The sequence below is a fragment of the Corynebacterium pseudodiphtheriticum genome (assembly GCF_023509295.1).
GTDB lineage: Bacteria > Actinomycetota > Actinomycetes > Mycobacteriales > Mycobacteriaceae > Corynebacterium > Corynebacterium pseudodiphtheriticum.
Window position 1 is genome coordinate 1 of record NZ_CP091864.1, and the last position, 57,671, is coordinate 57,671.

General features: G+C 55.7%; 47 protein-coding genes, 3 tRNA genes and 1 pseudogene (1 of these 51 running past the window's edge). 28 read left to right on the forward strand and 23 right to left on the reverse strand.

Annotation, left to right across the window (positions count from 1 at the left end):
- Positions 1 to 42 precede the first annotated feature (42 nt).
- The 6 genes from dnaA to pdxS all read left to right on the forward strand — a co-directional run bounded on the left by dnaA (position 43) and on the right by pdxS (position 8,811).
- Positions 43 to 1,749, forward strand: coding sequence for a chromosomal replication initiator protein DnaA (gene dnaA, locus L9H78_RS00005; protein WP_430622756.1), 1,707 nt, complete (start codon positions 43 to 45; stop codon positions 1,747 to 1,749).
- A gap of 706 nt (positions 1,750 to 2,455) precedes the next feature.
- A complete protein-coding gene (dnaN, locus tag L9H78_RS00010) occupies positions 2,456 to 3,643 on the forward strand; it encodes a DNA polymerase III subunit beta (RefSeq protein WP_249617976.1) in 1,188 nt (395 codons plus the stop codon).
- Positions 3,643 to 4,977, forward strand: a complete 1,335-nt coding sequence (gene recF / locus L9H78_RS00015; protein WP_249617977.1) for a DNA replication/repair protein RecF — start codon at positions 3,643 to 3,645, stop codon at positions 4,975 to 4,977. Before dnaN ends, recF begins: the two co-directional genes overlap by 1 nt.
- Positions 4,974 to 5,669: a DciA family protein gene (locus tag L9H78_RS10570; RefSeq protein ID WP_347276365.1), complete on the forward strand. Its 696-nt coding sequence runs from the start codon at positions 4,974 to 4,976 to the stop codon at positions 5,667 to 5,669. Before recF ends, L9H78_RS10570 begins: the two co-directional genes overlap by 4 nt.
- Before the next feature lie 133 nt (positions 5,670 to 5,802).
- Entirely contained in the window at positions 5,803 to 7,830 is a 2,028-nt protein-coding gene (gene gyrB / locus L9H78_RS00025) for a DNA topoisomerase (ATP-hydrolyzing) subunit B (protein WP_021353182.1), read from the forward strand.
- A 90-nt stretch (positions 7,831 to 7,920) separates the two neighbouring features.
- The gene (pdxS, locus tag L9H78_RS00030; protein ID WP_249617978.1) at positions 7,921 to 8,811 is read left to right on the forward strand and encodes a pyridoxal 5'-phosphate synthase lyase subunit PdxS; all 891 of its coding nucleotides are present in this window, start codon (positions 7,921 to 7,923) and stop codon (positions 8,809 to 8,811) included.
- 14 nt (positions 8,812 to 8,825) lie between these two features.
- On the opposite strand, the gene L9H78_RS00035 is transcribed toward pdxS, so the two are convergent.
- On the reverse strand, positions 8,826 to 10,475 hold the full coding sequence (locus L9H78_RS00035) for an ATP-binding protein (protein ID WP_249617979.1): 1,650 nt from the start codon (positions 10,473 to 10,475) through the stop codon (positions 8,826 to 8,828).
- Between the two features lie 275 nt (positions 10,476 to 10,750).
- Between L9H78_RS00035 and gyrA the strand changes: the two genes are divergently transcribed.
- The 4 genes from gyrA (at position 10,751) to L9H78_RS00055 (ending at position 13,951) form a co-directional block, all read left to right on the forward strand.
- Complete coding sequence (gene gyrA, locus L9H78_RS00040) at positions 10,751 to 13,357, forward strand: DNA gyrase subunit A (protein ID WP_249617980.1); 2,607 nt, start codon at positions 10,751 to 10,753, stop codon at positions 13,355 to 13,357.
- Positions 13,358 to 13,361: 4 nt separating this feature from the next.
- Positions 13,362 to 13,712 carry a DUF3566 domain-containing protein gene (locus L9H78_RS00045; RefSeq protein WP_249617981.1) on the forward strand — a complete coding sequence of 117 codons (351 nt, stop codon included), beginning with the start codon at positions 13,362 to 13,364 and terminating at the stop codon, positions 13,710 to 13,712.
- A gap of 79 nt (positions 13,713 to 13,791) precedes the next feature.
- Positions 13,792 to 13,865, forward strand: a tRNA-Ile gene (locus tag L9H78_RS00050).
- Positions 13,866 to 13,878: 13 nt separating this feature from the next.
- Positions 13,879 to 13,951 (forward strand) — tRNA-Ala (locus L9H78_RS00055).
- Between the two features lie 123 nt (positions 13,952 to 14,074).
- On the opposite strand, the pseudogene L9H78_RS00060 reads toward L9H78_RS00055, so the two are convergent.
- The 3 genes and pseudogenes from L9H78_RS00060 to cmtR all read right to left on the reverse strand — a co-directional run bounded on the left by L9H78_RS00060 (position 14,075) and on the right by cmtR (position 16,631).
- Positions 14,075 to 15,249 (reverse strand): annotated as a pseudogene (locus L9H78_RS00060) (IS1249 family transposase).
- A 425-nt stretch (positions 15,250 to 15,674) separates the two neighbouring features.
- Positions 15,675 to 16,271: a cadmium resistance transporter gene (locus L9H78_RS00065; protein WP_249617982.1), complete on the reverse strand. Its 597-nt coding sequence runs from the start codon at positions 16,269 to 16,271 to the stop codon at positions 15,675 to 15,677.
- Positions 16,272 to 16,631, reverse strand: a complete 360-nt coding sequence (cmtR, locus tag L9H78_RS00070; protein ID WP_249617983.1) for a Cd(II)/Pb(II)-sensing metalloregulatory transcriptional regulator CmtR — start codon at positions 16,629 to 16,631, stop codon at positions 16,272 to 16,274.
- Between the two features lie 443 nt (positions 16,632 to 17,074).
- On the opposite strand from cmtR, the gene L9H78_RS00075 reads away from it, so the two are divergent.
- The gene (locus L9H78_RS00075; RefSeq protein WP_249617984.1) at positions 17,075 to 18,301 is read left to right on the forward strand and encodes an ATP-binding protein; all 1,227 of its coding nucleotides are present in this window, start codon (positions 17,075 to 17,077) and stop codon (positions 18,299 to 18,301) included.
- Positions 18,302 to 18,360: 59 nt separating this feature from the next.
- On the opposite strand, the gene L9H78_RS00080 is transcribed toward L9H78_RS00075, so the two are convergent.
- From L9H78_RS00080 to L9H78_RS00090, 3 genes are all read right to left on the reverse strand, one after another.
- Positions 18,361 to 19,503, reverse strand: coding sequence for a glycosyltransferase family 4 protein (locus tag L9H78_RS00080; RefSeq protein WP_249620070.1), 1,143 nt, complete (start codon positions 19,501 to 19,503; stop codon positions 18,361 to 18,363).
- 9 nt (positions 19,504 to 19,512) lie between these two features.
- Positions 19,513 to 19,749, reverse strand: coding sequence for a hypothetical protein (locus L9H78_RS00085; protein ID WP_249617986.1), 237 nt, complete (start codon positions 19,747 to 19,749; stop codon positions 19,513 to 19,515).
- Between the two features lie 254 nt (positions 19,750 to 20,003).
- Positions 20,004 to 20,945 carry a hypothetical protein gene (locus tag L9H78_RS00090; protein WP_249617987.1) on the reverse strand — a complete coding sequence of 314 codons (942 nt, stop codon included), beginning with the start codon at positions 20,943 to 20,945 and terminating at the stop codon, positions 20,004 to 20,006.
- 332 nt (positions 20,946 to 21,277) lie between these two features.
- Here L9H78_RS00090 and L9H78_RS00095 point away from each other — a divergent pair, with 332 nt between their 5' ends.
- Positions 21,278 to 22,246 (forward strand): methylenetetrahydrofolate reductase, encoded by a 969-nt coding sequence (locus L9H78_RS00095; protein WP_249617988.1) that lies wholly within the window; start codon positions 21,278 to 21,280, stop codon positions 22,244 to 22,246.
- 127 nt (positions 22,247 to 22,373) lie between these two features.
- Positions 22,374 to 24,671, forward strand: coding sequence for a 5-methyltetrahydropteroyltriglutamate--homocysteine S-methyltransferase (gene metE, locus L9H78_RS00100; RefSeq protein ID WP_249620071.1), 2,298 nt, complete (start codon positions 22,374 to 22,376; stop codon positions 24,669 to 24,671).
- Positions 24,672 to 24,744: 73 nt separating this feature from the next.
- Here metE and L9H78_RS00105 read toward each other — a convergent pair whose 3' ends face one another.
- Positions 24,745 to 25,839: a YihY/virulence factor BrkB family protein gene (locus L9H78_RS00105; protein WP_249620072.1), complete on the reverse strand. Its 1,095-nt coding sequence runs from the start codon at positions 25,837 to 25,839 to the stop codon at positions 24,745 to 24,747.
- 129 nt (positions 25,840 to 25,968) lie between these two features.
- Here L9H78_RS00105 and L9H78_RS00110 point away from each other — a divergent pair, with 129 nt between their 5' ends.
- Positions 25,969 to 26,499, forward strand: a complete 531-nt coding sequence (locus tag L9H78_RS00110) for a peptidylprolyl isomerase (protein WP_023018627.1) — start codon at positions 25,969 to 25,971, stop codon at positions 26,497 to 26,499.
- Positions 26,500 to 27,209: 710 nt separating this feature from the next.
- Here the strand turns inward: L9H78_RS00110 and L9H78_RS00115 are convergent.
- The 3 genes from L9H78_RS00115 to L9H78_RS00125 all read right to left on the reverse strand — a co-directional run bounded on the left by L9H78_RS00115 (position 27,210) and on the right by L9H78_RS00125 (position 29,358).
- Positions 27,210 to 28,382 carry a hypothetical protein gene (locus tag L9H78_RS00115; RefSeq protein ID WP_249620073.1) on the reverse strand — a complete coding sequence of 391 codons (1,173 nt, stop codon included), beginning with the start codon at positions 28,380 to 28,382 and terminating at the stop codon, positions 27,210 to 27,212.
- Entirely contained in the window at positions 28,382 to 28,906 is a 525-nt protein-coding gene (locus tag L9H78_RS00120) for an RNA polymerase sigma factor (RefSeq protein ID WP_249620074.1), read from the reverse strand. Before L9H78_RS00120 ends, L9H78_RS00115 begins: the two co-directional genes overlap by 1 nt.
- A gap of 68 nt (positions 28,907 to 28,974) precedes the next feature.
- The gene (locus L9H78_RS00125) at positions 28,975 to 29,358 is read right to left on the reverse strand and encodes a hypothetical protein (protein WP_249620075.1); all 384 of its coding nucleotides are present in this window, start codon (positions 29,356 to 29,358) and stop codon (positions 28,975 to 28,977) included.
- A gap of 187 nt (positions 29,359 to 29,545) precedes the next feature.
- On the opposite strand from L9H78_RS00125, the gene L9H78_RS00130 reads away from it, so the two are divergent.
- From L9H78_RS00130 to L9H78_RS00140, 3 genes are read left to right on the forward strand one after another with little or no spacing between them, the layout of a single operon-like run.
- On the forward strand, positions 29,546 to 29,947 hold the full coding sequence (locus L9H78_RS00130) for a GntR family transcriptional regulator (protein WP_249620076.1): 402 nt from the start codon (positions 29,546 to 29,548) through the stop codon (positions 29,945 to 29,947).
- Between the two features lie 2 nt (positions 29,948 to 29,949).
- Positions 29,950 to 30,765 carry an ATP-binding cassette domain-containing protein gene (locus L9H78_RS00135; protein ID WP_249620077.1) on the forward strand — a complete coding sequence of 272 codons (816 nt, stop codon included), beginning with the start codon at positions 29,950 to 29,952 and terminating at the stop codon, positions 30,763 to 30,765.
- Positions 30,766 to 30,768: 3 nt separating this feature from the next.
- Positions 30,769 to 31,473: a hypothetical protein gene (locus tag L9H78_RS00140; protein WP_249620078.1), complete on the forward strand. Its 705-nt coding sequence runs from the start codon at positions 30,769 to 30,771 to the stop codon at positions 31,471 to 31,473.
- Between the two features lie 18 nt (positions 31,474 to 31,491).
- Here the strand turns inward: L9H78_RS00140 and crgA are convergent, their stop codons facing one another.
- The 8 genes from crgA to L9H78_RS00180 all read right to left on the reverse strand — a co-directional run bounded on the left by crgA (position 31,492) and on the right by L9H78_RS00180 (position 41,690).
- Positions 31,492 to 31,764, reverse strand: a complete 273-nt coding sequence (crgA, locus tag L9H78_RS00145; protein WP_249620079.1) for a cell division protein CrgA — start codon at positions 31,762 to 31,764, stop codon at positions 31,492 to 31,494.
- A 116-nt stretch (positions 31,765 to 31,880) separates the two neighbouring features.
- The gene (gene pknB, locus L9H78_RS00150) at positions 31,881 to 33,944 is read right to left on the reverse strand and encodes a Stk1 family PASTA domain-containing Ser/Thr kinase (RefSeq protein ID WP_249620080.1); all 2,064 of its coding nucleotides are present in this window, start codon (positions 33,942 to 33,944) and stop codon (positions 31,881 to 31,883) included.
- 2 nt (positions 33,945 to 33,946) lie between these two features.
- On the reverse strand, positions 33,947 to 35,770 hold the full coding sequence (locus tag L9H78_RS00155; protein WP_249620081.1) for a serine/threonine-protein kinase: 1,824 nt from the start codon (positions 35,768 to 35,770) through the stop codon (positions 33,947 to 33,949).
- 3 nt (positions 35,771 to 35,773) lie between these two features.
- Entirely contained in the window at positions 35,774 to 37,201 is a 1,428-nt protein-coding gene (locus tag L9H78_RS00160; RefSeq protein WP_249620082.1) for a penicillin-binding transpeptidase domain-containing protein, read from the reverse strand.
- Positions 37,198 to 38,706 carry an FtsW/RodA/SpoVE family cell cycle protein gene (locus L9H78_RS00165; protein WP_249620083.1) on the reverse strand — a complete coding sequence of 503 codons (1,509 nt, stop codon included), beginning with the start codon at positions 38,704 to 38,706 and terminating at the stop codon, positions 37,198 to 37,200. The genes L9H78_RS00160 and L9H78_RS00165 overlap by 4 nt, the downstream gene beginning before the upstream one ends.
- A complete protein-coding gene (locus L9H78_RS00170) occupies positions 38,707 to 40,287 on the reverse strand; it encodes a PP2C family protein-serine/threonine phosphatase (RefSeq protein WP_249620084.1) in 1,581 nt (526 codons plus the stop codon).
- Entirely contained in the window at positions 40,288 to 40,755 is a 468-nt protein-coding gene (locus L9H78_RS00175; protein WP_249620085.1) for an FHA domain-containing protein FhaB/FipA, read from the reverse strand.
- Between the two features lie 29 nt (positions 40,756 to 40,784).
- The gene (locus L9H78_RS00180) at positions 40,785 to 41,690 is read right to left on the reverse strand and encodes an FHA domain-containing protein (RefSeq protein ID WP_249620086.1); all 906 of its coding nucleotides are present in this window, start codon (positions 41,688 to 41,690) and stop codon (positions 40,785 to 40,787) included.
- 305 nt (positions 41,691 to 41,995) lie between these two features.
- On the opposite strand from L9H78_RS00180, the gene L9H78_RS00185 reads away from it, so the two are divergent.
- The 4 genes from L9H78_RS00185 (at position 41,996) to L9H78_RS00200 (ending at position 45,140) form a co-directional block, all read left to right on the forward strand.
- A tRNA-Leu gene (locus L9H78_RS00185) sits at positions 41,996 to 42,080 on the forward strand.
- A 234-nt stretch (positions 42,081 to 42,314) separates the two neighbouring features.
- A complete protein-coding gene (locus tag L9H78_RS00190; RefSeq protein WP_249617998.1) occupies positions 42,315 to 42,998 on the forward strand; it encodes a biliverdin-producing heme oxygenase in 684 nt (227 codons plus the stop codon).
- 1 nt (position 42,999) lies between these two features.
- Entirely contained in the window at positions 43,000 to 44,091 is a 1,092-nt protein-coding gene (locus L9H78_RS00195; protein ID WP_249620087.1) for a heme/hemin ABC transporter substrate-binding protein, read from the forward strand.
- 2 nt (positions 44,092 to 44,093) lie between these two features.
- The gene (locus tag L9H78_RS00200; protein WP_249620088.1) at positions 44,094 to 45,140 is read left to right on the forward strand and encodes a FecCD family ABC transporter permease; all 1,047 of its coding nucleotides are present in this window, start codon (positions 44,094 to 44,096) and stop codon (positions 45,138 to 45,140) included.
- A gap of 7 nt (positions 45,141 to 45,147) precedes the next feature.
- Here L9H78_RS00200 and L9H78_RS00205 read toward each other — a convergent pair whose 3' ends face one another.
- Both L9H78_RS00205 and L9H78_RS00210 read right to left on the reverse strand, forming a co-directional pair.
- The gene (locus L9H78_RS00205) at positions 45,148 to 46,488 is read right to left on the reverse strand and encodes a M20/M25/M40 family metallo-hydrolase (RefSeq protein WP_249620089.1); all 1,341 of its coding nucleotides are present in this window, start codon (positions 46,486 to 46,488) and stop codon (positions 45,148 to 45,150) included.
- A 36-nt stretch (positions 46,489 to 46,524) separates the two neighbouring features.
- Positions 46,525 to 47,304 carry a PaaI family thioesterase gene (locus L9H78_RS00210; protein WP_249620090.1) on the reverse strand — a complete coding sequence of 260 codons (780 nt, stop codon included), beginning with the start codon at positions 47,302 to 47,304 and terminating at the stop codon, positions 46,525 to 46,527.
- Positions 47,305 to 47,424: 120 nt separating this feature from the next.
- Here L9H78_RS00210 and bioB point away from each other — a divergent pair, with 120 nt between their 5' ends.
- The 3 genes from bioB (at position 47,425) to L9H78_RS00225 (ending at position 49,794) form a co-directional block, all read left to right on the forward strand.
- The gene (gene bioB, locus L9H78_RS00215) at positions 47,425 to 48,405 is read left to right on the forward strand and encodes a biotin synthase BioB (RefSeq protein WP_023018607.1); all 981 of its coding nucleotides are present in this window, start codon (positions 47,425 to 47,427) and stop codon (positions 48,403 to 48,405) included.
- Between the two features lie 87 nt (positions 48,406 to 48,492).
- Entirely contained in the window at positions 48,493 to 48,741 is a 249-nt protein-coding gene (gene bsaP, locus L9H78_RS00220; RefSeq protein ID WP_369707187.1) for a biotin synthase auxiliary protein BsaP, read from the forward strand.
- An 87-nt stretch (positions 48,742 to 48,828) separates the two neighbouring features.
- Positions 48,829 to 49,794: a Sir2 family NAD-dependent protein deacetylase gene (locus L9H78_RS00225; protein WP_430622737.1), complete on the forward strand. Its 966-nt coding sequence runs from the start codon at positions 48,829 to 48,831 to the stop codon at positions 49,792 to 49,794.
- On the opposite strand, the gene L9H78_RS00230 is transcribed toward L9H78_RS00225, so the two are convergent.
- Positions 49,791 to 51,023: an esterase/lipase family protein gene (locus tag L9H78_RS00230; protein WP_249620091.1), complete on the reverse strand. Its 1,233-nt coding sequence runs from the start codon at positions 51,021 to 51,023 to the stop codon at positions 49,791 to 49,793. The genes L9H78_RS00225 and L9H78_RS00230 overlap by 4 nt on opposite strands.
- Positions 51,024 to 51,716: 693 nt before the next feature.
- On the opposite strand from L9H78_RS00230, the gene nrdI reads away from it, so the two are divergent.
- From nrdI to L9H78_RS00250, 4 genes are all read left to right on the forward strand, one after another.
- A complete protein-coding gene (nrdI, locus tag L9H78_RS00235) occupies positions 51,717 to 52,175 on the forward strand; it encodes a class Ib ribonucleoside-diphosphate reductase assembly flavoprotein NrdI (RefSeq protein ID WP_249620092.1) in 459 nt (152 codons plus the stop codon).
- Positions 52,176 to 52,178: 3 nt separating this feature from the next.
- Positions 52,179 to 53,183, forward strand: coding sequence for a class 1b ribonucleoside-diphosphate reductase subunit beta (gene nrdF / locus L9H78_RS00240; protein ID WP_249618004.1), 1,005 nt, complete (start codon positions 52,179 to 52,181; stop codon positions 53,181 to 53,183).
- A gap of 195 nt (positions 53,184 to 53,378) precedes the next feature.
- Positions 53,379 to 55,637, forward strand: coding sequence for an HtaA domain-containing protein (locus tag L9H78_RS00245; RefSeq protein ID WP_249620093.1), 2,259 nt, complete (start codon positions 53,379 to 53,381; stop codon positions 55,635 to 55,637).
- Between the two features lie 257 nt (positions 55,638 to 55,894).
- Complete coding sequence (locus tag L9H78_RS00250) at positions 55,895 to 57,385, forward strand: hypothetical protein (RefSeq protein ID WP_249620094.1); 1,491 nt, start codon at positions 55,895 to 55,897, stop codon at positions 57,383 to 57,385.
- Positions 57,386 to 57,604: 219 nt separating this feature from the next.
- Here the strand turns inward: L9H78_RS00250 and L9H78_RS00255 are convergent, their stop codons facing one another.
- On the reverse strand, positions 57,605 to 57,671 hold the 3' portion of the coding sequence (locus tag L9H78_RS00255; protein WP_249620095.1) for an HtaA domain-containing protein. Its footprint extends 1,154 nt past the window's final position; 67 of the gene's 1,221 nt are visible here — the last part of the coding sequence; its start codon lies off the right edge, out of view; the stop codon is at positions 57,605 to 57,607.

Here is a 57,671-nt window from a genome sequence, read left to right on the forward strand (position 1 = left end):
GTGGCAGACGATGCGTCCACGCTCGCAGAAAATTGGCAGAAGATGGTCGATGACCTCCTCTATATCTCTGACCAACCGGATTCTGATGTACCGTCTTTCACTCACCAACAGCGTGCCCATCTGCAGCGCGCCCGACCAATCACCATGGTCAATAGCTACGCGCTACTGACCGTTCCGAACGAAAATGTCAAGGCGACGATTGAAAATGATTTAGGCCCGCACATCGTGCGTATCCTGAATCATTACCTAGGCAAATCTTGTTCATTGGCGGTGTCTATCGCCGCGCCACAAGACGACGAATGGCAGTCCTCGCATTCTCCAGCTCAAGCCAGCCGGGATTACGAACCGCGATACACGTCTCGCTACAGCCCGCGAGAAGAGTCACCAGTATCCGCAGAACGCAATGAGCCTGGAGCATCCCACCCCGCAGCCAGCCAACCGGGAACGCAATCTTCTTCCACTTCACGTTCTAGTGCTCCGCGACGAACACCGCGTAATCATCACGACTCGCAAATCGAAATCGGGTTTAGCGACCACCAGCCTAGCGCTGCCCCTCGAGAAGCCAATCCGCCCCGGGCAGCAGCCAGTCTCGATGAACTAGCACAGGTGTACCAGCAACAACAGGCACAGAAAGCTGGCGCCACAGACACCGGCCAGCCCGATTCTGCCCGCCGTCTACACCGCGAAGCTCCTGCACATGATCCCAACCAGGAACAATCACTCAACCCCAAATACACATTCGAAAACTTCGTTATCGGTTCGTCGAATCGCTTCGCCAACGGTGCCGCCGTCGCGGTGGCGGAAAATCCAGCACGTGCCTATAACCCGCTGTTCATTTGGGGCGGATCCGGTTTGGGAAAAACACACCTCTTGCATGCAGCAGGTAATTACGCCCAAGTGCTGCAACCAAAACTGAGAGTAAAGTATGTGTCTTCGGAGGAATTCACCAACGACTACATCAATTCTTTGCGCGATGACCGGCAGGAATCTTTCAAACGCCGCTATCGCAACTTAGATATCTTGATGGTTGACGATATCCAATTCTTAGAAGGTAAAGAGTCTACTCAAGAAGAATTTTTCCATACTTTCAATGCGCTGCACCAAGCTGATAAGCAAATCATTTTGTCCTCCGACCGCCCGCCGAAGCAGCTAACCACCCTGGAAGATCGCTTGCGTACCCGCTTCGAAGGCGGATTAATTACTGATGTGCAGCCACCTGATCTGGAAACACGCATCGCGATTTTGATGAAGAAAGCTTCCGCCGACGGCACCGACGTCGACAGGGAGGTACTGGAATTTATTGCTTCTCAATTCGAGTCTTCGATTCGCGAATTAGAAGGCGCGCTGATTCGCGTTTCTGCATATTCTTCGCTAATCAACGAGCCGATCGATATGAAGCTTGCAGAAATCGCGCTGCACGATATCCTTCCAGATACAGCAAACCTGGAAATCACTATGTCCACGATCATGGAAGTGACTGCAGAGTATTTCAATATCGAGTTCAAGGCACTGACCGGTGCCGGCAAGACCCGGGCGATTGCACATGCCCGTCAGCTCGCGATGTATTTGTGCCGCGAATTAACCGATAACTCTTTGCCCAAGATTGGCGAAGCCTTCGGCGGTAAAGATCACACCACCGTGATGTATGCGGATCGGAAGATCCGGAAAGAAATGACCGAGAATCGGAATACCTACGATGAAATTCAACAGCTGACCCAAATTATTAAGACACGAGGTCGCGTTTCTTAAGCTTCGTGTTCGGCTGACACTGCAGCTGTCCCAGCTCGATACCCCACCAGGTCCTTGGATTGTCCAGGGCCTGGTTTTCTTTATCCACAAGGTTCTCCACACCTGTGTAATTACACGTTTGTAATTTACATTTTTTGTAACCCAGGCCATAAATACTGGCTGTGAAAGAATTCTGAGCTGTGTGAATCCACTGGTGGAAGAATTGTGGAAAAATCGGTCCAGGTTGTGGAAAAACAGAATTACACGAGAGTTATCCACAATTGCACCGTTTTATCCACAAGAACTACACACCCATAAACACAATCTGAAAAACAGCTTTGAGCTTTACTGATGACCGATTATTCACAGATATAACAAGGCTTATTGCTACTACTATCTTTTTAACTTGGAAATCTATTAAGAGAAAGTGGGTGTGAAGGAACGGAAGAATTTTTGTTTCGCACCGAAAAATAAACAAAGGACAGCTCGCTCATGGGAGGTAATTACAACGATGTAACCCCGGAATCCCGGGTGCGCTTTTGAATACGAACCATGTAATTCAGATAGCTAATTTAGCTAACCCTAAATGACAAGAATTCCCCGAAAAGGCCGTTTTCTGCTACTGGAAAAGTGTTAGGATTTCGGGTAACTTCGGATATTTCTGCAACCAGAACTCCCGTAACCAGAATTCGCAAATTACAACTTCTAAAGAGAGCTTGATACCAACATGGATTCCTCCGCAGTATCGTTCCGTGTTGCCAAGGAAGACTTGGCAGACGCCGTCGCTTGGGTAGCTAAGAATCTGCCTTCCAAAGCGACTCAGCCTGTCTTGCGCGCGATGCTGATTACCGCTGATGAATCTGGCTTGGAGCTCTCTGGCTTTGACTACGAAGTTTCCACCAAGATCAAGCTCCCCGCAGAAGTGGAGACCGAAGGCACTATTGCAGTTGCGGGTAAATTGCTAGCAGATATCGTCGCTAGCTTGGCCAACAAACCAGTTGAACTGAAAGTCAATGATTCCACCGCGTTGGTGCGTTGTGGTTCTTCCCGCTTCGAGCTACCTCTGATTCCGCTGGATGATTACCCACAACTGCCGGAACTACCACAAGTTACCGGCAGCCTGAACCCATCGCTATTTACCGATGCCGTTACGCAAGTTGCTTCTGCAGCCGGCCGTGATGACACCTTGCCGATGCTCACTGGCGTGCACTTCGCCATTAACGGCTCAGATATTAAACTTGCTGCTACAGACCGTTTCCGTTTGGCTATTCGCCAACTGAATTGGGACCCGGTTAGCGAAAACGTCTCGGCTAAATTGCTGGTACCAGCAAAGACTTTGCAAGAAAATGCGCGAAGCCTAGACACTAGTTTGGATCAGCCCGTACAAATCGCTGTGGGAGCTGGCGATAATGTCGGTGCTGAAGGCCTATTTGGCTTGCACTCGCACAACCGCGAAACCACCACTCGCATGCTAGATGCGGAATTTCCGAATATTGAGCCACTATTGCCGAAAACCCATAGCTGTGTTGCTAGCGTCGATATTGCTCCACTACAAGAAGCGATTCGTCGCGTCTCGTTGTTGACCGAACGAAACGCTCAGGTACGCATGGAGTTTTCTGAGGACCAGGTTATTTTGTCTGCGGGTGGTGCAGAATCTGGCCATGCAGAAGAAGCAGTACCGTGCGGATTCTCCGGTCGTGATGAGTTAATCATCGCGTTCAATCCGGGATACCTGAAAGATGGTTTGTCCGTTGTACGCACCGAGAAGGTCTTTTTCGGATTTACTGAATCGTCTCGTCCTGCCATCTTGTTGCCGCAGCCGGAGCACATGCCGGAAGCCAACGAAGACGGCCAATTCCCGAGCCCACAGTCTGATTTCACTTACCTTCTGATGCCGGTTCGTTTGCCTGGGTAATGTATCTCCAAAACCTGCAGCTCCGTGATTTCCGCTCTTGGCCGGAATTCTCCCTGCGGTTTGCGCCGGGAATCAGCGTGTTCGTCGGCCGCAATGGCTACGGTAAAACCAATATTGTCGAAGCCATTGGCTATCTTGCGCACCTCGGCTCACACCGGGTAGCAACCGATGCGCCGTTGATCCGCATTGGCCAAGATAATGCACGGATATCCGCCAGCATTATTAATCAAGGTCGCGAGCTCACTGCGCACTTATTGGTCAAATCTAGTGGTAGCAATAGTGCGCAGATAAACCGAACTCGGTTGAAAACACCCCGGGAACTGCTTGGGGTAGCAAAGACCGTGCTGTTTTCTCCGGAAGATTTGGCTCTATTACGTGGCGAGCCAGGGGAGCGCCGCCGCTATCTCGATAGGATGCTGGCTAGTAGAACCCCACGAATTGCCGGCGTGAAGGCTGATTACGACAAAGTCTTGCGTCAGCGAAATGCACTGCTGAAGTCAGCTAGTGCGGCATTGAAGCGTGGTTATCGAGACGATGATTCCGCATCTGCCTTAGCAACCTTGGATGCCTGGGACAATCGCTTGGCTGGATTAGGTGCACAGCTAATTGCTGCGCGTATCGAGTTGGTTGATGAGCTAAAAATTCAGGTTCGTAAGGCCTATGAGGCTATCGCTCCAGAATCTCGCCCAGCAGATGTCTCTTATAATTCCACCCTGGATACCGTGGTAGAAAACGGTAATTCTGGGGTGGCTGCTGGTTCTGGGAATTCGACAGCGATGCCGCCTCGTCGCATCACCGACGAGTATTACCGGGATGAGCACGGTCACGTGCAAGTCGAACTCATCGAGGCTGCCATGCTGGGAGCATTAGGCAATGCACGGAACAAAGAGATTGAGCGCGGTGTTAGCCTCGTCGGCCCGCACCGTGATGACATGGAAGCACTACTTGGTGCTAATCCGGCGAAAGGTTTTGCTTCGCATGGTGAGACCTGGTCTTATGCCATTGCGTTGCGCTGGGCAGAATTTGAGATTTTGCGGCAATCAGGCACGGATCCGATCCTGATTCTGGATGATGTGTTTGCGGAACTGGATGTGAAGCGCCGTCGGCACTTGGTCAAGCTCGCGAGCTCTGTGGAACAGGTGCTGATTACCGCTGCGGTGGAAGAAGATATTCCCGAGGAACTAGAACCGAATTCTGTAGTTCGCATCGGTGTCCACGATTCTATGAGCACCAGTGGTGAGTATTCACGTGTGTCCTTTATCGACACCAGCCAGAATGAGCGATGTGCTGGTGCCGAAGGCACACCCCAGCCTGGCGACGGTGGATCACGATGAGTGCTTCTGCCGATAATTCAGCAGGCAGCCAGTCACAGAATCAGTCACAAAAACTGCCATCTCACCAGTCAAAGCCACAGCTACAGCCACAGCTACCAAGCCAGCCTCGTGATCTTGTCGACGCCACCTTTGCCGCCGTCCGGGAAGCTGCTGCACAACGCGGATTCGCACCACCACTGGGCACTTCACAGACGGGTGCACAAAGTTATCTGCGCCGCCGTCGGCAAGCGCGGGCGCACCAGGAACGTAATGCCCAGAACACTCCTGGCTCCCTCAGTGCGCTGAATTGGCAGAAATACCGGCAATCCGGGCCAGATGGCAGGCGTCCGCGCAGACAATTGAATTTGCCGTCGGCGGGTGCGGTGCTGAACAAAGAAATTACCTCCCGAGGTTGGGAGAAAAACCTGGCCTCTGGGTGGGTGACCGGGCACTGGGAGCAGCTGGTGGGTGAGAAGATCGCGCAGCACACCAAGGTAGAGATGGTGAAAGACACCGCGTTATTTATCAGTTGTGACTCCACCGCGTGGGCGACGAATTTGCGGTATATGCAGCGGGAGATTCTGCGCTCGATCCGCGAGAAAGCTGGACCGGACGTGATCACTGAGTTGAAGATCTTTGGCCCGCAGGCACCGAATTGGCGTAAGGGCAAGCTACACGTGAAAGGTCGCGGTCCACGCGATACGTACGGATAAACCACTGATAAGCAGCTGTGGCTCTGACATGCGACCGTGCGGTGTGCCTGCGGCTTAGCTCCACCCGGGCGGGGTGTCTGGGGTGTAAGATTGGAATGTCGAAGATTTCCTCTTTAAGGAGTGCTAGTTTCACGTGGCTAACGCGCAACCGAATTATGACGCTTCATCAATTACCATCCTGGAGGGCTTGGAAGCCGTCCGTAAGCGCCCCGGTATGTATATCGGTTCTACCGGCGTGCGTGGCTTGCACCACCTAATTTGGGAGGTTGTTGATAACTCGGTCGATGAGGCCATGGCGGGCTATGCCTCCAAGGTGGAGGTGCGTTTGCTTGCCGACGGCGGCGTGCAGGTTACTGACGACGGCCGTGGTATCCCGGTCTCGATGCACGCCTCGGGGGCACCAACGGTGCAGGTTGTGATGACGCAGCTGCATGCCGGCGGTAAGTTCGACTCGGATTCTTATGCGGTTTCGGGTGGTCTGCACGGCGTGGGTATTTCCGTCGTCAATGCTTTGTCGACGCGCGTGGAAGCCGCGATTAAGCGCGATGGCAAGCACTGGTACCAGAATTTTGAGCGCGCGGTGCCGGAAGAACTCGTTGAGGGCGGAAATGCCCGCGGCACTGGTACGACGGTGCGTTTTTGGCCGGATCCGGAGATTTTCGAGACTGTCAAATTTGATTTCGACACCATCAAGCGCCGCCTGCAGGAAATGGCTTTCTTGAACAAGGGTTTGTCCATCACGCTTGTCGACGAGCGCGTGACGGCCGAGGATCTGAAGTTGGAGGCACTCGCGGAAGAAGGCGAGACTGCCAGCTCTTTCGATGATCCGGACCCGGAAGACAAAGCTGCGCTCAGCGATAAAGAAGCCGTCAAGAAGATTGAATTCTGCTACCCGAATGGCCTGGTCGATTACGTTGACTATCTGAACCGCACGAAAACCTCGATCCACCCGACGATCATTAGTTTTGAAGCCAAGGGCGAGGACCACGAGGTAGAAATCGCGCTGCAGTGGAACAGTGGTTATAACCAATCCGTGCATACTTTTGCCAACACGATTAATACGCACGAGGGTGGTACGCACGAAGAAGGCTTCCGTGCTGCGTTAACCACGCAGATGAACAACTATGCGAAAACGCATAAGTTGATGAAGGAAAAAGACGGCAAGCTTACTGGTGATGACTGCCGCGAGGGCTTATCGGCCATTATTTCCGCGAAGGTCGGTGACCCCCAGTTCGAAGGCCAGACGAAGACTAAGCTGGGTAACACAGAGATTCGCTCCTTCGTGCAGCGTTCCGTCAATGAACACCTTGCGGATTGGTTTGATGCCAACCCGGCAGAGGCTAAAGCCATCATGAACAAGGCGGTGGCTTCTGCACAGGCACGCGTGGCGGCTCGTCGTGCGCGTGAGTTGGTGCGTCGGAAATCAGCCACTGACCTGGGTGGTTTGCCAGGTAAGTTGGCAGATTGCCGTTCCAAGGATCCGAAGGTTTCCGAGCTGTTCATCGTGGAGGGTGACTCCGCAGGTGGCTCCGCGAAGGCTGGGCGCGAGTCGCTGTACCAGGCGATTTTGCCGTTGCGCGGCAAGATTTTGAACGTCGAAAAGTCCCGCATGGATAAGGTGCTGAAGAACAACGAGGTGCAGGCGATTATCACCGCGTTGGGCACCGGTATCCATGAGGAATTCGATATCAAGAAGCTGCGCTACGACAAGATCGTGTTGATGGCCGACGCCGACGTCGATGGCCAGCACATTGCCACGCTGCTGCTGACGCTGCTGTTCCGCTTCATGCCGGAGCTCGTCGAGAATGGGCACGTTTACTTGGCGAACCCGCCGTTGTACAAGCTGAAATGGTCGAAGGGTGAGCCTGGCTACGCCTTCAGTGACCGTGAGCGCGATGCCCAGCTGAAAGAAGGCTTTGCACAGAACCGCAAGATCAACATGGACGACGGTATCCAGCGGTACAAAGGTCTGGGCGAGATGAACGCGAAAGAGCTGTGGGAAACCACGCTGGACCCAACCACTCGTATTTTGCGTCGCGTGGACCTGGAGGATGCACAAAAGGCCGACGAGCTGTTTTCTATTCTTATGGGTGATGACGTTTCTGCACGTCGTAGCTTCATTACACGTCGTGCCAAGGATGTTCGCTTCCTCGACGTCTAATCGCCCGGCGTTGGGGGCTAGGATTGGACGCGCCCAATATTTTGTGCGTTATAAGTCATATTCTTAGCCTGACCGAAAGGAAAACTCGTTTTGAGTAATGCCAATGGTTCCGCAGCCCGCGTGAAGCGCGGTTTGTCTGAGCAATTTTTTGGTGGCGTCATCATGGACGTCGTTACCCCGGAACAAGCTCGCATCGCCGAGGCTGCTGGTGCTTCAGCCGTGATGGCTCTGGAGCGCGTGCCTGCTGATATTCGCGCCCAGGGCGGTGTTGCCCGCATGTCGGATCCGGATATGATCACCGAGATCATCGAAGCCGTCGACATCCCAGTTATGGCCAAGGCCCGCATCGGCCACTTCGTTGAGGCACAGGTGTTGCAGTCGCTGGGTATCGATTACGTCGACGAGTCTGAGGTATTGACCCCAGCTGACTACGCTCACCACATCGACAAATTCGCTTTCGACGTGCCATTCGTCTGCGGTGCCACCAACTTGGGTGAGGCGCTGCGTCGTATCAACGAGGGCGCTGCCATGGTGCGTTCGAAGGGTGAAGCCGGCACTGGTGATGTGTCCAACGCCGTGACCCACATCCGGAGCATCCGCGCGGAGATCAACCGTTTGTCTTCCATGTCGAAGGACGAGTTGTTCGTTGCTGCCAAGGAGCTGCAGGCACCGTATGAGCTGGTGCTTGAGGTTGCTGAGACCGGTAACCTGCCGGTTGGTTTGTTGGTTGCCGGTGGTGTGTCCACCCCAGCTGATGCTGCGATGATGATGCAGCTCGGTGCCGACGGCGTGTTCGTCGGATCGGGCATTTTCAAGTCCGGTAACCCGGAGGCGCGTGCGAAGGCTATTGTGCGTGCGGTTAAGAACTACGACGACGCCAAGGTTATCGCTGAGGTTTCGCGTGGTTTGGGCGAGGCCATGGTTGGCATCAACGTCGATGAGTTGCCAGTATCTCACCGTTTGGCAGAGCGCGGCTGGTAAACCCTGCTAGGGGGCTAGCCACGCTTGCCAAGTTGGTAGGTGGTTGCTTTCTTACCTTGCCCGCCCTTGCGCACAATAATTTTGTGTTCGAGCAGCGGGCTCAGCCCATAGCGAACTTGGGAATTACTCAGCCCAGATTCTGCTACTAATTGATGAAAACTGAATTCGGCAGTGTGATTCGGCGTTGGTGCTGACGCTGTTTGTGGTGTTACTGGTGTTGGAGGTGCTGCGAGATTGCGTGCGGCACTCAGGATGCGCGGGACGTTTTTTCCGAGGCTCCGCAGGTAGTGGTCATCAGATACTTGAATACCGTTGCCTAACGAAGCTAACGAAGCATTGTCTTCTAGCTCTGCGCCGTTATTTGGAGCAGTTTTGGGGGCTGGAGTCTCCATTGGAGCATCGCCTGAAGTGTGACCCTGCTTGGGGAAGAAGAAAATGACAGTAACTTTGACTCCGGTGTTGATGATCTTTGGCTGTGGCAAGCCTGCCGATTCGCAGAGTTCAAACATGGCGTTAACGCCACCACCTTCACCTTCGATAATCCGATTTCCATCTGTGTCGGTGAGTAATTTTGCTAGGCGGTACAGGTGCTGATTGACTTCGATGCGCCGAAAATCCGCACTGTATAGTTGCGCGACTGTCAGGTTCTTCAACCCGCCTGGGCTAGTGATAATTAAGCGATCCGGGGTAATACGCACGTCAATGGCTTTGCCAGCTTCGACTGTATTTGGGCCGAGATCACGGTGAATCAGTGCGTTGGCGACAGCTTCCCGGATTGCTGCCAGCGGGATGACGGGAACACTGCGCATATGCCCGGATTCCTGATAGGTCTGTGTTTGCGGAATATTGGCTTCGACCCAGTCCATGGTTTGGTTCAGCAGTGCTGGAACCGGGCCATAGAACGTGGCTAGGTTGCGGGTGCGCCGTGGACGTTCGGTTTCGGGCAACCGAACCGCGACGGTAATCGCTAATGATGGCAAAGGACCTTGCGGGAAATGTCCGAGTGCGTAAAAACCAGCGATTGATAAAACGTCACCGTTAGTGACCACGAGGTTACGAAGGAGCGTGGCTTCTGGAATCTCGCGTAATCGAGCGATACTCGCCCGGGCGGTGCGTAAAAATTGCTGGTGTAGGTCGCCGTCAAGATCTTCAATGGTGGTATCTGGAACAGGCCGGCGGTCATAGAGTTCTTCTTGCTCGGCATGCAGCTTCGCAACCTCGATCATGCGCAATTCGGAAGCCGGAATTTCATATTCACCATCTGCTTGCCGTAAATAGGCTTTGCCTTGATACATAGCTGGGCGATCCAGAATATTGAGGCCATGCACGCGCGCTAGGACGAGGTTTTTGCCTTGCAGGGTTACAACAGTGGTTCTGATAAACGGTGGCGGGGTAATCGAATTGTGTGCTTGGCTGACGAGAGCTTGTTCTAACTCCGCTGGTTTGTCCACACCAAGCACGGAAAAATTCTGGTTTTCGGCAACACCTAAGATGATCAGCCCGCCTTCCGGCATATTGGCGAAGGCAGCAGTGGTTTCGGCTAGGTTTTCGGGAAGCCCGCCTTGAGCAGCTTTGACTTCTACATTTGTAGTGTCGCCGCCGTAAGTGCGAAAAGTATCTAACCAAACTTGTAATTCTTCGGGTGTGGGAAAATCAGTGTTCATGGCGTTTTTTCTTGGGTAATTGTGAAGATTTTGACTCTTAGACTAACACTTTTCCAACTATCACTCTCAAATTTCTACCGCAGACTGTGAAAATTTATCGCAGAGTGTCACGAAACTGCCCCGAAAATTGCCACTTAGACTGTCAGAGTGTGAAAGTTTCACAGTTTGGTTACAAGTCTCGCGGTTAATTGTCACAGTGGCAGTCATATTCGCACCTGCCGCAGAGGGGTTGCGCACCGTCGTTCTGGACGCGTTAGGCGCTAGACTGGGAGGTTATGAGTGACGATAACCAAGGCGGTTTGTTAGATCGCATTGAGCCGATAGATATCTCCGCGGAGATGGAGTCGAGTTATATCGACTACGCCATGTCCGTGATCGTGGGCCGTGCGTTGCCAGATGTGCGTGACGGGCTGAAGCCTGTGCACCGGCGTGTGTTGTACGCGATGTATGACAACGGTTACCGGCCGGAGCGCAGTTATGTGAAATCCTCGAAGCCGGTCTCGGACACGATGGGTGATTATCACCCGCATGGCGATAGCGCTATTTATGACACGTTGGTGCGTATGGCCCAGCCGTGGTCGATGCGTTATCCGCTTGTCGACGGCCAGGGTAACTTCGGCTCGCCGGGTAATGATGGCCCGGCGGCGATGCGTTATACAGAGTCGAAGCTGATGCCTTTGGCGATGGAAATGACCCGGGATATCCGGGAAAACACCGTCGATTATCAGCCGAACTACGACGGCAAGACCACGGAGCCGACGGTGCTGCCGTCGCGGGTGCCGAACCTGTTGATGAATGGTTCCGGTGGTATTGCCGTCGGTATGGCCACTAATATTCCGCCGCACAACCTGAATGAGCTGGCGGAAGCCATTTACTGGTTGCTGGATAACCCGGATGCGGGCGAGGAAGAAACCCTGGAAGCCTGTATGGAGCGGGTATCTGGGCCGGATTTCCCTACCGGCGGCATGATTGTCGGCACCAGCGGCATCAAGGATGCCTATACCACCGGCCGTGGTTCCATCCGTATGCGTGGTGTGTCCAGCATCGAGGAAAACGGCAGCCGTCAAACCATCGTGATTACCGAGTTGCCGTATCAGGTCAACCCGGACACCATGGTGGCCAATATCGCCGAGCAGGTTGCAAACGGCAAGCTGGCCGGCATTTCGAATATTGACGATGAGTCTTCTGACCGCGTCGGCATGCGCATCGTGGTCACTCTAAAGCGTGATGCCGTCGCCCGCGTGGTGCTGAACAACTTGTACAAGCACTCGCAGTTGCAGACTTCTTTCGGTGCCAACATGCTGTCCATCGTCGATGGTGTGCCGCGTACGCTGCGTCTGGATCAGATGCTGCGTTACTACGTCACCCACCAGATCGAAGTTATTGTTCGGCGTACGCAATACCGCCTGGCGGAAGCCGAAAAACGTGCGCACATTTTGCGTGGCCTGGTCAAGGCCTTGAACATGCTCGACGAGGTCATTGCGTTGATCCGCCGGAGCCGTTCGGTCGAAGCCTCCCGTGAGGGTCTGAAGGATCTGCTGGGCGTCGACGACGAGCAAGCCGAGGCCATTCTGGCGATGCAGCTGCGCCGCCTGGCTGCCCTGGAACGCCAGAAGATCATCGACGAGTTGGAAGAAATCCAGACCGTTATCGATGACCTAAAAGACATCCTGGATCGCGAGGAGCGCCAGCGCGAGATCGTGGCGACCGAGCTGAAGGAAATCGTCGACAAGCATGGCGACGAGCGTCGCACCGAGATCGTGGCCGCGCACGGTGAGGTTTCTGATGAGGATCTGATCGTCCGCGAAAACGTGGTTGTGACCATCACCGCTACTGGTTATGCCAAGCGCACGAAGGTCGACACCTACAAGTCGCAAAAGCGCGGCGGCAAGGGTGTGCGCGGTGCGGAGTTGAAGCAGGATGACGTCGTCAAGAACTTCTTTGTGTGTTCGACGCACGACTGGATTTTGTTCTTCACCAACTTTGGTCGCGTTTACCGTCTGAAGGCCTACGAGCTGCCGGAAGCCGGTCGTACCGCGCGGGGGCAGCATGTGGCGAACTTGCTGGAATTCCAGCCGGAAGAGCGCATTGCTCAGGTCATTCAGCTGCAGTCCTACACCGATGCGCCGTACCTGGTGCTGGCTACCAAGCAGGGCCGAGTGAAGAAGTCGCATCTGACGGATTATGAGTCGGCGCGTTCAGCTGGCCTGATCGCGATCAACCTCAATGAGGGGGATGCGCTGATTGGTGCTTGCCTGGCGGGCGATGAGGATGATCTGTTGCTGACCTCCGAGCAGGGCCAGTCCATCCGCTTTACTGCTGACGATGATCAATTGCGGCCGATGGGTCGTGCGACCGCCGGTGTGAAGGGCATGCGCTTTAAGGGTGATGACCAGCTGCTGGCGATGTCCGTGGTGCACGATGGCGAGTACCTGTTGGTGGCTACCAGCGGCGGTTACGGCAAGCGCACCGCGATTGAGGAATACAGCACCCAGGGCCGTGGTGGCATGGGCGTAATGACGTTCAAGTACACCCCGAAGCGCGGCAAGCTGATTGGCGCGATTGCGGTGAACGAGGACGATGAAATCTTCGCTATCACCTCTGCCGGTGGCGTCGTGCGTACTGAGGCCGGGCAGATCCGTCCGTCCTCGCGTGCCACGATGGGCGTGCGGCTGGTGAATCTTGCCGACGACGTCGAGCTGTTGGCTATCGACAAGAACGTCGAGAGCGAAGGCGTGGAAGAAGCCCAGGCTGTTGCCAAGGGAGAGAAGACCATCGACGAAGTGCAGGAAGCGCAAGTTCAGGAAGGCCAGTCGAAGGCTGAGGCTGAAGCTGAGGCTGGAGCTAAAGCTGACGGCGACGTAAAGGCCGAAGAGGAGTAGCACTATGGGAAGAAACATCGCGATTACTCGAATCTCGCCGCTATCTGCCTTTCGGGTGGGCCTGGCGGTGTCTCTGGTGGGCCTGGTGGCCTGGCTGATCGCTGTGACGGTGGTGTACTTCGTGATGGCCACGTTTGGCGTCTGGGAGTACATCAACGGCTTCATGGACGGTCTGGGGGCTGGCATGCTCATTGACTACGGTTTGGTGCTGTCTCTGTCGGCTCTGGTGGGTGCTGTGGCGGCTATCTTGGCGACGGTCCTGGCTCCGCTGTTTGCGCTCATCTACAACGCTGTAGCGGCGTTGTTTGGTGGTATCCAAGTGGATCTACAACAGATCGTGGAAGTCGACGAATAAGCTACAAAAAATGCCACCTGAACTGGCGATTTGTGTGTATCTAAGATACGTATTAAAGTACATAATCGTTCCGCACACAGGGTCTATAGCTCAGTCGGTTAGAGCGCATCGCTGATAACGATGAGGTCGCAGGTTCGATTCCTGCTAGACCCACAGGCGGAAACATGGGGCATTAGCTCAATTGGTAGAGCATCTGCTTTGCAAGCAGAAGGTCAGGAGTTCGATTCTCCTATGCTCCACAGCGCCCATTTACCCCCGGTTGTGATGACCGGGGGTTTTGCTTTATGGGTTAAACGCCAAAAGCGGGATAGGGATAGGGTTAAGTAGCAAAAAGTGTGTCTGATCGGCGTGTCGCCAATTCCCTAGATCTGGCCTTTCCGGATACCGATTGAGTGTGTGTATTCAACATCGATACCCTGGTCGTAGAGGGCTGGTCGTCCTGTTTGCTGGTCGGCTTCGTTCTCGTTGTGGGGCGTGGTGTTGACTTTGGCGAGTGCATCGCGCCCCCAGTTTTGTTGTTTGGCTATTTCGATAGGTGGTGTGGGGTTTTCGGTGTGCAGGTAGAGCCACCATTCGAGCATTCGTCGTTGTCGCTCGCCTGATCTGCCGCGGTGGAGCCTCTGGTCAGTAGTTTCAGTTGCGCGTTGATTGACCCTTCTAGGCTGTTGGTAGTTGATGCCCATTGGTAGTTGTTGGTTGTTGGTGTTTGTGGTGGCTGGAGAAAGCTAAATAGCCATTGTTGCTGGTAGAGATGTTTGAGGCTGTTGTAGGCCTTGCGCACGGATAGATGTGTGTATTCGCGCTTGCCGGTTGTGATGCTGAGTGTTTTTTCATCCATCCATGTGCGGTAGACGGTGTCGAATTGTTGCAGGTGGGCGGTCCATTGTGCGGCTTGGTCAATTGTGGTTATGCGTGTGAGGTTGAGGGCTAGTTTGTAGAGTGTTTTGCCGGCATCGGTGCGTGGTCGGGAGGTGAGATGTCTGCGCACGACGCGTTGGGCATGGACTAGGCATCGTTGGATGCGGGTTGTTGGCCAGGTTTGTTTGATGGCGTAATAGGCACCGCGGCCACCATCGAGTACCACCATGACAGGTGCTTGTAGGGGTTCGAGAAGTTGTTGGTAGGCCGCGGTTGTTTCGTGGTGTGCCCATACCCAATTGACAACGTGGTTGCGTGTGGCAGCGATAAGAAGGCATCCGGCGCCGGTGTAGGTTCCATCGATAAAGATTTGGTCGTAGATGCGGGCTGTGTCGATGTCGTGGGGGATATCGATGAACCAGAAGGTGTTGAAGCGTCGTTCCAGGCTGCGTCGGCTTATGTTGTGGTCAGCAGCGGTTTCGGTTATTGAGGCGTTGCCGCAGATGCAGCTAATGAAGGTGTTGAAGTCTGCGGATAGTTGGCGGTCTGGACGTGTTTTTGTTGTGGATGCCCCGCAGGTTGGTGAGGTGCAACGCCATCGGGTTGTGCCTTTGGTTGTTGTGCCGTTTTTCTTCATTGTCCCAGTGCATACGGGGCATCGTGGTCTGTTTTTCTTCATGCGTTAAGGCAACACGCATGCTTAGCACAGATTCTGCATTGGATCGTGGATTGAGCGTTTTCGGGGCGTTTATATCGTTGTGGGGATTATAAATGCGTTGTTTTTATGTCTTTATCTGCGTCAATCCCGCCGATACGGACACGTTTTTTGTCGTATAACCCCCAAAAGCATATGGCAGCCTCGACGCCATGATCGACAAGACACGATACGACCCGGCGACCGCCTCAACGCGTGCTCGACTTAATGGCGCATCCCCCAGGATGTCCGCAATCCGTTCGCCCATCTCAGCATCTCACTGGAATTTCTGTCGCCCTAGCGTGGTCGAGCCCCTGCGGCAACGGTTTTTCACAACTTCATGGGCGGTTCAGTTGACGCCGGTGAGGAAACCTAGAGAGGCCCTGACGGGGCACGGGGGGATGAGCTTATTAAAGGCCGAAGGCACCGCCGCTGACGAGGATGAAGATACCCAGGCCAATCAAAACGATCGGGAACAGCACATGCTCCCAGCGTTCGAGAACCTCCGCGATCGGTGGACGGGTGGCCACGAACTTCGCCAACAGGACCAGGCCCGCCACCAGGATCAGAAAGACGACGCAGTAGATGATAATGGTGGCGGTATCCACGTTGAGAAAAACCGGGACATAGACGCCGATATTGTCGCCACCGTTGGCAAAGGTCACCCCGGCGACGATCAAGGCGCTTATGTTCTTTCCGCTGACTTTCGCGTCATCGTCGTCGTCATCGTTTCCCTGCCAGGCTTGCCAGGCCGCCCACAGCCCCAGGGCCAGGGGGATCAGCCCGAAGTAGGGGATCGCCTCGGTGGGCAGGAAGGCATCCGCCCCCAGGGTGACCAGGATCGTGGCTGCGAGGATGCCCGCGAAACCAAGGTACTGCCCGGCCAGTATCCGAAGTGTGGTCCCTGTTTTGCCGGCCCCACGGGCGAAGAACAGCGAGAGCACGATGATGTCGTCGATATTGGTGGCGATAAACAGACCAACCGCCCCCAGGAGATCAGTTACCACTTACCTGTTCCCTTCTCCGGTGGTGCACCCGGGCACGTCACATGCCGAGTCAATACATGGGGCATTCTCGTCGGCAGCCAGAGTGGTATCCAGCAGTGAGTTCAGCGCCTGGACAAGATGGGCGTTGACGATCTCGTAGCGGGTCTTCCGCCCCTGCGGTTCGGCGACCACAATTCCGCAGTCCCGTAGGCAAGTGAGGTGGTTCGACACATTTGACCGCGTCAGTTCCAGCTCCCGGGCGAGAGCGGCCGGATAGGTCGGGCCGCTCAGCAGGCTCAGGAGAATACGGGATCGGGTGGGGTCTGCCATCGCCCGACCCAATCGGTTCATCACGTCCAAGCGCGAAGAAATAGTCAGCATGCACTGAACTATACAGCTGTTGCTGAACTGTCGCCACGAGGGGCGAACGTCGGCCCGGCGGTGTTGTGTTTCTGTGCCTGTTTCCGCGCGGCTTTAGTGTCTTCCCCTTTCGTGTTTGTGCGGTTGTTGAATCTGAAGTGCCCTGGGTTTTGTTCCTAGGCATTTGCCTTAATTTCCATTAATTCTCGAGCTGGTTGTTGGCTGCAAAACTCTGCTTCAACCTCTATTGGCGTGCGGTAGTCAAGGTTCTGATGAAGCATGGCGTCGTTCCACCAATCCACCGGTATCGCGATAAACAATGTTTCACGTGAAACATGGACTCAATTACGCGCGAATTCAGACACGAGTTCCTCAAAGTGTCGGTTAGAATCGCCTCAAACTGTCGGATAAAATGACCTCAAAGTGTCGGTTAGAATCGCCTCAAACTGTCGGATGGTGAAATAGTGGTGTTGTCTCAGGACTATATTCCGCGGATAGCGGATGTTTTTGTGGAGCAGTCGTTGCGGCGCACTGGAGCCTTGTTGATTGAGGGGCCGAAGGGTTGTGGCAAGACTGCGACCGCCCGTCACCATGCCGAGAGCGAAATCAAAGTAGACATCGATCCTGATGTGGAGATTTCAATGGGGGTAGATCCGGCTCTTGTATTGCAAGGGCCGACGCCGAGAGTTTTGGACGAATGGCAGGCACAACCAAAATTATGGGACGTAGTACGCCACGAAATTGATGGGCGTGGGCAGCCTGGACAATTTATTTTGACAGGATCAACCGCCCCAGCCGAAGCGGTGCAAGGCCATTCTGGAGCCGGAAGATTCTCTCGCTTAACAATGCATACCATGACACTGGCAGAATCAGGAGAATCCACTGGACAAGCTTCACTGCTCAACATGGTGAAGGGCGAGGCACCGCGCGTCGGCAAGACGGAACTAACTATCCACGATCTTGCGGAAAGGATTTGCCGAGGCGGGTGGCCAGGCTTTTTGCGTCTCAGTGTTGCGGATGCACAAGCAAACCTTCGTGATTATGTACGGACCATCGTGGAGCTCGACATTTCCACACCGGACAAGGTGAAGCGTAACCCAGCTCGGGTTCTGCGGATAATGCGATCTCTGGCTCGTGGGATCGGAACTGAAATGTCGACGACTGCAATCGCCACAGATGCCGAATTGCACCGAGAAACTGCGATTGACTACTTAGATTCTCTCGAGCGTATTTTCATCAGCCAAGACCAACCGGCGTGGTCACAATCCCTGCGCTCACGTACCCCGCTACGCAAAGCAGCCAAACGGCACTTTGCAGACCCAGCGTTAGCAGTTGCTGCGCTACAAAAACAGCCGGACGATCTATTACACGACTTTGAATTTTTCGGTCAGCTTTTTGAATCGCTGGTTGTTCATGAATTACGCGCGCTGACGAACGAGCCGGTCTATCACGCTCGCCTCGGGGATGGCACCGAAGTTGATGCGATTACGACGCTTGCTGGGCGAACAGTGCTCGTGGAGATCAAACTCGGGCACCATCCCAATGTGGTCGACGGTGCGGCGGCGAGTCTGCAGAAATTCGCCGCGGTGATGCCTGAGCCCGCTGAATTGCTGGTCGTGACCGGCGGTGGAATGTCATACCGTCGGCCTGATGGCGTAAACGTCATCGCCATTGGTGCACTTGGCCGTTAAGTGGCCGTTAAGTTGCTGCTCAGTGGCCGTTCAGCGGCCGTTCAGCGGGAAACGCCGCTTTACACTTCTCGCAGTTCCTGTTTCAGCCGCGCACCCAGCAAATCCCAGTTCCAATTCTTGACGACGTGCTCCCTGCCCGCAGCACCCATCTCTGAGCGCAGCTGGGCGTCGGCAAGCAAGCCTTGTAGGCCGCGCACAATGCTGCTCACCCGGTGCCCGTTGACTACCACGCCGGTCTCGTCGGTGATGGTTTCCGGCGCGCCCCCGGAGCTTCCGGCGACCACCGGAATGCCGCACGCCTGCGCTTCCAAATACACGATGCCGAGCCCCTCCACGGACAGTCCTCCCGCGCGAGTGCGGGCTGGCATCGCGAACACATCCGCGGCAGCCAACGCATTGTTAACGCGCACCTGGTTCTGCTGATAATCCGTGTTGTTCAGCAACAGAGCATCGGGAGCGTATTTCTCTCGCAGCCTTTCCAGGCGCCGATACGAACGCCCACGGCCCACCAAAATCAACTGCACATCCGGAAACTGCCGACGCAGTACTGGAAACGCGCGCAACAGCTTGTCCTGGCCTTTACGCGGCACAAAACGCGAAATGCACACGATCGTCGGCGCGGACGCGGCAATGCTAAAGGCTTGCTTCGCCTCCACTTGCCGCTGTGGGCTCGCCACCCCGAAATTATCCGCGTTGACCCCGGAAGGCAGATGCACCCACCGCGGGCGGTTACCGAAGGGTTTTTCCAGGCGACGGCGCGTGTAGGACGAGATATACGTCAGCACGTCAGAGTTATTGCCGATCACGCGCAGCGCCTGGCGTGCCCCCGGGATCATGGACCAGCCGACCTCATGGCCGTGCGTGGTGGAAATGACCTTCTTGGCGCCAGCCTGTTTTGCGGTCTTTGCCAACAAGGCCAGGGGAGCGGCCGCACCAAACCACACGGTGTCGATGTCGTGGGTGCGGATGATTTCGCGGAGTTTCTTTGCCGAACGCGGCGTCGGCAGTAACAGGCGGTGTGGCCAGCGAATCACGGGATAATCCAGCTGCGCATCGTAGTTCTCGCAGGCAGCTTTATCCCGTGTGGGCGCAAAAACGATGATCTCGTTGGGGTCCAGCAGGGAAACAAAATCCCGTAGATATGATTCAATCCCCCCGATTACCGGAGGGAAATCATTGGTGACCAGCAGTGTTTTCGGCATAGTCGGTGGTTATAGCGCGTCGCTCAAGTGATAGTTTTTCACTTCGCTGCCATAAATGGTGCGCTCGTTGCCGTTAATATCCACGCTTTGGAATACGGAATCGTTTTCGATGGCCTCGCGCAGCATCTCGATGCGGTTGCCTTGTTCACCTGGGGCAATTCCGGCGGGGAAATAGTAGGTTGCGCCGTTGTCGAGTTTCACTGACAGTTCTTGCACGCCCAAAACAATTTCCTCCTCGTCTTTCACACCGCTTTGTCCTATAACCGGCCGTCGATGGGCCGTGGCCAAACAAAATGCGGCCATAGAAATAGGGCCTGTGGTGTTGATAATTCTCTTGCACCACAAACCCTATCGAAGCAGATGGCTTAGCTCACGTAACGACTTTATGGCATATGTCTCTTTACGACGCCGCTTGCCGACGCCCTGCCGGTAAATCGCTGCGTTGAACTGGCCAGAATATCTTGCCGACGCTGGGCTTGGGGCACCCAGCTTGCCGACGATTACTTGTCGCCGGACTCAGAATCCAACTTGTCTTTCAGCTGTTCGTCGATCTGCGCTGCTTTTTCGGCAGCGTCGGCATCGTCGTGAGCCACAGCGCGGGTGGCCTCGGAAGCAGCCAGGTTTTCTGCAGCACCCTGGGAGAGGTTCTTGGCCAGCTGTTCGTCGATGTCTGCCAGCAGTTCCTCGTCACGCTCGGCTGGATCCTCGGCCAACTCGCCGGCTTTCTTTTCTGCCTTCTTGTTTTCCTTGGAAGCATCCGCGTTTGGCGCTTCCAGGTCATCTTCGCTGGTTGAGGAGTACACCAGTGTACTGGTGGTATTCGAGCTGTAATCGCTAGCCTTTGGTGGCTGTTCTTGCACGCCGGAGTTGCGCTTGTTCAGCACATAGGCGATAACACCAACGACTGCGGCGAGAACAGCGGCCCACAGAGCGTAGAAACCAAAGCCACGGGATTGAGATTTGGTCTTTTTATCTAGCTTCTTGGCTGCTTTGTCTTTGACCTTCTGCGCAGCAGCGTTGGCTTTTTTCTCTACGCGGGACAGGCGCTTCCGGTTTTTCCGGCCCAGCTTTTTATTAGCTTTCTTGCGCAATTTCTTGGCCTGCTTCTGGGCTTTTTTGGTGGCCTTGGAGAAGTTTTCGCTGGCGGCATCGCGGACATTTTCTACGGTTTCGGATACGTTGCCGTCGGCAAGTTCACGGCCGGTGCCTTGCAAGCTTTCCAGGCTTTTATCCAAGCGTGCGTGGGCAGCTTTGGTCAGTTTGCCGGCTTCCTTGCGTGCTTCCGGGAAGTGTTTTTCTGCACTCTTATCCACGGTTTTTGCCGCGCTTTCTAGGAATTCGAATGCTTCTTGGGACTTCTTGTCGCGGTAATCCTTGAATTTTTCCCAGCCGGTTGAGCTGAGATCGCGCGCGATGCGCAGGTTGACGTTTGCAGAACCCATGGTTCGTTCACCTCGTTAATTACATGGTTGTCACTAGCTAGATAGTTCCAGGATAGTTGCTGTGGAAGGTGATGTGGGAGATAACAGCGAAAATAAAGTGTTTCCAGCACATCTTAATGGTAATACCATAGACAGCTTGGTTCATTTTTTCTGTTTGGCGACGAATTATATTCAGCTGGCTCCTGGCCTGTTTTTCCAGCATGAACGGCCCACCGAATGGTAATACCTTTCCGGATTCTTCCTTGTTAGCTGCACAAGCATTAGATTGATGCCAACACTAGACAGCTTGGTTCACAATCAAGACGTAAACCGCCGGAAGGAGGTGACCAGCAATGGCCCCACGAGTATCTGCCTCTGCGCCGTTGGATGATTCCAGCGATAACCCGGATAACCCGGATAACGCAGAAAACACGGAACCGCGTACCAGATCCGAACGCACCGCACTGTCCTTTGAGGTCATTCCACCGCGCCACGATGCCGACGAGAAGAAAATCTCTCACTTGTTGGAAACGCTGCAATCCTATCGGCCGGACTACATCTCGGTTACCAGCTCGTGCCGTTCCGGCTGGTTGGACGGCACCGCGGAGTTCATCTCCCGCATCGACCGCGAAACCAACATGCGCACCCTGGCGCACCTCGCGTGCACGGCGGGCACGAAGCAAGAAATGGTCGCGTGGATCAACCGTCTCATCGATTCCGGTGTGCGTGGCCTATTAGCCCTACGCGGCGACCTGCCAGAAGGCGAGGTCAAACTACCAGAGGATCACCTGCAGTATGCCGATGAACTCGTGCGCTTAATCCGCGAAGTCGAAAGCCAACAGGCAGCCCGCTTCGCTGCCGGACGCTTGGCCGTCGCTGTGGCTAGCTACCCGAACGGCCACTACCAGGCACGCACCGACGATGAGAACTTCGACGTGCTGCTTTCCAAACAACGCAGCGGCGCAGACCTGGCCATCAGCCAACTGTTTTTCGAAGCCGAGGATTTCTTGCAGTTCCGTCGTCGTGCAGAACTGGCGGGCATTCGTATCCCACAGATCCCGGGCATCATGCCGATTACCAGTGTGCGCCGCCTGCGCCGTATGGCGGAATTTTCCAGCCTGCCGGTACCGGAGCACCTGGTGCGTCGGCTAGAAAGCGCCCGTGATGAGCGCGCCGAGGGCATCGCGATCACCGCCGAACTCGTGCAAGCGATGGTGGACAATGATGTCGGCAGCCTGCACATCTACACCCACAACAACGCGGAGGTCACCCAAGAGCTCCTGGACGCGGTCGGGATCCGCCCGCCAACCGCGCCCGGCTAATTCTCTGGCTAGGCCGGCCGCACCTCTACAGAACCCATAACTTCATAACCAGAATTCATAAGCAATAAAACCGCATAAACAGAAATCACACTGTTTTTCTTGTCTCCAGGAAGGACCCGACACTCCCATGTCGCAGACACCATTCCCAACAAAAACCATCGAGGGCTATCCTCGCGTTGGCGCTAACCGCGAGCTCAAGCGCGCTCTTGAGTCTTACTGGGCCGGCCGCATCGACCGCCCAACCTTCGAATCCGCTGCACACTCGCTGCGCGTAGATACTTATGCCCGCCTGAAGGATCTGGGTCTTGCCGACGACTACGCCATCCCAGCCGACGTCGCGTATTACGACCAGGTGCTGGAAACCGCACTGACCGTCGGTGCTCTGGGCGGCGACGCAGAAGAAGTCAGCCTGGACGAGGAATTCACCCTGGCTCGCGGTAACGCTGATACCGCCCCGCTGGAAATGACCAAGTGGTTCGACACCAACTACCACTACATCGTCCCAGAAATCAGCGCTGAGCAGTCCTTTACCGCCCGTCCGCAGCGCCTGTTGAAGCTGGTCGACGAAGCCCGCGAAGCCGGACACACCATCCGCCCATACCTGGTGGGCCCAGTCACCGTGTTGGCTCTATCCAAGGCCGCTGACGGCACCACCAACCCGCTGGATCGCCTGGATGACCTCGCGAAATCCTACGCACAGGTGTTCGCTGCGCTGAAGGAAGCCGGCGTGGAATGGGTACAGGTTGCAGAACCAGCCTTGGTTGCCGACCACACCGGAATTTCCGATGCCGAACTCGCCGACCGCGCCGGTGCCATCTGGACTGAGCTGCTGAGCAGCGAAGACCGCCCGCAGGTGTACCTGACCACCCCATATGGTTCGCTGCAGGCTGGCCTGGATAAGTTGCTGGCCGCCGCCCCAGAGGCCTTCCAGGTGGATGTTTCCCGCCCAACCCAGGCGCTGGATTCGAACTACCTGGACCGCGTTAAAGAAGCCGTCGCCAAGTCACCACAGACCACCCTGGTGGCCGGTGTGGTCGATGGCCGCAACGTATGGGCTGGCGACCTGAACTCGCTGGTAGCAACCGCCGAAGAACTCGGCACCAAGCACGTCACCACTTCGGTATCGCTGCAGCACGTGCCGCACACCGTCGAGGCAGAAAAGAACCTGCCTGTCGACGTTGCTGGCTGGTTCTCCTTCGCTGACGAGAAGATCTCCGAGGTCGTCGCCATCGCCGCAGCGCTGGACGGCAAGCGCGATGAGGTTGAGCAGACTTTCGCCCGCTCCGAGCGCGCCCTGCGTACCCGCAAGGAATCCGAGCGTACGCACAACGAGGCCGTCGCCCAGCGCGTCGCCAAGCTGCCAGAAGGCCAGGTTGCTCGTGAGCCGAAGTTCGCCGAGCGCACCGAAATCCAAGAGGAACTGGGCCTGCCGAAGTTGCCGACCACCACCATCGGTTCCTTCCCACAGACCAAGCAGATCCGTGGTGCCCGCGCCGATCACCGCGCCGGCAAGCTCACCGACGAACAGTACGTGGAAGAGCTGCGCGGCGAGATCGCTTCCGTGATCAAGCTGCAGGAAGACCTCGGCATCGACGTCCTGGTGCACGGCGAGCCAGAGCGTAACGACATGGTGCAGTACTTCGCGGAGCTTCTTGACGGCTTCGTGGTCACCGAAAACGGCTGGGTACAGTCCTACGGTTCCCGCTGCACCCGTCCTCCAATCGTGGTCGGCGATGTCTCCCGCCCGGAGGCCATGACCACCGAGTGGGCCAAGTACGCGCAGTCGCTGTCCGACAAGCACGTCAAGGGCATGCTGACTGGCCCGGTGACCATCCTGGCGTGGTCGTTCATTCGCGACGACGTCCACCAGTCCGTCTCCGCCGACCAGATCGGTGTCGCGCTTGCCGACGAAGTCGCTGACCTGGAAGAAGCTGGCATCGACATCATCCAGATCGACGAGCCAGCCCTGCGCGAGCTGTTGCCACTGCGCGAATCCGACCGTGCTTCCTACCTGGATTGGGCCGTACGTGCCTTCCGTTTGGTCTCGCTGGAAGCGAAGCCAAAGACCCAGATCCACACCCACCTGTGCTACTCCGAATTCGGCCAGATCATCGACGCGGTTGCCGCACTGGATGCTGACGTGACCTCCATCGAGGCTGCTCGTTCCCGCATGGAGTTGCTGGAGGATCTCAACGATTCCTTCACCAGCGAGATCGGACCAGGCATCTACGATATTCACTCGCCACGCATCCCTTCGGTGGAAGAGATGGAAGAGCTGATCCGCGCGGCGCTGAAGAACGTCGACGAGAAGCGCCTGTGGATCAACCCGGACTGTGGTTTGAAGACCCGTGGTTACGAAGAGACCGAAGAGTCGCTGCGCAACATGGTTACCGCGCGCAACAACGTGGTGGAATCGCTGAACTAATAGTGAGATGGCTAGCGTCGGCGTCGCCAAACATGATCGGGCGGTGCTGACAGCTGGCCTGAGGCGCTACCGCTTAATCTTGGGGTGCGTCCTTGAGCTGCTGGGCATCATTTTCCAGCGAGCTGAGGACGCGCTCCATTTTTTCTTGCTGTTTTGTCGAACGGTGCTCTAGGTGTGGGGTTTGTTCGGCTAACCGAGTGTTATCGGTGGGATCATTATCCAAGATGCCTTCACGGATTTGGCGGGTGCGTTCGACTTCCGCATCGATGACGACGCCGAAGACCAAGCTTGTATTCGCAATCCAGCAGCCAAAGAAAAACGTCACGATTGAGCCCAGCGCACCATAGGAATTCAGCGACGATAGGTGCACGAAATACACGTAGAGCCCACCGCCGGTGAGGAAGATCAGTACCAGGGCGACGAATGCCCCAAGTGTGAAGATCCGCCACTTGGACCGGTACGGGCGCACGTTCGGCGCATAGTAATACAGCACGGAAATAAGACCCGCGGCCATGATCACGATGACTGGCCAGCGCACCCACGCCCAAATGGGCAGAATGGCGGTGGTGAGAAATTCAATTTCTTCATAGATGCCCAGTGGCCCGGCGATGGGTTGAATCAGTGTTTCCACCACGGTGACATTGACGACGAGCGCCAAGAAGATCAGGCACACGCCCAAAATCATGGCTACGGATAACAAGGCCATGGATGACCAGACGTGTAGGAGGGGGCGGCCGTCGATATCGCCGTACACGCGGGTGGAAAACCTGGCGAAAGCGCGCACGTAGGCGGATGAGGAGATCGCGGCTAAGACCACACCGGCGAGCAGGCCGAGCAGGTTTGTCGACGTGCTGGATAAAACAGTATCGACGGTGTTGAGCACGGTTTCGGTTTGGTTGACCGGCAAAATTCCGCCCAGGAAATCCCACAACAGGTTTTCCAGGAGATCGCGGTTATTCGCCATAATGAGCACACCGATGCCATAAAACACCAGCAACGTCGGCGCCAGTGCCAACAATGTGAAATAGGTGAGCCCTGCGCCCATGTCCGGGATTTGTAGCCGCAATGATTGCACCACGATGCGGCGGATCGTATACCACCAGCCGACACGGGTCAGTTGCGGCCGTGGCGGGGGAGTGACGGGTTCTGCGCGGTGGGCGCCGGCCATGGTGGTAGCGTCCTAACGATGTTGGGGGCTTAGGGGACCACCGTAGTGTACTGAAAAGCCACTGTGAGTGGTGGCAGCGGGGCGGGAACGGAAATGAGCTGCAGCGTGCTGTCGTCTATAGTGGTGGGCATGAGTAAATCCACTGCCAAGGCAACTTTGCATACTAATCATGGCGATATCGTGATTGAGCTGTTCGGCAATCACGCACCAGTGACCGTCGAAAACTTCGTCGGCCTGGCCAAGGGAACCCAGGAATACTCCACCCAGAACGCACAGGGTGGCCAGGAAGGTCCGTTCTACGACGGGGCCATCTTCCACCGCATCATCGACGGATTCATGATCCAGGGCGGCGACCCAACCGGCACCGGTCGTGGTGGCCCGGGCTACCAGTTCCGCGATGAATTCCACCCAGAGCTTTCTTTCGACCGTCCATACCTGCTGGCCATGGCGAACGCTGGCCCAGGCACCAACGGTTCGCAGTTCTTCATCACCGTCGGCAAGACCCCACACCTGACCGGTGCACACACCATCTTTGGTGAGGTCACCGATAAGGATTCGCAGAAGGTCGTCGACAAGATCGCTAAGGTTTCCACCGACCGCATGGATCGTCCGCATGACGACGTCGTCATTGAGTCCGTGGAAATTTCCGAGGAAGCATAAGCTTGCACAAGCTGTAGCTTTCGCTGCTTTTTACTGCTTGTACTTCGTTACCCGGAGTTGGCACACACCGTGTGTTGGCTCCGGGTTTTTCTATGCCTAAGCACAGACAACAGACAACACTGACAACAGACAACATTGACATGACAGCGTAGAAAGCACAGCTGCATAGAAAGCACAGACAGAACAGTAAGCAGAAGCAACACAAGCTTCGGCCAAAGCAGAGTTAGCAATCAGAGTTATCAACAATGTAATTCGGTTATCCACGAAGTTATCCACCGGTATTCATTGTGAAGAAACCCCGGGAAGTTATCCACAAGTCTTGTGGATAATGTGGAAAACCATGATTGTAATTTACAGCCTCAAGTTTCACTTGAATGTTATTTAGGCAGCTAAAGGCACAGATTTGGAGAATTCACCGCACGGCTTTGTTCACAGCCAGTGAAATAATGACCTGAAGTTTGTCCACAATGCACGTTTTTCACAAATTAGTCCACAGATTGTGGATAACTTTGTCGACAAGTTGTGGTCAGCTAGTAGAAAAATCCCCATGGTTATCCACAACAATTCACAAGTTGTGGACACCATGGGGATGGCATCGCACGCCGCGGACGGCGTCGGGGCTAGTGCGTGGTTGGGGTTACGGCGTTGGGGTTAGGGCGTGGTCTGGTTTAGCACGAGGTATAGGAAACGGCAGGCACCGTCAACTGTAATTAGTGGGCTGGTTCGGTGGGTTGTGCACAGCCGATAGAAAATTCCTCGTTACGGTCCGGGTTCTCCGGATATTCCAGGAGCATGCGGGAATAAATCCGGGCGTTGTAACCACATTCCTCGCGGTTATCCAAAGTCAGACGCACCGGGAAGGTTTCAAATTCACCATCGGCGCACAGCGGATCACAATTGTTGATCCACGCGGTGCCGGTGGCAGTAGCGGTATCAGCGCCCCAGTTTTCCCATTCGAGATCTTCCACGTAATAGTTATTGTCAGCGCAGGCGGTCGAAATCATCTCGGGGCCTTCCAACCCAGTGACGTGTACACAATCCACAATTGCGGTGGCAGAAACCTCCGTGGTGATCCCCGGCCCTACTAAACCATGCACGCGCACTAACTGTCCGGTTGCCGGAATCACCGAAAAACTGAGCTGATCCACGTCGCGGATCACGGTTACTATTTCGTCGTCACCGCCGGTCGTGGATTGCTCCACACCAGCCAAGTCATTGCCGTCTAGTGAGGCCATCAGCTCATACAATGCTTTTTGTTGTGCACTGGATAAAGCCGGGTGTAACAGCAACTTCAAAACGCCGCGGGCAGTGGAATCATCCAAAGAATCTGCAAGTGCGCGCAGGCTTTCAGTATCCGCGCCGGTGGCTTGTAGCTGTACTGGATCTACGGCCAAGTCCCGGTCTACGTTCTGTAATTCGGTGGGTGCATTATTGCTCTGCGTCGTAGTGGTACGCACCTGCCCATCGGCGGAAACTTCGTACGCGGTAGAAACGAACTCTTCGCCCAAGCGGTCGGTGCGCTCCAGGTATTCCTGGGCGGTGATCGCAATATCAGTGGCATCGGCAGCGTGTAGGGAAGATTCACCAGCAGTGGCCAGTATTTCTTCGGCTGTGGCGGTAGCCTCCTGCCCGTTGAACAGGCTGGGCAACAAGCCGGTACCCAGCGCGATAGCGCTGACGGCAGCGGCAGCACCCAGCAACCAGCGGCCGCTGTTGCTACGGCTTTGGTTGGCTGAAGCACCCGAAACGTCCGCAGCACCGTTGCTCAGAATTGCCTGCAAGTGCTTTTCGCTGCGGCGTCGCTCCAACTCGTTCAGCTCGGGGTTGCGGACCGGGTTGGCGTCGCCAAGTTGCCGGGTGAGCTCGTCATCAAAATGTGTCATTATGACCGACCTAAATTTTCTGGTTCCAACGCTTCTTTGAGTCTGGTGCGTGCACGGTGCAGTTTCACGCGCGCGTTATTTTCGGTGATACCTAAACTGGCAGCGATATCCGGAATGCTCAACTGCTCCCACGCATGCAAGGCGATGATGTCGCGATCCGCAAACGACAGTGCGTTTAATGCGCGGTTGATATCGAGCGATAAATCAGCGACCTGGCTGAAGTCGTCGGCAGCAATCTGGTCAAGCTCTACTTCTTCATCTACGCGGTCCTGGCGGGCGAACTTGCCGCGGTAATATTCCTTGACCACATTGCCGGCGATGCCATACAGCCACGGCAAGGGGCGCTGTGTGTCTTGCAGTGATGAAAAATTCGCCCACGCGCGCCCGAAAACATCCGCGCAGTATTCCTCCGCGACCGCAGCCGCAACGCGTCGGCGAAGGTAGGCCAAAATCTGCGGGTAGTGTTCCCGGTAGATAGTGGTGAAGGTCGCCTGGTCTTGCGACGACCGATAATCGCTGGTCACAGATGATTCCTACTGCGCGGGTGGGGATGCGGGGATTATGTGGCTGCCGATATTGGGAAGGCTATTGCCTAATTGATAGCGACGGTATCTGCTACACCCGATGAACAGGTGATGGTAGCGGTGGCGTTTTCGTCAGTGAAATCTGCCGGGACGGTGACGTAACCGATGAGCTTGCCGACGTCCGCACCCGGAGACATGGTGGTCGACTCGCCGAAGCTGGTGCTCAGATCGGCGCGGACGTCCTGGCCTGGGCAAGTGGCTGCGATGAGAAGCTCTTCGCCTGGCTGCACAATGCCGTCGACGGTAACATCCAGGTTTTCATTCTGGCCAGTGACCTCGAAAGCGTTCTCGCTGAATGGCTCCTGGCCGGAGGTTGCCAGTGCGATGCCGCCGCCAGCGATGGCTATGGTTCCGATGATTCCGGCAGTGATAGCAGTGCCACGAGTTTTCATGTTGTTTCTCCTTAACTCACGGGCGGGAAGTGCTTACGTCATGTTTGTGTCGCTACACCCGGAGTCATTACACGCGGAGAGAAAAAAGTTTCCTTGGGCCGGTGCCACCACATCCTTGCGGGTTTATGGGTTAAGTGGTAAACCTATTAACTAAGAAAGTTAGTTACCAGAAAGGAGGTGCTGCGCAGTGGCCATTTCGCAAACGGATCCGAGACCCTTATTCCAACAGATCGTTGATGAGCTAAAACATATGATCTTGTTGGGCAATCTCAACGAGGGTGAACGCGCACCATCGACGAATGAATTGTCCATGCACCATTCCGTGAACCCCACCACCTCGGCAAAAGCGCTGACGCTACTCAATACTGAGGGCTTAGTGGAAAAGAAGCGTGGGGTTGGAATGTTCGTCACTGAAGGGGCGCGTGAGCGAATTCGTGAACAGCGGCAGCGCCAATTCCATGACAATTTTGTTGCCCCGCTTCTAGAAGAAGCACGGCTTCTTGGGCTCACCATCGACGAAGTCATCACAGATATGAGAGAGACCGAAAGCACTACACCGCGAACAGTGGCAGGAATGAAAGGAGTATGACTATGGATACGTCGACGCGAATAATTGGCATCATTGGAGCCAACGGTGCCGGGAAAACAACATTTTTGCGCCGCCGTGCAGCGACTTCGTCATCCGTTGCGCTATCGCTTTCTCTCATGGAAACCGAGCTTTTCGGACGCACAGCTCAAGACCATCTTCGCGTAGTCCAGCACGGATGGCAGAGTCTGGATGCGGAAGCGGTGGAATCTTTATTGGATTTCCCACTAGCGGCACGGATTCGGGATTTAAGCATTGGCCAGCGCCAACTACTCGTGACAGCTACTGCATTGGCAGCGCGAGAGCCACATATCTATTTGGATGAGCCATTCAATGGCTTGGATTCATCGCAGCGTCAGAAATTGCATACCGCAATCATAACGCTTGTTTCCAGCACTGATGCTCCCGAAGAAATCCTTATCAGTTCGCATCACGCATCAGATATAGCGACGATCGCATCTGAGATCATCACTTTGCGCGATTATCATGCGAGCGATGCGATCAGTATTGATGAGCTTCGTGACAATCATCCCGTATTACGTGGTCCGAATGATGCCCTAGCAGAATTGACTCGAGAAATGCCGATGATCCGGCAGAGTTCATTGGCTGGTTATAGGGAGGTAGTTCTCGCGCGGCCACTCAGCGATTCTGCTCGTCGTCGCGCAAGCCAGCTCGCTATCGAGGTGAGTTTCCTCAGCAACATCGAACTGCTCGATGCCGTAGTAGCTGAAACCTCGCGTTATTCAGAACAAGGGGACAGCTGGCCTGTGAATACAGAAACGAAGAATCCGAAGCAGAACAATCTCCTACTGAAGGGATAAATCATGAGATCACCATTATTTTTTGCTCCCACCGCGCCTTTTGCTTACGGAAGCTTGCTTCTCACCCTCGTGGTTATGGTGTTAGGAAGATTACGCCACATTGATGGTCACCTGTTGTTATTCGCAGTGTTTTTCAGTCTCACAGCAATTTTTACAGTCAGCGCCCGATCGAGTATCCCAGCGTTGAAATATAATGTTACTGCCCGTAGGTGGTGGTCTTCCGCTCTGTTAGCGGTGGTGGCGGTAGCCAGTATTTTCAGTCTGGCGGTTATAGCGGTGACGATTTTCGGACCACTTGGAAGTTCTTACCTGTATTTTTCCGGGGTGACCTCGTTTTTCACTGTGTTAGAAGATGGTGGAATTCCAGCTATGTCGGCAGCGGACAAATTGCCACTAGTAGTCGGGTTGTTTGCCACTTTCGCCAGCATTTTTAGCGCAGCTGGAGGGTTGGGGCTTGCCCTTGGAGTGGCATCGAAGGTGGGGGCGACAGCAAAAATTTGTCTTGCCGGAGGAGCCGCGGCTGTGCTGATGTTGGCATTTCTTTACCTAGCGGAACAGGCACACCTAGCATTGAACAGCGCATCACCCACAATGGTCATCTTCTATCTCACATTGACTTTATTAGTCATCGGAGTGACTACATTTGGTGTTCATCAATATCGCACCGAGTTGCGTGGCGAAGCTATCGCCAGAACCTATGGTCGCTAGCTCCAAGCGTGTCAGCTTCTAGCGCCAACCCATGGTCATCAACAGACCAATGATGAACAAGCCGAAGCCAATGCCGTAGTTCCAGGCTTGCAGATCCTGCATGAACGGAATCGACGGGCCAGCCAAGTAGTTAATCACCAAATACAGCAGCCCAGCGAGGATGAAGAAAAACATCAAGCCCTTGTACCACTTCGGGGTGCCGCCGGTGTTGATCTTGACCGGGGTGCGGCTGACGCTGGAGGACTGGCCGGAGAACTGGTTGCTAGATTGTGAGACCTTTGCCTTAGGCATGATGCACCTTCATCAAAATCGTCGTTGGGTTAGGGATAGTTTAATGCTGTTTAGTTTAACAGCGCCGCCTCCTGATAAGCAGGACGACGACGCTGTAGGGGGCGTGCAGTTTTTCGTTACGGCACCAGGGCGCGCAGATTGAATTCGTAGAAGCGGACGTTAATCTCCTGGTCCTTGCGAATCGTCTCGCCTGGCGACGGGCTAGTGACTGCAATCAAGCCTTGGTCGGTGACCACGGCAGTGTCGACTGGTTCACCGCTAAGTAACTTCGACTCATTTGCTTCCCAGCCTGCATCACGCAGGGCGTTTAATGCTTGGCTGCGGTTTTTCCGCGTGATATCCGGCATAGTCGTCAACAAGCCATTGGATACTTCGACGCGCACATCGGAACCCTCTGGGCGCATCTGGCCAGCACCATCCACACCGAGCACGCGATCGGCTGGCTCAAGTGAATCCACAAACTGTGGTTTTGGCACGAAGCCCAAAGATTCCAGTGTCTCGCGAGCTTGACTCCATTTCATGCCAGTTAAGCTTGGCACTCGCACGTCGACGATCTCCGGGCCCCGGGAAATGGTTACGCGCACCCTGGAACCTTTCGGCAAATTAGCGCCAGCTGCTGGTTCATGGCGGGTGATCCGGCCCTGCTCCACGGAATCTGAAAACTCCTCGTCAACCTCCGGCTCTAGTTCTAGGCCAACTTCGGCCAGTGCGGCTGATGCTTCCTGGGGGGTCATATTCACCAGACGCGGAACCTGGGTATCTTCCTTACCCGTCGACACCGTCACGGTTACCGTGGTGTTGCGTTGCAATTGCGAACCCACACTCGGATTGGTGCGCACGACGTGGTGTTCTGGAACCTCTGGATCTGGCGCGTCGACGATTTCTGGGCGCAGGCCAACCTCTTCAAGCTTCGCGATGGCCTCGTTGCGTTCCAATCCAATGATATTCGGCACTGACACGGTCTCGGATTGCGCGACGTTATCCGACTGTCTGCGCGAGTCCCGGTCGTTGAACACACTCCAGGCATAGCCAGCGCCAATCACCAGCAGCGCAATCACAATAAACGCGACTAACCAGCGTAAATGGCTTGACGGTTTCGCCGTTGTCGCCGTTGGAGGTGCCGTGTGCGCGCCCGGGGCATTGGCCGGTAGTGTTCCCGCTGCTCCGGCGGCCGTACCAGCTGCACTAGCTGGACCTGGTGCACCGGCCATCGCGGTTTCTGGGTAGGCCTGCTGTGGTTGTGCAGCATGAGTTTCTGGATAACCGACGGTTTGGGTTGGGAATTGCTCCTGCGACGGTGCCACATGCGCGCGGGCCGCCTGAGTCACGGAACCACGGGACAAAAGCTCGAGATCCTGCCCCATTTCGGCCGCAGATTGATAGCGATCGCCCGGGTGTTTCGCCATGGAGGTCATCACCACGGCATCCACGTTGAGTAACGCGGTTGGGGCCAAGTCTATCTCTGGCATGCGTTCCGACGGCGGGGTGACGTCTTCTTGCACGTGTTGGTAGGCCACGGCAAACGGAGTTTCGCCCTGGAACGGGGTGCCGCCGGTGATTGCCTCGTACAGCACGCAACCCAGCGCGTATACATCCGAGCGCGCATCTGCATTCTTGCCACGAGCCTGCTCTGGCGAAAGGTATTGCGCGGTACCGATGACTGCGGATGTCTGCGTCATTGCCGACGTGGAATCATCCAAGGCACGGGCGATGCCGAAATCCATCACCTTCACCATTCCGGTGTTGGTGAGCATAATATTTGCCGGTTTAATATCGCGGTGGATGATGCCAGCGTCATGACTGGCTTGCAATGCAGAGCACACCGGCTGCAGAATCTCGGCGGCCTCCTGCGGGCTCATTGGCCCGTCATTGCGCAGCAGATCCCGCAGCGTATTACCGTGGATGCGCTCCATCACGATGTATGGAATGCCGATACCGTCGATGGTTTCTTCGCCGGTGTCATAGACTGCCACGATATTCGGGTGGTTCAACTTCGATGAGTTGCGTGCTTCCCGGCGGAAACGTTCGCGGAAGTTCATATCCCGCGCCATCTCGGAACGCAGCATTTTTACTGCGACGTCTCGTCCCAACAAAGTATCCTGCGCCGCGTACACATCAGACATGCCACCGCTGCCGATGATCTCGCCTAGTTCATAGCGCTGCGCCAAGCTGTAATTCATTGTTATTCCGTCTCCTGCTCAGCCGCGCCCAGTGGGCGGGATCCACCAGATTGCTGGTTGCCAGCTGCGGTGCCGACGTTGCCAGCGTTCCCAGTATTGCCAGCGTTGCCTGGGTTCCTGTTTCCAGACTGGCCCTGGTTAGCACCGTGCCCGACACCGTGGCCAGACTGACCGGACTGCCCAGACTGGGACTGACCGGACTGGCCAGAATTGGACTGGCCCGAGTGTCCCGACTGTCCGGTTTGTCCGCCGCGTTGGCCGATACCAGAGGTGGCGTCGGTAACGTCTTCATTGGCATCATTTCCAGCGTCGCCGCCGGTTTGTCCGCCTTGCTGGCCTTGGCCACCGGGCTGCTGATTCGGCGCCTGTGGTGCGTTGCCGCCGTTACTAGTGCCAGCGCCATTGCCGGAACCGCCAGCACTGCCGGAACCTTGCCCGGCACCCGTACCACCAGAACCACCAGCGCCGCCGGAACCACCCGAACCCTGGCCGCCACCAGAACTACCAGAACCACCCTGGTTTGCCGGGGGATTAACCCATTCAGTCACGATGACTGGATCGGTCTCACTCGGCTGCGTTGATGATGCTGGGCTGCGGTCCAAGATGCCGTCGAGAGCGTTGCTGTAGGTTGCCATGAACCACAGGGCAAGAGCGGCAATACCAGCGATCACGACGGCAACGAACATGCCACAGCCAAAACCAGCTCCGGCACTCGAATTTTTCTTTTGGTGCACGGGCTGTATTGCCGGAGCCACTGCGGCTTGGCCAGCACCGGTATAAGGGTGTCCCACGGCAGGTTGTTGCACCTGCGCTACGTGGCCAGCTGGAGCAGGCACAGGCTGCGGGGTACGCGGCCGCGCAGTTGATGGGCTGGCGGTGCGCGCGTTCGTTACCTGGCTCAGTTGTTGCGTCGAAGCCGAAGGGGCCGGTTCTTGCGCGACCGTCGCCAAGGCAGCTGATTTTGGTGCCGGTGGGCGTTGCCCCAAGCGCACCTTGGATGCGGCTACCGCGAATTCGTTGCCGTCAGCAAAACGCGTATAGGCATCTTTGCGCAGCGCAATACCAATCAATTCGCGCGCCGGGGCACTGACTTGCGTCGACAAGGCTTCTGGTGCTTGGTTGATGTGCGCCAGTGCTACCGAAACGGAAGAATCTCCGTGGAATGGGCGCTTTCCGGCTAACATCTCGTACCCCACAACACCCAGGGAATACACATCCGATGCTGGGGTCACGGAATGGCCTTGCGCCTGTTCGGGGGAAACATACTGCGCGGTGCCCACCACCATGCCGGTGCGGGTCAGCGGGACGGCTTCCGCTGCTTTGGCGATACCAAAATCGGCGATCTTCACCCGACCGTTTTGTGTAATGAGTAGGTTGCCCGGTTTGATATCGCGGTGCACCAAACCCATGCGGTGGATAATGGACAAGCCGTGTGCGGCTTGTTCCAGCACGTCGAGCGCGAGTGATTCATCCAGGTTGCCTTCGCGTTGCAGGAGATCGGCTAGCGATTCACCGCGAACATATTCCATGACGATGAAGCAGAACGTGTGGCCATTATCTTCTGTGACTTCGCCATAGTCGTAGGTGGCGACCACATTGTCGGATTCGATGGAACGCGCGGCATCGGCCTCGTTGCGGAAGCGATCCAAAAACTCGTTGTTGTCGGAAAACTCTGGGCGCAGAATCTTGATCGCCACTTCGCGGTCGTTCGCGTGGTCGTCGGCAAGCCACACCGTGGACATGCCGCCGTGGCCTATGACCCATTGCAGCTCATAGGCATCGCCAACCAGAGTCTGAATGCTTTCGCGGTTGTTCACATCAGCCATAAATTATTGCCCCCTGCCAAAGTCGAGCAGAGCCCGGCCCAGCGGTGCGGCAACAGAGCCACCGGTAGCACCTTCGCCTTGGCCGCCACCGTTCTTGACGACGACAGCCACCGCCAAGTCTGCATCCGGCAGGTATGCCACGTACCAGGTGTGTGGGGCGGAGCCTTCTGCGTGTTCTGCGGTACCCGTCTTGGATGCCACATCGGGAGCGGAGGCGCCGGCGGTGTGTTGCTCCGAAGCCAGCATCATTTGTTCGATGGTTGCTGCGGTTTCTTCCGGGATCGCGCGGTTTAGTGAGTGCGGTTTCGTCGTAGTGATATCACGCAGGTTGGAACTGGTGATCTTGTCGACGACGTAAGGCTTCATCCGCTCACCGTTGTTCGCGATGGTTGCTGCCATCACGGCTGCCTGTAATGCGGACATGGTGACATCGCGCTGACCAATCGAGGACTGTCCTAGCGCAGCCGGGTCTGGTAGGTCGCCGAGTGCACCCGGTGAGGTGGGAATTCCGAGATCGTAGTTTTCGCCCACGCCGAAGGCTTGCGCGGTGTTGCGCAGTGCTTCGTCGCCGATGTCGATACCCATTTCAACGAAGGCTGTGTTGCAGGAGTACTGGAATGCAGTCAGCAAACTCACCGCATCCGAACCGGCACACGCTTGACCGGCGTAGTTCGTCAGCTCTGTGGTTGTATTCGGCAATGTGATCGACGGTGCGCCGGTCAGCGTAGATTCGGGCCCGTAGCCAGCTTCGATGCCTGCGGCGGTGGTGATGATCTTGAAGATGGAACCCGGTGGCAGGGTTTCTTGGGTGGCGTGGTTCAACAGCGGGTTTCCGTCCGTGCTGGTCAATTCTGCCCAGGAATTTTCTGCGCCGTCACCGAGTAACGCGTTTTGGTCGAAGCTTGGGGTGGAAGCCATGGCTTTTACCGCGCCTGTCGACGGCTGAATAGCGACGGAGGCACCTTGGTAGCCCAGTTCGGCCAGCTGCTGGTAGGCGAATTGCTGCATTTCTGGGTTGATGGTCAACTCCAGGTTGGCGCCGTTTGGTTGTTTGCCGGTGATCACATCGCGCCAATTGGTGCTCAGCAAAGAAGGGTCAGTGCCGTTGAGGATCTCATTGTGGGACTGTTCCAACTGCGAAGCGCCGAATTGATCCGACAGATAGCCGACGATATTGCTAAATGCCGGTGGGTTGGTTGGATAGTTACGGGAGTAAGTTTCATCTGCGTTCGGCAACGACTCGGCCAAGACTTGCCCGCCGGCAGAGATTTGGCCGCGTGCGATGGTTTGGGAGTCGTAGAAGCCACGCTGGTTCGCTGGGTGGTTGGCGTACTTGTCTTCCTGGAAGGCCTGCACGATGGTCAGGTTAACCAGCAGGATGATTGTCAGAATGATCGCAAATACGGCGACTAGGCGAATGGAACGGTTCATCGTTTCGCCTCCTGTGAACGCTGGGAATTCTGGGCACGCTGTGAACTCTGCCAACGGCGTGGACGTTGTGAATTCTGTGGATGTTGTGGCTGTGCAGAATATTGAGCGTATTGAACTTGCTGCATATCGAAGACGCCGGTGTGCTCCATACCAGGCGCTGCACTTGCTGCTGGTTGTGCGTGTCCGCCGTCGGTGTTTGCATTATTTCCGGAGGCTTCGTCTGCTGGACGACGCGCAGAATTAGAGATGCGCAGCAGCAGTGCCAACAGCACGTAGTTAGCCATCAGGGAAGAGCCACCTGCAGACATGAATGGGGTAGTCAGCCCCGTCATCGGTAACAGGGCAGTGATGCCACCGACGACAACAAAGATTTGGATAGCCATCGTCAGCGAAAGCCCAGCGGCCAGCAATTTACCGTAGGAGTCACGGACCTTCAGGGAAGTGTTAAACCCGCGCGAGACGAGCAAGGCAAACAGGATAAGTACGCCAGTGAGACCGATTAGGCCGAGTTCTTCACCAATGGCGGCGAGGATGAAGTCTGTCCATACAACGGGAATGATATCCGGGTGTCCTTCACCCAACCCGGTACCGGTGACTCCACCCCAGGACATGCCGAACAAGGACTGGGAGAGCTGGAATCCGGTGCCGTCGACGTCGTCCAGCGGGTTTCGGAATGCAGAAAAACGGGCCTGGATCTTTGCCGAAAGGGAGTACACAAAAGCACCGCCCAGGGCGGTGAGGCCCAAACCAATGATCAGCCAAGACCAGCGGCCGGTAGCCATGAACAACATGCCCAACACGGTGCTGAACAACAGGAGAACTGGGCCGAAATCGTTGGAAACTGCCATGATCAATATCGCGATGGCCCAGACCAGCAAGATTGGGGCGAGGTCGCGTAGACGCGGGAAGGAGATGCCCAAGAAACGGTAACCCGCGACGGTAAACAGGGCCCGTTTTTGCACCAAAAGCTGCGCGAAAAACATCAGCAGCAAAATTTTGGAGAATTCGCCTGGTTGCAGGGTGAAGCTACCGATCTGAATCCAGATGCGGGCATCCGCGTTGATCGAGGTGGGCCATACCAAAGGCAGTGCCAGCAGAACCAAACCTAGTGCCCCCAGCAAATAGGAATAGCGGGTGAGCACTTTGTGGTCGCGCACGATGATCAGCACGGCAATCAGCAGCGCTACGCCGATAACTGACCACATGACCTGCCGGTTTGCCAAGCCCAGGTCTTTGGCGGTGTCGATGCGATAAACCATAATCAGACCCAGACCATTGAGCAGGCTGACCACCGGCAACATGATCTGATCTGCGTAGGGCGCCCAGATCGTGAGTGCGATGTGTGCGACGGTAAACACGCCGATGAATGCTCCCACCAGATACAGGAACGTCACCGACAGCGTTGATCCTTGGGACAGCTCAAAGCTCGCGAGGGTCGCGGCGAAGGCAATCGCTGCCACGATGAGCAAACCCAGTTCTGTGCTACGAATGAAAATCCGGGACATTTAGGACACCTCCCTGCAGTTCACGCCGGGGGTGGACAGGCCACCGTCATCGGCAGATTCCGCATTTGCGGCGTCTTTGTCTTTGTTCGCGCCGGTGTTGCCGTCGTTGTTCTTGCCGTCGTTGTTGCTGTTGCCGTCGTTGTTCTTGCCGTTGTTGTCGGTCTCGGCACGGTTTACGCATACAGGCAAAGCTTTATCGGATAGACGTTGTAGCTGGTCGGTGACCTCCGAATAGGAACCTGAATCCAGGTGCGTGATGGATCCACGCACGGAACCTGGCAGGTCAGTCAGCGAAAATGGGTGGCAATCATTGCTGGGTTTCTCGCCCAGGTCGGTCGTGCGAACCTCATCATCTTTGGTGAGACACACCCGCTGGTATGGCTCGTGCAGGTCCTTACCGAACAGCGAATAATCCACCCCACGTTCGATGATTAGCTCATCGGAATCATTTGTGGCGATGTAATACTTGTCCTGCGAAGCTGCATACACCCACCAGCCGCCGCCGATCAGGCCGCCGAGCAAGACGAGCACGACAATGGCCAACGTCCAATTGCGCCCGCGTTTGCTGGCATTATCGTGTGCGTTGTTCTCAGCGGCCCCAGCGCTACCGCCAGCCCAAGCTCCGAAACCAGCTCCAGCCCCATTCCCAGGTCCAGAACCGTTACCTGCGTTGCCGCCAGTGCCATGGTCGTGCGCACCGGCGGCCTGCGCCTTCGGCTCCACCACCTGTGGGCGGCGGTTCAACGCTGCTGCGCGCCCGGCCGCGGTATTCGGGTGGGCGCGTTCTGCTTCGGGTAAAGCCAAAGCGCCGGCGCTCACTGGAGCCGCCGGAATGGTGGTGGATTCGTCGTCACCAGCTAAAACATCAGCTACTACGACGGTGACATTGTCTGGGCCACCAGAACGCAGCGCCAGGTCAATCAGTTTGCTGGCAGCCTGTTCCGGGGTGCCCTCTTTGAGGGTTTGTTCGATGGTATCGGCAGTGACGGGATCGGAAAGCCCATCCGAACACAACAGAAGACGGTCACCAGGTTGGGCGTCGATCATGCGCAGTGTCGGATCTACCGGGCGGCCGGTATAAGCCTTCAGGATCAACGATTTTTGCGGGTGTGTGGATACATCTTCAGGTTTCAAACTGCCGGAATCCACTAGCGACTGCACGTAAGTGTCGTCGATAGTGATTTGTTCCAGCTTGCCCCCACGCAGGCGGTAGCCGCGTGAATCGCCCACATGGCACATGCCAAACGTGGTGCCATTGAACATCAGGGCGGTGCACGTGGTGCCCATGCCCTGAGTTTCGGGCCGCTGGCGCACGGTATCGGCGATGGCGGTATTGGCATCGTCGGCAGCCGTGCCCAGCAAGGCCAGCATGTCGTTTTCGCCGGGGTCGCGGTCCAAGCGCTGCATCGTGGTGACCAGCAGCTGGGAAGCAACCTCACCGGCGGCGTGGCCACCCATGCCGTCGGCAAGCACCAAAAGATTCCGGCCGGCGAAGGCGGAATCTTCGTTGTTAGTACGAACAAGACCGCGGTCCGAGGCCGCGGTGTAGTTAAGTTTCAGTGAATTCTGCGATGGAGACATCTATGGCACCAGCCTCAATAGTGAACGCCCCAGTTTAATATCAGTTCCCACGGCGATGCGTTCTGGCTGGTCAATACGGGCGCCAGAGACAAAGGTGCCGTTTCGGGAGTCCAAATCCTCGATGAACCATTCGCTGCCACGACGGAAGAGCCGGGCATGACGCGAAGAAGCGTAATCATCACCGACGACGAAATCACAATCTGGTGCCCGGCCGACGGTGAATTCTTCCAGGGAAGAGATCTGCATGTGCGAGCCACGCAGTGGGCCATCGACTACCGTGATTTGGGCGGCTGGCTTGCGCGAACGTGGAACCGGTGCCGCGAAACCAGCGTTGCTTGCGGTTTTCGGGGCGGTGCCTGCCGAAGCAAACTTGGCGTCGCGGCGCATGGCGTTAAGCGCCACCAGAATGAATAGCCACAACAGCACTAACAGGCCGATGCGTAGCCCAAACACGAGGACTGAATCCATGGTGGCCCTTCCTTCGCTAGGAGTCGAGGTTAAGAATTGGGGTAAGTAATGCGGACTTCAATATGAGAGTGTCCCACAGTGATGACGTCTCCGTCAGCTAGAAGCCAATTTTCGATTGGTGTGTCATTCACAGTTGTGCCATTGGTCGACTGTAGATCCACCAGGATTGCGTCGTGGCCATCCCAGCTAATTTCTGCGTGCTGACGTGACACGCCAGTATCTGGAATGCGCAGGTCGGCATCATTGCTGCGGCCGATGATATTGGAGCCTTCTTCCACCAAGTAGCTGCGCGAAGAACCATCCTGCAGCAACAAAGAAACGCGGGTGGTTTCTTCTTCTGGCTGCCGATCCTGCTGTGCCCGGTTTTGCTTGTCGACGTCTTCACTACGGAACATCGTTGTCGTGGCGTCGTGGCCGGCTGGTTGTCCTGCTCCGGCGGAATACGGGGAACTAGTCATGGCAGGGGATTCCTCCTGTTGGCTGCTGGTTTGTTCGCCAGCGCCGTCGTTTTCGGGATTATCGTCATGGGTGATGATGGCGTCGAAGCCGGAATGCTCCACCGGCTGCGCATCAGAGAAAGATGAGACCCGAAGTTGACCTGTGCGTAAGCCGGATTCTTCGGCGATGCGCACGATCACGGGGCCAAAGGTTTCCATTCCTTCGTTACGTAGGAAACGCGCCAGTTGGTCGGCCAGACTGATGGGTAGCTGCCGATCCCGTGAGAGATTCTCCAGGTCCTTTGATGAGACACCCACTGTATACACATTGGGGACAAAGCCGCGGGCGGTGGCGGAAAGGTTGTCTTGTGCTTCTTGTTTGAGAAGCTCTTCAATCTCTGCCGGGACGACTTTGCCACCGAAGATCAGGGCAATGCCGTTATCGAGGCCGCGCTGCATGGCGCTGTCGAGCTTGGCAAACCGTGACATAAGTGCCATTGCGCGAGCCCTCCTTTCTGAATCTAGCTACTGGGCCTGGACGTTTTCTCCCAGTCAATCTTGCGGTTGTGCGTGATTGTTGGAAGATATCTGAAAACCAAGTGTGTCCCAGTATAAAGTGTTCTAGGTCAAAAACCGTAAGTCAGTACGGTGTGGTCGGTGGTTTTTTCGGAATTTTGCTTTTCAGAAAAACCGCTCATGAACAGCTAATTTGCTAATTAATGCAAATATCGTGTTATCTTCATTAAGTCGCCAAATCAAGCACTGTGCATCTAGTACTAAGTGTTTGGTCTCATGGACACCCAGCCCGGGTGGCGGAATTGGCAGACGCGCTGGCTTCAGGTGCCAGTGTCCTTATAGGACGTGCGGGTTCAAGTCCCGCCCCGGGCACGATTTCATCCCAGATTATCGAGTTGCACAATGCACGCGATGGTCTGGGTTTTTGCGTTGCGGGGTTAAACCGGGGTTATCCGGCTGGTCATACTTTTGGTCGAAATCTTGCAATTAGGAGTGCAAATCCTTGTCTAGGCCGTGCGGGCGTGGTTAGGATAGGGCTATCTTAATAAGGTGAGACTCAGACCGCGACGGGCTGGTCGGGGTCTGATGAGAAAGGGACACACCACAATGACTACTACAACCACTGCGCTTTTTGAGCACACCGAACAGCAGCCACTGTCCAAGCAGCTGCGTGAGCACACGATGGCAGCCCATGAAGATGCAGAAACCTCTGACTTCATGGACCGCCTATTGAAAGGCAAACTTAGCCGCGAGGCAGTTGCTGAATACCATGCGCAAATGTGGTTTATTTACGACGCTCTTGAGCACGCGGTCCGCACCGTCGCTTCTAGCCCAATTGGTGCCTGCTATGCCGATCCACGTCTGGAGCGCCGTATGGCATTGGATTCCGATTTGGTCAGCATGGTGGGCCCGCACTGGGGTGAGCAGGTTCGCGTGATGCCGGCTACCGCCGCCTACGTAGAGCGCATCGAAAAGATGGATCTGCCTGGCAACGAAGTCCGCGTTCTGGCGCACCATTATGTGCGTTATTTGGGCGATGTCTCTGGTGGCCAGGTTATTTCGCGTATGCTGCAGCGCCACTATGGCATGGGGGAGCAGGAGCTTAGCTTCTACGATTTCTCTGCCGTCGGTAAGATCAAGCCTTATCGCGATGCTTACCGTGCCACCTTGGATTCTTTGCAGTTGACGGACCAACAGCGTGCAGATCTTTTGGAAGAAGCGGTCGCCGCATTCCGCTGTAACTTTGAATTGTTTGCGGCGCTGTCGCGTCGCTTCCCAGCAGAAAGCTAATATGCCCTGGATAAAGCCCCAAAAACGAGGTTGGATCTTAGCCCCCACCTGCACTGTTTTATTAGCAGTGACTGGGTTGGGGGTTTCGGCATGTGCATCGTGGGATGAGCCTTCGGCGCATCAGAACTTGAAAAAAGACGTCGTTGAGCATGGTGCTGATACCGATCCGCGCGACTTCCGGGGCGGAAATATTGTCTCTGACCTGGAAGAAGTGGTTCCCGTAACCAACTCACCTGAACCGCAGCTTCCTGTGAGCCTGACTGATGCGGACGGTCACGATGTGGTCGTGGAGGATGTATCCCGCATTTTGGCGATAGACTTTTATGGCACGTTCACCAAAACTGTGCGTGGTTTGGGGTTGGCAGATAATCTCGTTGGCCGGACTGTGGCTTCGCAAGAAGAATCGCTGCAGGATTTGCCGGTGGTTACCCATGGTGCGCACGCGTTGAACGCCGAGGCAATCTTGGAGTTGCGCCCGAGCGTCCTGGTGATTAATCACTCCATTGGCCCCAGTGAGGTGATTGATCAGGTGCGGGAAGCCGGGGTTACCACTGTGGTGGTAGAAGATGACCACAGTTTGGAAAAAATGGGTGCGCAGATCCGAAGGCTGGGCGAAGTCTTGGGACTTGCCGACGAAGGTGTCGCGCTCGCCCAGCGCAGTGAGGAAGAACTGGCGGATGCGAAAGCCGCTATCGCGCAGATCGCCCTGGATGAGCCGTTGCGCATCGCCTTTTTATATGCCCGTGGCGCTAATGGCGTGTTTTATATTTTGGGGCGTGACTCCGGTACCGATGATTTGATCGAAGGAATCGGTGGCATCGATGTGGCTACGGCGAATGATATTGGTGCACCGTCGCCAGCCAGCCCAGAGGCACTCGCGGAATTAAACCCGGAGGTCTACATCATGATGTCCGGCAGCCTTGAGTCTGTCGGCGACATTGAGGGACTGCTGGAACGGCCCGGCGTGGCGCAAACTATCGCGGGACAAAAACAACGTGTGATTGCGCTTCCCGACGGGCAAGCGTTAGCTTTTGGCCCACAATCGGGCCAGTTGCTCTTGGAGGCCGCGCGAGCGATCTATCATAACGAATAGTTATGGACAGACAACGCACCCAACAGGTTCTCCGCGCCCGAAATCGTAACCGGGTGCTGTTGTTCATTGTGCTCGTTTTCGCCTTGGTTTCCGGAACCATTGCCTCATTGGTGATCGGGCAGTACACAATCCCTATCGGCGAACTGCCAAGAATCCTGGCTGTTGGCCCGCTAGGGGTGAGTGCCATGGACGAGTCTGTGATTTGGCAGATCCGGTTGCCGCGCCTGGTACTTGGGCTTTTGGTGGGCGCTGCGCTCGGTGTCGGTGGCGCGTTGATGCAGGCGGTGTTCGCCAACCCCTTGGCAGAACCGTCCGTTATCGGTGTAACAGCAGGAGCTGGGGTGGGGGCTTCGCTCGCGATTGTGCTGGGCATTAGCTGGTTTGGGGCTACGACGGTTCCGGTATTCGCATTCTTGAGCGGGCTGTTAACCACGTGGCTGGTGTATCAACTTGCGCGTTTTGGCGGGCGAATCCGGGTGATCAACCTGGTTTTAGTTGGGATTGCGGTCAACGCGGTCGCAGGCGCTCTCATTTCATTTTTTATATTCATTGCCCCGACCAGTTCCCGCGAGCAGGTGGTGTTTTGGCAAATGGGTTCGCTCTCCGGTGCCAAGTGGGCGCATATTTCTGTGGTGGCGGTGCTGGTTGGTGCGGGTATTGCGTTTGCGCTGCTTCTCGTCGGCAAGCTGGATGTGCTGGCGCTGGGCGATCGTGCGGCTGGTCACGTGGGTATTGATGTTGCGCGGTTGCGGGTGCTGGCGTTGCTCTTAGCCACGCTTCTGACGGCGGGGGCGGTGTCGTATGCCGGCCTGATTGGTTTTGTGGGGTTGGTGGTTCCACATATCATTCGCACGGTGGCTGGCCCGTCGAATGTGGTGTTACTGCCAGCTTCCGCCCTCGGTGGAGCAGCGCTGATTGTGCTGGCAGATACCGCCGCGCGCAGCATCATTGATTTTGCCGACCTGCCGATTGGTATTTTCACCGCGCTGGTAGGCGGGCCAACATTTTTCATTCTGTTGCGCGCGATGATGCGCCGGGGCGCGGTATAACGCCGCGCTAAGCAGTACGCGATGCTCCGACGAATTTCGTGACCAGCGACGAATAAGCACGCACGGTCAGTTCTAAGTCCTCCACAGCCAAGCATTCGTCGTGCGAATGCAGCTGCCGGTTTGCCTCAAACATCGTGCGTTCGCGCGCGTGCAGCGCAAAGCCATAACCGACCCCGCCCAACCGGCGGGCAAAACGCAGGTCAGAGCCTCCGGTGGCTAATACCGGAATGACGGGAACACCTGGGAAGAACTCGCCGATGGTCTGCACAATGGCCTCCCACAGCGGGCCCTCGGCTGGTGATTCCGAGGCCGGTTCGACGATCAAGTGCTCGATGGTGACGTCGTCGGCCAGATCGCCCAAACCTTCGCGGAGAAGCTCGTCGATATCGTCTTGGGTTTGCCCAGGAAGTGGGCGAATATCCATCTCTAGGTAAGCATCGGAAGGCAGCACATTGATGGCACCGCCTGCGCGCAGCACCGTCTGCGAAATAGTGGTGTGGGAAAACGCGTGTGCATAACCAGCAAGGTCGCCGAAAGCTTCGTAGGCTTCTGCTGAAGCGCCTGTGAGCAGTGCTTTCTCGGTAGCCTCATCGAAGCGGAACGCGCGCACGAACCCTTGCCAGGTCTCACTATCTAGCATTGGCGGGTTGATGTTGGCGATGCGGCGCGCCACCTCAGCAATCTTGACGACGGCAAAATCCTTGCCATAGGGCGTGGACCCATGCCCGGCATCACCACTGATGCGCACGCGTCGCTGGCCGGCACCTTTTTCACCAACGTTGATGACAATGGCATCCGAGCCATCACGCACCGGCAGGTGCGAACCGCCGGTTTCTGACAAGCAGTTTCTCCAGGAAAAAGCCTCAGGCTGGTGTTCGGAAATCCACTTGGCACCGAAACCACCGCGGGCTTCTTCGTCGGCAAGCGCCACGAAAGTCAAGGTTCCGGCAGGTTGCCCGCGCCGGGCGATGTCACGGGTGACGGCGGCCATGGTTGCGGTAATAAACAACATGTCCATCGCGCCACGGCCATAAATAAAACCGTCGATGACTTCACCGGCAAACGGTTGGGTGGTCCATTTTGGCTCGTCGACAGGCACGACATCTATGTGGCCGAGCAAGGTCAGCGGTTCGGCGTTCGGATCGGAGCCTTCCACTGTGACCGCGAGAGAAGTTCGCGTGGGGTGCGGCTCAAATTTCTCGGTGCGGATGCCGGGGGTATCGGCGAAAAACCTCTCGAGGGTGGCAACGTTGCGTTCCTCAGCGCCAGAATCAGCGGTGAGGTCATTGACGCAGCCGTTGCGGATGAGCTCCTGCAGCAGGGTGAAGGTGTCGTCGTAAAGGCTCATAGGCACCAGGGTAGTGCAGCGGCATGGGAGATGCTGCTAGTTCAGGTACTCGCCGGGAACGCCAAATTTGTGCAGCTGTGCGTCGTCCCAGCCAGCTTCTTCTTTGGCTTTTGCACAGACGTGGCGTAGCTGTTCAGCCTGGCTCGGCATACGACGCATGCTGCTGAGCAGCGTGGTGAGTGTTTCCGGGGTTTCGCTAAAGGCGGCCCAAGCGATCGCGGTGGCCATGTGCTCCAGGATGTATCCGCGGGGTTTGCTGGCGTGCTTCGGCCGTGCGGTGCGTTTACCTCCGCCGCGTGGGCGGGCGTGCAATTCTTGGTGGCTAATGGAGGCAACTTCGCCATCCGGGTTTTTCAGCATGCAGCTATACGGCACGTTGCAGTAGCCGTCTTCTTCGATGGTGTGCAGGACCCATTCGACGAGCTCGTCGGAAAGCTCCACTTCAATATTGACGCCGTTGCGGCCAGGTTTGAGGTATTGGAAGGAAGCCGAACGGGTCCAGACCTCGAATCCAGAGCCTAAACGGCGCTGTAACAAGGTGCCGATCATGACATCGGCCATGGAAAATAATGTGCCGCCGAAGGCGACGCCGTGCATGTTGACGTTTTTCCAGGTGCGATTCCAGACAATTTTTGCATAAGAGGCGTCGGCGGTTATTTCTGTGATGCGGATGCCGGAAGCACGCAGGGGTGGCCAGAGGTTTAATATGCGGCGCAGGCTGTCCGGGCTCGACATCATGCGTTTTACTAATCGTTTCTGTAACGAAAATGGTTTTGTGGTGCGGTTTTGTGGGCTGATGATATTTTTTAATTTCACAGTTTTCTAGCTTACGCAAGTTGTCCTGGAGTTGTTCTAGGACACAATTGGGGGTGGATTCAATGGCTGGGTTGGCGTGTTAATTGAACGGTGTTTAAGTGCTGTGATTAGGATAACGGCATGAGCATTGTTGATATCGCCCGGGAAAAAGCACTGGAACAAGGCATTGGCCTGACCCAAGACGAACTCCTGCAGGTGTTGCAGGTTGATGATGAAACTCTGAAAGAAATCGCCGATGTCGCCCACCAAACCCGCCTGAAATGGTGCGGGCCTGATGTGGAAGTCGAAGGCATTATCTCGCTGAAAACCGGTGGTTGCCCAGAAGACTGCCACTTCTGCTCTCAGTCAGGTTTGTTTGAATCCCCCGTGCGTGCGGTACTGCTGAATATTAACGAGCTCATCGAAGCAGCCAAGCGCAACCAAAAGGTCGGTGCCACAGAATTCTGCATCGTTGCAGCCGTAAAGGGCCCGGATGAAAACCTCGTGCGTCAGGTGGAGCGCGCCATTCCGCGCATTAAAGAAGAAGTCGATATCGAAATCTCTTGCTCGCTAGGCACCGTCACCCGTGAGCAAGTGGAGCGCTTCAAGGCCGCCGGCGCGACTCGCTATAACCACAACCTGGAAACCGCACGTTCCCACTTCCCGAACGTCGTCACCACCCACACGTGGGAAGAGCGCCGCGAAACCCTGCAAAACGTGCGCGACGCTGGGCTAGAGGTCTGCTCAGGCGGCATCATCGGCATGGGCGAAAGCCTGGAACAGCGTGCCGAATTCGCCGCGCAGCTGGCCGAAATCGAACCACGCGAAGTTCCCATGAACTTCCTGGACCCACGCCCAGGCACCCCATTTGCGGATTATCCACTGGTTCCGCTCGGCGAAGCCCTGCGCGCTGTCGCCATGTTCCGCCTGGCCATGCCACGCACCGTCATTCGCTTCGCCGGTGGCCGTGAGTTGTCTCTGGGCACCGAAGGCTTCGAAAAGGGCCTGCTCGGCGGCATCAATGCGATCATCGCCGGTAACTACTTGACGACGCTCGGCGAGCGCATCGAAACCGACCTGGAAACCCTGAACCGCATTGACCTACCAATCAAGGCGCTGTAGGCCGAAAATAGAGTTGTAGGCACAAACACCATGGCACGAGCAAAAGACCCCGCGCTGCAGACGAAAAACTCCCCGCTCGCGGTGGCAATGTGCAGCGACGACGAGCCAGTCTTCCACCCGAATACTGGCACGGAGATTGCTAGCGGCGAGGAAATCCGACTCAGCCCTTCCCAGCAAGCAGGCTACGATGCTCCCCGGTTCTGCCAGTTGTGCGGACGGCGGATGAAAGTCCAGATCCGCCCCGACGGCTGGCACGCGGAATGCTCCCGGCACGGGCTGGTCGATTCCGAATGGATCTTCGAAGCCCAACTACGCCGCAGGTTGGGCGCTGGTTAACGGCGGCTGATCTCAGCCCTAGATGAATTAGCCGTTAATTATGTGCAGGTGCTCCAGCCCCCAGCACTAGCCCCTAGACTGGCGGGCGTGAGTTCACTATCGCAGGATTTCTGCCCGCAACCAGCCTTCGTTTCCGAAGCCATCAACCGCGCCCACCGGGGCGCGGTCCGCTCCATGCAGCGGGTGGTGGAAGAAACCGGCACCCCACACCCCTACCCGGACGTCGTCGACAAGATCGTCGACCAGCTTCACCTAGGCCCAGCCATGGTGCTGACCGGGGCAGGAGTGTCTACTGATTCTGGGATCCCGGATTATCGCGGGCCCAAAGGCAAGATGAACACGCACCGGCCGATGACTTACCAGGAATTTTGCCACGATCCGGCCGCTTCGCACCGTTATTGGGCGCGCAGTTTCATTGGCTGGCGGCAGCTGGACCGGGCCGTACCCAACCGCACGCATTATGCGTTGGTGGAACTCGAGCGCGCCGGGTTTGTCCGCGGCGTGCTGACGCAAAACGTCGACGGGCTGCATGCGGAAGCGGGGCAGCGCAACGTGGTCGCGCTGCATGGGAATTTGGATACGGTTTCGTGTTTAGATTGCGGGTTGCGTGAGCACCGCGACGGGTTGGATGCGCGCTTGGAAGCGGCGAATCCGGGATATTTGGAAACGTTGTTATCGCAGGTCACGCAGGTGAACCCGGATGGTGATGTGGATTTGCCGCAGGCGGCGATCCAGCAGTTTCAGATGGTGGGGTGCCTGCGGTGTGGCTCGGCGCGTTTGAAGCCGGATGTGGTGTATTTCGGTGAGGCTGTACCGGAGGCTCGCAAGCAGCAGGCGCGGGCGATGGCGGCGGAATCGGCGTCGTTGCTTGTGGTGGGGTCGTCGTTGGCGGTGATGAGCGGTTACCGGTTTGTGTTGGACATGCTGGCTTCGGGCCGCCCGGTGGGGGTGATCAATGGCGGGCCGGGCCGGGCTGATGCCCGCGTGGATGTGCTATGGCGCACACAGGTGGGCCCGGCGTTTGATGATTTGTTGGATGCGCTTGGGCTTTAGACTCCGTGCTCTAGGCTTCGGGTTTTAGGCTCCGTGTTTTGGGTTTTGTGCTTTAGGTTTGCCTCGCTGGCGCCCTTTTTCAGCCCAGTGCGGATGATTGCGCGCACATGTTTGTTCATGGGCAGGTCCTGGTGTTGCACATTCGCGCGCGGGATGATGTCTTGCACCCAGACGTTGCGTACTTGGTGTGCTGGACCGTTGAGAAAGCAGGTTTCTGGCGGCTGGACGACGGTGTCTTGCCGGCTGGCGATGCAGGTGTAGTCGACGCCGTCTTCTAGCTCGCCGCTGCCGTGTGTGCTGCTGGCGCCGTCGTCGGTGTTTCTGGCGCCGTCGTCGTTGAAGACCGCAAAGATCTCCGATCCGGTGATCTGCTGAAACCCGACTGGCCCGAACCAGCGGTGGATCAACGAGTGCATGATGTTTTCCGTCAAATTGTTGGTGACGAGCGGGCTTAAGATTCCGCCCATGGTGGTGCCGTGGTTCGGCGCACCAAGACTGACCAGGTGTTTGACGTAGCGGGCTTGGCCACTGGTGCGCATCCAGTAGCGGGCCAGCAGCCCTCCTTGGGAATGTCCGATGAGGATGACTTGTTCGGCTCCGGTGATGGTGCGTACCGCCTCGATATAGGCTCCGAGCTGCACCGCGGATTCTTCCATGGCGGCGGTGCCGCGCTTGCCGTAGTCCGGGGCGAACACACACCAGCCGTCGGCACGCAGTTCGGTGCCGAGTTCTTGCCAGACACCTTTCGTATCGACGGTGCCGTGGATCAGGATGACCGGCCATGGTTTGTTTGCGCTGGGTCGGGCGGACCAGTCGTCTTCGAAGACGCCGCGTGGCTTGAAGCGCGCGCCGAGCGGCAGGTGGCGGGAGCTATCGAAGTTGTAATCGGATTTTTCTGCGGTTTGCGAGCCGTCCTCTGGTTCTGGAGCGTTTTCTGATTCTTGGTCGGTGGCGGCGTGATGGTGGGCGTGTTTGCCGCGCAGGTTCAGTGATTCTGCGATTTCGGCAACGACGCTTTCCGGGATTGTGCTGGTGCTGACTTCCGTGGCGTGATGCGCTAGTGGTTCGGGGAGTTTGGAGGCGGGCACGCTGAACGATGGCGAGGTTAGTTCCGTCCACTGTTGGCTAAGGTGCCTGCGCAGCGAGTTTTTCAGCCGGGTGAGTGAGTTGCTGACGGATTCGGTGAACGATTCCGTGCTCTGTTTCGTGCCGTGTTTCCTGTCTGCCATGGCGAATGTCCAACTTCCTCGGATCGAAGATGAGCCCCATTGTAGAGCGTAGGTTGTTTTGTTCGGGATGCGTTCCGGAAGATTGGAAACAGTAGACGCGATGTTGCGGCCCGCTGAACAGGAACGATGTGCTGGTATCAATCTTTTGTACAGGGTCGATGAATAAAAAGAATGAAAGATTTACTACTAGGGTTGACAACCCTAACTTCTGCGCCTAAAGTGAGGGTTACCTCAAGGGGTGATGGAGGAGCAAGCTCCGGCTCAACCATCTAAAATAATCAGTCATGGGAATAGGAACAACCGTCGGCGAGAGTCGGCGGTTGTTTCTTTTTTGTCGTATAACCCATCCTCGGGGTATGCGAGGGGTGTGCGACAAAGTGGGGCTAAGTAGCAAAAAGTAGGGATATACGGGTTAAACGACAAAAAGTGCGCCTGGTTGGGGCGTCGACCGGCGTATTGTGCCTTTTTTGCAAATAGTGGACGAAAAAGGCCACTTTTAACAGGCCTATTTGCAAAAAAGGCACAAGATTCAGGTAAATAGCAGCGTTAAGTAGCACGACCAGTGATTGCCGAACCTCCAAGATAGCCAAGCCTGGGCTTTTGTGGCACGCGCCAGCAGTCTGTAATACTTCTTTCGTAACCCAAAAGCCTAGTAAGCAAATCCTTATATGTCTACTTCGAGGAGGTTTTCTTGTGGCTTCCACAGCGAAAGTGCCACTAACTTTCGCCGAACTCGCCCCGGAGGAATCGCCAGACCTGGTGTATTTCTCCAGTGTTTCTGAAAACACGCACCGGTTCGTTCAAAAACTAGGCCGTCCTGCAGTGCGCATCCCCGTGCACCCACGAAAAGAGGGCATGATCCGGGTTTCCCGCCCGTTTGTCCTGGTCACTCCGACCTATGGCGGCGGCGATCGTCGTCGTGCCGTACCCAGGCAGGTTATTGCGTTTCTTAACGACGAAACCAACCGTGGTTTCATCCGCGGCGTCATTACGTCGGGAAACACCAATTTCGGCTCCGATTTTTGTATTGCCGGAGCAATCATCTCATCTAAATGCCAGGTTCCCGAGCTCTACCACTATGAGCTGTTGGGCACTGACCGTGACGCTGCAGTCGTGCGTGAAGGCCTGGATAAATTCTGGAAGGAGCAGTAATTAATGACCATCTATGACTATTCCGCCACCCCAACGGCGTTTCGCGACGACTCTGTGGTGCGTCTGCGCCCGGTGAATTGGAACCGGATGCACGATGAGAAGGACTTGGAGGTGTGGAACCGTCTGACCTCCAATTTTTGGCTGCCGGAAAAGGTGCCGCTGTCCAATGATCATTCTGATTGGCGCAATCTCAGCGAGCTTGAGCGCGAGCTGACAATGAAGGTGTTCACCGGTTTGACCATGCTGGATACCGTGCAAGCGTCGGTCGGTGAGGTGAGCCAGATTCAGGATGCGCGTACCGAACACGAAGAAGCTGTCTACACCAATATTGCTTTCATGCAGGCGGTGCATGCGAAGTCTTATTCTTCTGTGTTTTCGACACTCTCGAGCACCACAGAAATCGATGCGGCCTATAAGTGGGCCGTCGATAACGACGTGTTGCAGGCCCGGTCGAAAGCCGTGCTCAAGCACTACTACGGCGATAGTACTCTCAAGCGCAAGGCGGCTGCCACGCTGCTGTCGTCGTTTTCTCTGTATGCCGGGTTCTACCTGCCGCTGTATTTCGCAGCCCGCGGCAAGCTGACCAATACTGCTGATATGGTTCGGCTCATTTTGCGCGATAAGGCGGTGCACGGCTACTACTCGGGCTATAAATTCCAGCGTGGTTTAGAAACCTACGACGAGGTAACGCAGACGGAAATCAAAGATTTCGTCTATATGCTTCTCGACGAACTCTATGAACTCGAGCTGAGCTATTCGGAGGAGCTTTACCGTCCTTTGGGTCTTTACGACGACGTCGTGAAGTTTATTTGCTACAACGCGAATAAGGCGCTGATGAATCTGGGGTTGCCGCAACGTTTCAGTGATGAAGAATCTACTGTGAAACCGGAAATTCTGGCTGCGCTTACTCCGGGTTCGGATGAAAACCATGATTTCTTTTCTGGTTCTGGGTCTTCGTATGTCATTGGTAAGGCCGAAGAAACCGAAGACGACGACTGGGATTTCTAATAACTTCCTGAAAGCTGAATTCGTTTTGATAAGTGCCTGTTACTCGCCTTGAGTAGCAACTACACCCTCAGGTGTCCCTATTTGTGGGGGTGCCTGGGGGTATTCTTTATAGTTAACCCTTACTTAATTTTCAGCTCTAGGTTAACCTTTCCTCGATTATTTAAGTGCAAGCTATTGTATTTCGAGGAGATGATTGTGGCAGCTAAAAAATCCCGCCGGATTAGCTCGGTGGGTATCGCGCTGGGACTGTTCAGTCTGGTACCTGCTTTAACCCCAATTGCCGGGGCGCAGACAGTGCAACCGCCAGTTGGTGCCGAACAAGCACAGAATGTTGCTACCGAAAACGGCGCTACTGAAAACGTGGTCCCGGAAAGCGGTAAAGGTAGCTTGAACTGGGCATTGCGCGATTCGTTCCTGCGCTATTCCTTGGGCGCAACCAACGTTGGTGACGGTGCCACCAAGATCTATTCCAACGGCACCACGACGCCATCGTCGGAAAGCGACACCGTTGAGCAGTACTACAAGTTCAACTTGAAAAACGCGGGCTTCGACGATGCTACAAAGATCACTCGGGCGGAATTTGAAGGCAGCATCGAATACTTCAAGTACTGCGAAGGTAAGCCAGCGCAGCGTGGCAACTGCTCGTTGGAGCTGACGATCAAAGATCCCACCATCGTGTTGAGCCCAGAAGGCTCCTACGTGGAAGCAGATGTGCGTTCTAAGCAGTATCCAAGCGGCGAAATCTTCGAAAAAGAGGACGCTAAAATTGCGAATGCTTGGACTAAGACCGCCAAGTTCGAAGAAAAAGATGGCAAGGTCTCTTGGGAAGGCATCAACACCTCGCTGACTGAAGATGGCGTGCGCACGTTCTCGAACTTCTATGACTTGGGTGGCCCGCTGGCTCCACTGAGCTTCGAATATGAGGGTAAGGGTGCCCGTCCGGGTAATGACTCGGCATCACTGACCATTGGTGGCAAGTTTGTTTCTGCACAAGAAGCTAACGAAGACACCATGATTGGGCTGCAAGATTATGTGGTGCTTGCGACGCGGAAAGGTGCCAACCACTCAGTGCTGGAGCTCATTGATCCTGCAACGATGCAGTCGTTGGGAGAATTGCAACGACCTCTTCCATATAATGAAGCTCAGCTTTATACCGAGGGAGCTGGCAATCGGATTTACTGGGTCGAAGGGCAGACCCTGAAGGCTGCAACCGCGTCTGCAGAGGGCTGGTCTGATCCGATGATCGTTGCTGAAAGCATAGGTGTCGAGCCTGCCGGTATTGCTTACGATGCTGCCAATGATCGCGTAGGAATTATTGCACGCGGCACAAACGATAATGACTCGACGCTGACCTGGGTCACGGCTTCTGGTGAAAAAACAACTGCGACGCTAACTGCGCCACAGGACGTCGTAAAGGCACATGATGAAGAGCTTTTCCTTTACGGTAAGGGGTTTAACCGGGATCTTTATGGTGAAATCGGGAATATTGCACTTCCTACCCAGATGAGTGTGATGCCGGATGGCAATATACTCTATTTGCCTGCCAGTGCAGTGAATTTGGAAAGTGGAAGCTATCGTGTGCCACCGCTGCTGATTCACCCGGACGGTACGGCGAACCTTGTCGACGGTGGTACCGAGCTAGGAACGCCGAGAAATGGCGCGAATTACGCCACCGAGATGGCGACTGATGGCAATAACGTAGCTTTTTATAGCCAAGACCACCACAATTCTGGGATGCAGTTCTTCCGGTATGAAGATGGCGTGTTAAAACCGCAGTCTGAGCGTGGTGTGGTTGGTGACCTGAAGAAAGTGTCTGAGGTTGCGTTCGTGGGTGACAAAGCGCTGGTTACTAATGAGGCAACTTCGCAGTTGAGCTGGGTTAATCCAGAAACCCGGGAAATCATTGAGAATATCTCACTGCCGAACCAAAAAGATACCGCGAAAAAGCACCGCAACTTGTTGCAGTGGAAAGATAAGGTATTCGCTTATTCCATCGAGACGAACAACGAGACCTATCTTGAAAACGCCGTCATCCTGCGTCTGGATTCCACTGATCCACAGGTCGGTGACCACACTGAACAGGTAGAGCCACCAGCGCCTACAGAGCCGGAAAAGCCGGAAACCCCAGAAAATCCACAAAAGCCAGGAGCTGAAGCGGAAGGACAAGCCGGGGCTGACGAGAAGAAACCAGCTGAGCCGAGCAAGCCTTCTGAGGAAGCCAAACCAGCAGGCGAGCAGGCCACGGAAGCTAAGCCTGGTGAAGATTCCGCTGCAGAATCCACCACCGAGCCTGAACAGAAAGAAAAGCCTGCTGATTCCAAAAAGGGCAAGGACGGCAAGAAGTCGCAGTCTATTTGGGAGCGTATTTCTGGATTGTTCTCGAATGGTCTTGAGAAGATCACCAAGTTCTTCAACTGGCTATTCTCGCTGCCACGCGTTTGGTTTTCCTCTTAACGCATAAGTCAAATGTATGTGGCGCTTTGGGGGCGCTACAGGCTAGTTCTGCGCCACCTTTGAGTAGGTAGTAATTCTGGCCGGGGCGTCGAAAAGCATCGACGCCCTTTTTCTTTTTGCCACCCGACATTTTGTTAATAGGCAGCCTAAACAATAATGTGTGTCGGTTAGTATTGTTAGGCGTAGCTTAAAATACTATGATTACTTAGTGCGTTTAGCGCATTCCTCCATCAAAATCCTTTCAGAAAGGAACTACTTTGCGAGCCAATTCCCGGGCAGGACGGATCGTTCTTTCTGCCTTGACAACCTCATCCATCATGTTGGGTGCAGGCGCTGCTGCTACAGCCGCACCAGCTGAAACCCCAGATGCGGTAGCCCCACAGTCGACACAGCCAGCTTCCGTGCCGGACGTCAACCACGGATGTAAAGTTCCAGAAACACTGGACCAGCGGAAATCCAATGTGCAACTGGACGTCACCTACTCGCCAGAGCCAATTGACCCTACACAGGAAACAAAATTCCAATTCAAGGGCAAAGGCTACGATGCAAATACCGAACCCGCGTCACGGCACGGTGTGTACCTCATCATCATCGATAACGCGAAGTGGAAGCTGAACAAGTGCCTGGGCATCTCGGGCCAGGGCGATGGCTTGGTCGAGCGTTGGATTACCCGTGCAGAGATGAAAGACGGGGAATGGGAAAAAGAAATTGTAGTTCCGCCTGAAACCTTCCAACCGGGCAAGACATACACCGTCGGCGTTGCAGCCGCACACGGCCCAGTGTTGACTGAACGTTACTTTGACCGCGGCATCAATATTAAAATTCCGGATGCTCCGAAGATCGACAAAATTGCTGCACCTACGAACTTGAAGGCAACTGTCGATGAGAAGCGCAACGTGAAGCTGAATTGGGAGTTTGAGCACAATCTGCCGAATATGCGCTGGCGTGCAACCTTGCGATGCATCACCAGCTGTGACCGCATGTTGCGCGATACCCGCCAGCACGACGTGAACTCTGGTGTCGCCCGGGAATATACTTTCGCGGACTCTGACCCAGCCGTCTACGTGGCAGAAATTGAAGCCAACCGTCAGAGTGGTGGCAAATGGGAACCCCTCGGCAAGACTGTCTCGGAGCCATTCGCTGTCGGCGCAGGAATTAAAGTTCCGGAATACGTGACTGATGCAGAGGCTGCAAAGGCCAAGTTGGCGGAGCTGGAGGCAACCGCGGCTGAGACGCAGCAAAAATCTGCTGAGCTGGCAGCTCAGGTTGAAAGCCAGGCTGAGTTGATTGCAAAGCTGCAGAGCGAGTACGTCAAAGCCAAAGAATCTGGTGAAGCGCAGGAGTCTAAGGTTGCTGAAGTAACCGCTGAGCTGGAGAAAGAACAGGCCGCAAAGCAGGAGCTCGAGCAGAAGCTTGCCGACGCGGAGCAGGCAAAGCAGGCTGCGCAGACTGAGCTTGCAGCCACCAAACAAGAGGTGGAGAAGGTTTCGCAGAAGCTGGCTGAGGTAGAGAAATCGGTCGCAGAAGCCAATAAGAAGACGCAAACAGGTTCGAGTACTGGTGAGGCTGGCGTCCAGACTTCTTCTGCACAGCAGAATGACTCCGGCTCCAGCAATGGTGAGGGATCCTTCTTTGATACCGTCGCGAAGTATTTTGAAAACGGTGGATTCTTCGGTGCCTTGGGCGGAACCGTATTCAAGATCTTGCAACACATCTTCGGTTCACTGCGTTCTTTGCTGCAGTTCTAAAGTATGACTAAAGCACTGCAAGGTTGTTGTGAACTACTTGATGTCGTGATCTGCTAGTTAGACGGCAGCGTTGCTTATCCGGGGTCTGTATTCAGGCCCCGGATTTATCATTTTGTGCAAACATGCAAAAGGCGGGTAAACCCTGTTAAAGAGCTTACCCGCCGAATGTGTACCGTTCAGGATTGCTTATTTATGCTGAGCGAGGAGGTTTCAACAGTTTTAGATCTTGAATGGCAAGTTATTCATGAAGTGCTGAAACTGTGGGCCGAATACCTTGTGGAACAGG

Bases quoted from the DNA above. Each gene is read 5' to 3' on its own strand.
- dnaA (WP_430622756.1), top strand. From the start codon at position 43: ATGGTCGATGACCTCCTCTATATCTCTGACCAACCGGATTCTGATGTA.
- dnaN (WP_249617976.1), top strand. From the start codon at position 2,456: ATGGATTCCTCCGCAGTATCGTTCCGTGTTGCCAAGGAAGACTTGGCA.
- recF (WP_249617977.1), top strand. From the start codon at position 3,643: ATGTATCTCCAAAACCTGCAGCTCCGTGATTTCCGCTCTTGGCCGGAA.
- L9H78_RS10570 (WP_347276365.1), top strand. From the start codon at position 4,974: ATGAGTGCTTCTGCCGATAATTCAGCAGGCAGCCAGTCACAGAATCAG.
- L9H78_RS00035 (WP_249617979.1), bottom strand. From the start codon at position 10,475: ATGAACACTGATTTTCCCACACCCGAAGAATTACAAGTTTGGTTAGAT.
- gyrA (WP_249617980.1), top strand. From the start codon at position 10,751: ATGAGTGACGATAACCAAGGCGGTTTGTTAGATCGCATTGAGCCGATA.
- L9H78_RS00045 (WP_249617981.1), top strand. From the start codon at position 13,362: ATGGGAAGAAACATCGCGATTACTCGAATCTCGCCGCTATCTGCCTTT.
- cmtR (WP_249617983.1), bottom strand. From the start codon at position 16,631: ATGCTGACTATTTCTTCGCGCTTGGACGTGATGAACCGATTGGGTCGG.
- L9H78_RS00080 (WP_249620070.1), bottom strand. From the start codon at position 19,503: ATGCCGAAAACACTGCTGGTCACCAATGATTTCCCTCCGGTAATCGGG.
- L9H78_RS00090 (WP_249617987.1), bottom strand. From the start codon at position 20,945: ATGGGTTCTGCAAACGTCAACCTGCGCATCGCGCGCGATCTCAGCTCA.
- L9H78_RS00095 (WP_249617988.1), top strand. From the start codon at position 21,278: ATGGCCCCACGAGTATCTGCCTCTGCGCCGTTGGATGATTCCAGCGAT.
- metE (WP_249620071.1), top strand. From the start codon at position 22,374: ATGTCGCAGACACCATTCCCAACAAAAACCATCGAGGGCTATCCTCGC.
- L9H78_RS00105 (WP_249620072.1), bottom strand. From the start codon at position 25,839: ATGGCCGGCGCCCACCGCGCAGAACCCGTCACTCCCCCGCCACGGCCG.
- L9H78_RS00110 (WP_023018627.1), top strand. From the start codon at position 25,969: ATGAGTAAATCCACTGCCAAGGCAACTTTGCATACTAATCATGGCGAT.
- L9H78_RS00115 (WP_249620073.1), bottom strand. From the start codon at position 28,382: ATGACACATTTTGATGACGAGCTCACCCGGCAACTTGGCGACGCCAAC.
- L9H78_RS00125 (WP_249620075.1), bottom strand. From the start codon at position 29,358: ATGAAAACTCGTGGCACTGCTATCACTGCCGGAATCATCGGAACCATA.
- L9H78_RS00135 (WP_249620077.1), top strand. From the start codon at position 29,950: ATGGATACGTCGACGCGAATAATTGGCATCATTGGAGCCAACGGTGCC.
- L9H78_RS00140 (WP_249620078.1), top strand. From the start codon at position 30,769: ATGAGATCACCATTATTTTTTGCTCCCACCGCGCCTTTTGCTTACGGA.
- crgA (WP_249620079.1), bottom strand. From the start codon at position 31,764: ATGCCTAAGGCAAAGGTCTCACAATCTAGCAACCAGTTCTCCGGCCAG.
- pknB (WP_249620080.1), bottom strand. From the start codon at position 33,944: ATGAATTACAGCTTGGCGCAGCGCTATGAACTAGGCGAGATCATCGGC.
- L9H78_RS00155 (WP_249620081.1), bottom strand. From the start codon at position 35,770: ATGGCTGATGTGAACAACCGCGAAAGCATTCAGACTCTGGTTGGCGAT.
- L9H78_RS00160 (WP_249620082.1), bottom strand. From the start codon at position 37,201: ATGAACCGTTCCATTCGCCTAGTCGCCGTATTTGCGATCATTCTGACA.
- L9H78_RS00165 (WP_249620083.1), bottom strand. From the start codon at position 38,706: ATGTCCCGGATTTTCATTCGTAGCACAGAACTGGGTTTGCTCATCGTG.
- L9H78_RS00170 (WP_249620084.1), bottom strand. From the start codon at position 40,287: ATGTCTCCATCGCAGAATTCACTGAAACTTAACTACACCGCGGCCTCG.
- L9H78_RS00175 (WP_249620085.1), bottom strand. From the start codon at position 40,755: ATGGATTCAGTCCTCGTGTTTGGGCTACGCATCGGCCTGTTAGTGCTG.
- L9H78_RS00180 (WP_249620086.1), bottom strand. From the start codon at position 41,690: ATGGCACTTATGTCACGGTTTGCCAAGCTCGACAGCGCCATGCAGCGC.
- L9H78_RS00190 (WP_249617998.1), top strand. From the start codon at position 42,315: ATGACTACTACAACCACTGCGCTTTTTGAGCACACCGAACAGCAGCCA.
- L9H78_RS00195 (WP_249620087.1), top strand. From the start codon at position 43,000: ATGCCCTGGATAAAGCCCCAAAAACGAGGTTGGATCTTAGCCCCCACC.
- L9H78_RS00200 (WP_249620088.1), top strand. From the start codon at position 44,094: ATGGACAGACAACGCACCCAACAGGTTCTCCGCGCCCGAAATCGTAAC.
- L9H78_RS00205 (WP_249620089.1), bottom strand. From the start codon at position 46,488: ATGAGCCTTTACGACGACACCTTCACCCTGCTGCAGGAGCTCATCCGC.
- bioB (WP_023018607.1), top strand. From the start codon at position 47,425: ATGAGCATTGTTGATATCGCCCGGGAAAAAGCACTGGAACAAGGCATT.
- bsaP (WP_369707187.1), top strand. From the start codon at position 48,493: ATGTGCAGCGACGACGAGCCAGTCTTCCACCCGAATACTGGCACGGAG.
- L9H78_RS00230 (WP_249620091.1), bottom strand. From the start codon at position 51,023: ATGGCAGACAGGAAACACGGCACGAAACAGAGCACGGAATCGTTCACC.
- nrdF (WP_249618004.1), top strand. From the start codon at position 52,179: ATGACCATCTATGACTATTCCGCCACCCCAACGGCGTTTCGCGACGAC.